Below are 57671 nucleotides of genomic sequence, written 5' to 3' on the forward strand. Positions count from 1 at the left end.
TAGTTGTTAAGGCATAATTGCCGACAACAAAATAATGTAAAGTAAAATAGAATACACATTGTGTAGCTACAGCTAAAAGAACAGATTGACACAGACTATTTTACATAATCTTTTACTTTCCATAACCGTTGCCCAATGCTCCTGCGGTTTCGTACAAAATACCCTCGCCACCGCCTACGATAGCATCAAAAAAATTAAAGGCTTCACGGTTTTGTACAATGTGGTAATCTTTACCGACTACACCCAATACGGCATTATTATCGGTGCGTATGTTGGCGAAATAGTTAGGAACTTCCAATTCGTTACTGCCTATCTCTATACCGTTTGCCGTTTCTATAATGCCCGAACCTTTGGTAATTAGGGGAGATTTTACGACTTCGTAATCTAAACCTGCGTGTTTGATAGCTTCCTCGCTTGTTGGGTATTGCTCCACGATTTGCCCCAAACCGTGCCATGCCTTTTGTTGTACGCTAAAAAATGAATAACGTCCTGTTCTCTCGTTGAAATTAATGTTATGTGACATAATAAAATGATTTAAAAAGTTTGAAAATTGTTTGAATAATCGTTGTTAAAATGGGAGGTCTTCCGCTGTTCCTTGTACTGTAACTTTGTTGTTTTCGACTTGTGCAGTAGCCTGTACGCTTTCTATTTTTCTGCTACCTCCGTGTAGTTTAATTTGCGAAGTATGGAAATTGAGTCCTGCTCTTGCTTCTCCATCATTGCCTGTCCACGCTCTTGTACTTACTCTGCCCGATAGTTCAACCAAAGTGCCTTTGGTAAGTAGCTTGGCTACGTTTGGGGTAATCCAATAGGAGCAGTCGAAAAAGGTCGCTTGCTCTATGCGTTCGCCCTGCTGGTTACGGTAGCTGTCGTTGGTTGCTACTGAAAAATTTACGACTTGTTTGTTCTGTGACGTTGTGCGTACTTCCGCATCTCTTGTCAGTCTTCCTGTGATGTTCATGATTTTTGATTTTTACATTATTAAATTCCTGTTTGATTTTTTTGATTTAATTTATTCGGAAATGAGAGGAGGTGCTGAAGTTTCGTTTCCCTTTTTTACCATTTTCAATGCTATATTTTTTCATTTCTGACATTTTTTTTATTCGTCTAAAGAGCCGGAGTATGCTTTGTTTCGTTTCACGAGCATAAAAGGTTCGTGTTTAGGAGGAACAAGTTTTTGTCAAAAAAATACAACCTGAATAGGTGGAGATTTTTTTGCAAACCCGAAGGGCTTGACCTTGTTCCTGCGTTAAGAACACGGAAATTCCTTTGCTCTTGAAATGAGAAGAACATCATACTGGCTTCCTGGTTAAAAACTTATGTGGAAGCCAATGGAAAAGGCATTTGGCAAATGGTCTATGTGATTAGAAAATAGGCATTTATCTATCAGAATTTTTAATCATTTTAAGTATTTGTGGCTATGAAAGCCACCAAAAGAGTATTGGAAAATATTGTGGGGGATTTGCTCGGAATTTTTCAATATGCTTTTCAGTATTTTACAACCAAAGCTCTTTTATGGAAAGGGTATAGTGCGGGAGGTAAATGTGCTTTGGGTATAAGAAGTGTGGACATAAAAAAAGCAGAACCTTTAAGTTCTGCTTCTAAAATCTCACCCAAAAGACTATAAAATTATTAAAGAGTAAGTTCTTTTTCAGTAGCTATAAATGCAAGTTCCATAGATTGAAATTTACTTGACACCAAATCCATATCCTTACTGATTTTCTGACTCGTAATTTTTGCATAAATCTGAGTTGTGGAAATGTCTTTATGCCCCATCATTTTGCTAAGACTTTCAAGAGGAACTCCTTCTGTTAGAAACATAGTACCGAAAGTATGTCTGGCTGTATGGAAGCCGATTTTGTGTTCAGGAAAAATCTCTGCCTGTTCAATAATCTTGCGGATGTGGGTATTGCAAGTAGGGTTAGAAGGTGTCGGAAAAACAAGTTCATTCCGCATAACACCCACGTATTTATCAATTATTCTTTTAGGTATTTCAAGCAAGCGTACATTTGATGCATTATCTGTTTTTTTACGTCTGCTGATAATCCATTGATGACCGTCAAAGAATGACTGTATATTGCTTCGCTTTAACTTCTTAATATCTGAATATGATAAACCGGTAAAGCAACTGAACACAAATAAATCCCGGACTAACTCAAACCTTTTATTTGCATTATGAACCAAAATCTTCTCAACATCTTCTTTAAGCAGATAGCCACGGTCTTTTTCATTCATCCTAATCTCGTAATCTTCGAAAGGATTTTTTCTGATTAGTCCTTTCTTAATAGCAAGCTGTACCATTCGGATGACTGGCATTGTATAAACACATACTGTATTATGAGTACATTCCTTATCTACACGCAGAAAGAAGTCGAACTCACGAATAAAATCTGGGTTAAGTTCACGAAATGCCATATCTTCTTGATAATACCTTTCTTTTATAAAATCACAAAGATGTTTGTACACAATAATGTATTTTCTGTAAGTGTTTTTAGCACGTTCACCTTTTGAAACCAACCTCTCAAATTCTTCATTATGCTTTTTGAAGACTTTTAGGAGAGAGTCTTCCATAACTCCAATACCAAGGAAAGTGTTTTTTAATTTAATGGCGGTTGCAAAACCTTCATCTTTCATTATTTCGTCATAATGATGGTCTATACGTAATCTTATTTTATCTAATTTAATGTTGATTGCCAATGCTTGGGCACTCTTGCCCAAAAGCCTACCGTGTTTTAAATCCCAAGTATTAGGATTTATCTCTAATTTGGTGCTAAAACAGGCTGGCTTACTGTCTATGGTGATACGCCCCATAATTGCAACTGTTCCATTCTTCTTCGGTTCATTTTTCTTTAGGTAGTAAAGTAATTTGAACGTGGACTTTTTTGTCTTCTCCATAACTCAAAAATTTAATGTTTAAAATTAACTTTCATTGAGTTACAAGTAAATATGAAAAATAACGCAAATAACTGAAATATAGCTATTTAAAACTACTACGCTAAGCCGTAATCAGTAACGATTTAGTAACCTAACTTTGTCGTTTCAATCCCAAAAACTAAAGTACACAACCTTCCAACTTTAGAACACCATTTTATAAACCACTTTATAGTAACGGTTTTCACCGTTTTACCTATTTTTGCTTTTTATTAATTCTTTTAAAGAAAAAACAAAAAGGATTTCCACTGCTATCCCTCATGCGATTCAGTGGAATTAAGAGATTTCAACTCATTTGTGTCTTTGCGAGGAACGAAGCAATCTCACTTGCTGAATCAAGTGAATTTCGCAGCAAACTTTTCATTGCCTACATCTCCTTCAATTGCTCCAGATAATCCCGCTGATTCGAAAGCCTCGGGATTTTATGCTGCCCGCCCAGTTTATCCCTTTCTTTAAGCCAGTCATAAAATAAATTTTCTCTGGCCACATTAATCACCAAAGGGTTTAAAGTCATGTTGTTGTGGCGTTTGGCTTCATAATCGGAGTTTAAAGTCTGTAGTGTTTCATCCAGGACTTTCTGGAAAAGACCAACATCAGCCGGTTTTTTCTTGAATTCAATCATCCATTCGTGAGCGCCTTTTTCTTTGTCCTGCATAAAAATAGGAGCAACGGTATAATCGATCACTTCGGTCTGTGTAAGCTCGCAGGCTTTGGCAATGGCCTGATCGGTATTTTCGACCATTAATTCTTCTCCAAAAACATTAATATGATGTTTGGTTCTTCCCGTTACGCGAATTCTGTAAGGGTTTAAAGAGGTAAAACGAACCGTATCGCCAATTAAATAGCGCCACAAACCGGAATTAGTAGTAATGACAATAGCATAGTTTTTATTCAGTTCAACATCAGCCAGACGAATTACTTTCTGGCTGGGCGTTCCAAAAGTATCCATTGGAATAAATTCGTAAAAAATTCCATAATCCAGCATCAATAATAAATCACTTGAGTTATTCATATCCTGAATGGCAAAAAAGCCTTCTGAGGCATTGTATATTTCGTAATATTTGAAATCTTTGCTGGGTAATATTTTCTTATATTGTTCTTTGTAGGGAGAAAAACTAACGCCTCCGTGAAAGTAAACTTCAAGATTGGGCCAGATTTCAAGTAAACTTTCTTTTCCGGTGTTTTCCAGTACTTTATTCATCAGTACCAACATCCAGGAAGGAACTCCGGCAAAGCTGGTTACATTTTCATTTTTTGTTTCATTGATAATAGCCGCAATTTTAGCTTCCCACTCACTCATCAACGAGGTTTTGCTGCTTGGTGTACTGCTGAATTCAGCCCAGATAGGCATATTTTCAATCAAAATGGCTGAAAGATCCCCGAAAAAGGTATTGTTGTTTTCGTAAATCTGAGAACTTCCGCCTAAACGAAGGCTTTTTCCCAAAAACAATTCAGAATCTTCATTGTTGTTCAGGTAGAGGCAAAGTAAATCTTTACTTCCCTTATAATGGCAATCTTCAAGCGCCTCGGTGCTTACCGGTATAAATTTACTTTTGGCATTGGTAGTCCCGCTTGATTTGGCAAACCATTTGATCGGAGTTTCCCAAAAAACGGCCTGTTCGCCCTGACGTGTTCGCTCAATCAGAGGCTGTAATTCTTCATAAGTGGCAATAGGCACCCGTTCCGTAAAAGTCTGATACGAGTTAATGGATGAAAATTCATATTGTTTCCCAATGACGGTATTTTCAGAAGCTGTAATTAAATTATGCAGCAATTCTTCCTGAACTTCATTCGGATATTTTAGAAAGAGCTCTATTTGATGAATTCTTTGTTTGAGAACCCAGGATGCAAACGAGTTTATTATGGATAAGGGCATGGGAATTTTAGATTTTAGATTTTAGAATTTCCGGTTTCGGATTAAAAAGCAGGAGATTTAAAATTTGAATATCGATATACAAATACTAACTTTGTCGTTATATCAAAAATAGTGTTTTTTTGCAAAAAACAATTTATTTAAGGGAAAGATTACGTTTCATAATTTAAAGCTTCGAAATAAAATCCAATCAGAAATAGTAATCTGAAATTTAAAACCAACAATCTGAAAATCTCATGACATACCAAGGAGTACTTACAAAAATGCAGACAGAAATGGGAAATCCAATTCAGTATTACCTCGTTTTTGAAGATAGTTTTCTCAATATGAATCAATTATTGAATAAAGAAATTGAGATCAATTTTATGGGGTACCAATGTTTGAATTGTTCCAAGAAGAAAAAAATATTCAGACAGGGTTTTTGTTATGATTGCTTCTATTCAAGCCCTGCAGTTGGGGACTGGATTATGAGACCCGAATTGAGTACCGCCCATTTAGGCATTGCAGACCGTGATTTAGAATTTGAACAAAAAGTACAATTGCAGCCTCATATTGTATATTTAGCGGCAGCAAGTGAAATAAAAGTTGGGGTAACCCGTAAAACGCAGGTTCCGACACGCTGGATTGATCAGGGCGCCAGTCAGGCCATCGCGATTGTTGAGGTTCCGAACCGCTATCTGGCAGGAATCGCTGAGGTAGCATTAAAAAGTCATTATACCGATAAAACCAACTGGCGAAAAATGCTTCAGAACGCAACAGAGACCTTTGATTTAATCAAAGAAAAGGAAAAAGTCGAAAGTTTAATTCCGGCCGAAGCAAGAGACTATTTTTACAGTGAGAAGAATGATTTGTATGAATTGCAGTATCCCGTTTTAAATTTTCCGCCAAAAGTAGCAAGTTTAAATTTAGACAAAACAGCTTCGTTTCAGGGGAAACTCATCGGAATAAAAGGGCAATATCTGATTTTTGAAAATGGTACTGTTTTTAATGTCCGCAGCTCTGAAGGATATGTGGTGACGATAGATGTTTAACGGAGTTGCAGTTTTTTAATGTCTTTATTTTCTTGATATTACACGTTTTAACCTTGTTGTAAACATGTAAAAGTTGATACATTTGATTACAATTTTATAATAATTACTTATTAGAACATTTTACTTTTAGGAAGTAAAAGAAGTTAGATTTGAAGAGATTCTGATGATAACTTTTTGACTTTAAAAAAAGACAAATTTTATAATTCGTAAATTATTACAAATGGGTGTATTAGCTACAGTAAATGTTTTTAGAAGGCGCATAATGCGCGGCCTGACTAAAAATATAGGGAAATCAAAAAGAAATTTGGACATTCTCTTAGTTGATAAAGCAGAAATCAAAAGAGTTTTAATCTGCAGGCCTAATGCAAGGCTGGGTAATCTTTTGTTGGTTAGTCCGCTTGTTCAGGAAGTTTCAGAAATGTTTCCAAATTGTAAAATTGATTTGTTTGTAAAAGGACCGCTGGCACCTATTATCTACGAAAATTATGATACTGTCTACAAAACAATTCATTTGCCTAAAAAACCCTTTAAGAATTTACTGGAATATATTAAGGTGTGGATTTCTATAAGAAGACAGCCTTATGACATGGCCATCAATGTTGATCAAAATTCTTCTTCAGGCCGGTTAGCCATTATCTTTTCCAGAGCGAAATACAAATTTTATGGTGATTTAAGTGATCAGCATCAGCAAACCAAAAGCGACTACGACCATATTGCCAAATATCCCGTTTACAATTTCAGAAATTATCTGACCAAATTAGGATTAGCCAAAAGCAACAAAATAATCGCTCCTTTAGATCTCAAATTAAGTTCCTCTGAATTCGAAGAGGGAAAAAGGATTCTGGATAAAGTAACTGGAAATGGCTTAAGAAGAACAATTTGTTTGTTTACCTATGCCACAGGAACCAAATGCTTAGCGGAAGTATGGTGGGAAGATTTCTATAAGGCACTAAAAAAGGAATATCCGGAATACAATATAATTGAAGTTTTACCTATCGAAAATGTATCGCAAATTGCGTTTCAGGCTCCCACGTTTTATAGTAAAGATATTAGGGAAATAGGATCACTGATAGCCAATACGGATGTTTTTATAGGAGCCGACAGCGGAATGATGCATTTGGCCAGCTCGGTTCAGACTCCGACGGTAGGTTTGTTTTCGGTCTCGGAACTTAAAAAATACGAACCCTATGATAATTGCAGTATTGGGGTTAATGTTCTCAAGTATTCCAAAAAAGATTATTTCAAAGTACTCAATAAAATACTGAATAACGGAAAACTGAAAATATATTCAAGAGCAGTTTAAAATAAAAAAAGGTCAATCTGTTAAGATTGACCTTTTTACTTTAGTGTAATTTATTATTTTTTCTTTTTAAACAAACCGTTCAGTAAATCGCTTGCTTTTTTGGTAGCTTCCTGAGTGTTTTTTTCTTTCTCAGTTGCTGCCGCTTTTGTGGTATCTTTTGCTTTAGTGTTTTTGTTAATTAAATCCGTAAGGGCAGAAGCACCTTTTTGAGTTAATTTCTGTTTTTGCTGATTCACTAACTGCGTTGTTAAACTGCTAACGGCACTTTTCATATCCGTTGAAATTTTCGGATTGGAAAAATTACCCGTAATCATTGCGTTGACCGGAATGTTGTCCAGTTTTGCAGCATCTGCAGGAGACATTTTGGCAATTAATGCATTGGCCTCAGTTCCTAAATATTTAGCCGGAACATCTAATTTTAAGTTGTAATTCATCGTTTGGTCAAAACCATGTGTTCCGCCCACTGTAATTTTAATGTCCTGGTATTTGATGTCAAATGGTTTTACATTTACTTTTCCGTTATCAAAAGTCAATGCCATTTTCAAATCATTTAAGTTCAGTTTGCTGGCATCAAGGAATTTAATATTGGAAGTCAACGAATTCAATACAGTCGAATTCTTACTGTTTAAAGTAGTCGAAAGCAACTGTCCGAGTAAATCTCCCGAAAGTGATTTTAAATCCGGAGTTAATTCTTTGGCATCTAAATTTCCGTTCAGTTTGATAGTCGAATTCAATTTACCGTTGATGATTCCCGCCAACGGTGCAATTTTTTTCATCATATCCAGCTGTGTAAAAGTCTGCGCGATATCTACCTGATTGAAGCCTAAATTCATGTTAAAGGTGGGCACTTTTTCTTTTGTGGAAACCGTTCCTGTTAACCCAATGGATCCTCCGAAAATAGAAGTTTTAAAGTTCTCTAAAGTTGCTTTTTCATCTTTAACAATTAATTTTCCGGAGACATCTTTTAGTTTTAAATTATCATACAAAACAGTGGTTGCCTTTGCATTGATGGTACAATTCAAAAATGCCGGAATCTTCATTGCTTCCGATGGTTTTGCCGCTGTTTTAGTCGTAGCAGGTTCGCCTGAAGTCATAAAATCATCAACCGCCAGTTGGTTCGAGCTCATGTTGAAGTTTCCTTTAAGTTCCTGTTTTTTGAACATGAAACCGTAGAAATTCTCCAGAACACCATTAATGCTGATATCACTTTTTCCAGTGGTAGCATCAAATCGTTTCAGGTTGATTGTGCTTGGGTCAAATTGCACCAAAGCCGTGCTGATGTTCATTGATTTGTTGTTTTCATCCGTGTATTTAAACCCTGACAAACTCATCGTTCCGGCATTCTTAATGTTTTCATACTGGCTTTTTTCCACAGAAGCCATGTCAAAATTTGTTGTCACATCGGCTTTCAGGATACCGGCCAAAGGCTTGTCAAGTTTGATCGGGTACGCTTTGGAAAGATTAGCCAGATTGATTGTTCCTTTTAAGGCGGCGTCTACAATTGGATTTACGGTGATGTTTTTCACATTCGCCTTTGCGCTGAAAACATCCTGATCAATTCTGAAAGAGAGTTTGTCTAAATTAACGTAGGTGTCATTCAGAATACCGGTTTCATTTATGATTTTAGTGTCAATTACAATATTCTGAACAGACTTAGGCAGGTTCGGATATTGAAAAGAAGCATTGTTGGAGGCAATGGCAATGTTGAATTTCGGTACAGTAGTATCGGTTAATTCTCCCTTTGCAAAACCTGTTACGGTAAAATCACCTGTAGTTTTTACACCGTCTAAACCTGAAGCATAAGCAGAAGGAATTAATCCCAGGAAATTGGTAAAGGACGAAGTTGGTGTTTTAAATTTCAAATCATAAATCTGTCCTTTTTCAACCATCTGAATAAATCCGTCAAATTCTAAGGGTAACTGGTTGATTAAGGCTTTGTTTTCTTTAAAAGTATATTTGTTTTTTTCCAGATCAATTCCCAGGACAGCATCTAAAGTCAGGGATATATTTTTCATGTAATTGATCTTGTCCATATCCAAAGAAACTTTAGCCGTAGATTTGGTCGTTAAATCAAGTTTTGAATTGGTAAAATCCCCGGTTCCTTCGTGATTTAAACTGTCAATAACCATTCTGATTTTAGAACCCTGATCGATATATCTGAAAGTGAAATTCTCAATTTTATAATTTTGAATTTTTAAAGCAAGCGGTTTGCTGGCTTCTTCTTTTTCTGTTTTTTCTTTGTCCTTCAGTGCAATGTCAAAGTTTCCTACGCCATCTTTATTAAAAATAATATTGATCAGACCATTTTCAGAGCTTATTCCCTGAATGTTCAGTGGTTCGTCTTTTCCTTTAAAAAGTTCTTTGATACTCATATTTAGGTTTAATTTACCTAACGAAACCAAAGTATCTCCTTCAAAAGGCGCTTTGTTGATAATGACTAATTTGTCAATACCCACCGTAGCATTTGGAAAGTCTTTAAACAAACTTAAATCGGCATCTGCAAAACTCACTTTAGCATCTACACTTTCGTTAATAGCTTCTGAAATTTTCGCTTTTATCTGATCCTTAAAAAAATAAGGAATGGCGAAGAGCGCGGCAATAAATACCACGAGAATAATGGCTGTGATTTTTAAAATTTTCTTTAACATAATTAATTATAGATTTGAGGATTAAGGTTCTTAATTGGAATGCTATTCCTGCAAAAATAGACTTTTATAGTGTAGTTTATTTTAAAATTAGTATAAAAAACAATAGCCTGCCTTAGATCGAATTTCGATTAGGGCAAGCTATCAAAAAAAAATAAATTAATTTTCTATGTTTTTAAAACTTTATGAAAGAGCGGCTTTTTTATTTTTTACGGGTTTTTAATTTTTGGCTAAAATAGGGGAGATTACAGGTTACGGATGTTAAGCGGGAATTAACTTTTGGTTAATTAAAATGAAAAATCCGCATGAGAAACGACTCAGACGGATTTAGTTATATGTTTTTTATTTTTTATTGAATGTTTAATCCGAAAGGCAGCATCGCCTGAACTCCTTTTTGTTTTTGAAATCTTTTCACCTGTTCGATAATCATGTAATTTTCTTCACCGATTTCTTCCTTGATAAAAGCCTCTTTGGATTTTGCAAAAGGTAAATTTGATAACAGATCATCAAATGACTTTTCGTATTCCGGGTAATTCTGTGTACTGTACGATTTTATTTTGGCGATTCTGGCAGCTTCTGCAATAGCATCATTCAGTCCGCCGATTTTATCTACCAGACCAATTTTTATAGCTTCAGAACCGGACCATACTCTTCCTTGTGCAATGGCATCAACCTGGGCAAAAGTCATTTTTCGGCCTTCGGCTACATGCGTTACAAAAGTTTTATAAATATTTTCTACGCCTTCTAAGGTAAAGGCTTTGAATTTTTCGTCAATTGGTACAAAAGGACTGTAGTTGGCTGAATTTTCGTGTGTTTTTACCTGTTCGGTATTGATGCCCAGTTTATTTGCCAGCGGACTGAAATTCGGCAAAATTCCGAAAACCCCGATCGAACCTGTGATGGTATTTCTTTCTGCGAAAATGGTATTGGCATTACACGCAATATAATACCCGCCCGAAGCAGCATAATTACCCATAGAAACAACAACAGGTTTCACTTTCTTGGTGATTTCAATTTCTCTCCAGATCAGATCAGAAGTCAGTGCGCTTCCGCCCGGGCTGTCGATTCTTAAAACAATAGCCTTTACATCTTCGTTTTTTCGTGCTTCCTGCAAAGAACGACGCATGGCACCTTCACCAATTACAGTAACGTCACCTTCACCACTCTGAATTTCACCCTGAGCGTAAATGATGGCAATCTGATCACTTGACGTGTTTGTCAGTGCTGTGGTTATATTATTTTGAGTATAATCTAAAATTGAAATTTTATGGTACTCCTCATCGTCTGCCACTTTTAGTTTCTTTTTGATGGCGTTATGATAAACATCCTCATAAGCAACGATATCTACCAGATGCTGTGCTTTTGCCATTTCAGGAGTTCTGGCTAACAATCCGTCTGCGATTTCGTTTAGTCTGGCTAAAGGAATATTTCGGCTTTTTGAAATATCACTTGTAATAGTGGACCAGATCGAATTTAAAAGAGCGGTGACCTGTTCTCTGTTGGCGTCACTCATTTTATTTTCCAAAAAGGGCTCAACGGCACTTTTGTATTTTCCATGACGAATCACCTCCATGTGAATGCCCGATTTGTCCTGAAAATCTTTAAAGAACATAACTTCAGACGAAAGACCTTTGAAATCAAGATCTCCGGCAGGGTTTAAATAAACAGTATTGGCAACAGAGTTCAAATAATATTCTTTTTGCGAATACGTATTGGCGTAAGCCCACACAAATTTCCCTGACTTTTTGAATTTTTCAAGCGCGTTTCTTAAATCTTTATATTGCGCCAGTCCTAACGATGACTGATCATTTAAGATGGAGATTCCTTTAATATTACTATCCGTTTCGGAAGCTTCAATCGCATGGATCACATCGGTTAAACCAACTCCTTTCGGGTCTGAAAAAACCGTTACCAAAGGATCCTTATATTTTCCGGCATAATCATTTTTAATTTTTTTCAGGTCTAATTCGATCACAGAATCCGCTTTAACGGAAACAGTGTCGTCTCCTCCAAAAATAGTACCGATAAGAATTACTCCGAAAAAGAATAACATAATGAATACAAAAATACCAATCACTGTGGCAACTACATTTCCTAGAAATTTCATAAATATATTTTTTTAATAAGTATTAAAAAAGGCGGGTTTGTTACAAATATAATTGAAATATCATATTTATTCTTCTGATAAACAAGTTTGTTTTTGGAATATACTGCTTTTTTAAAACCAATTTAAGCTGAAAAATACTATTTTTAGTCCATATAAAACTCCCTGATGAAAAAATATCTTAGTTTCTTACTGCTCCTGTTATCCCTTACCGGATTTTCTCAGAATTTAGAATTCCTGGTGCTGGATGAAATTACAAAACAGCCCATCGAAAATGTAAGCCTCTTTTATTCCAAATTAAACGAAGGGACTTTTACGAACACAGAAGGTAAAGCAGTCCTGAAAGAGAACAAGGTAGCGCTTTTGATTTCAAATCCCGGGTATCAGGATATCATTTTAAATCCGGATCAACTGAAAAAATCAAATACTGTTTTTATGAATCCTCAGGCAGTAGAACTCGATGAAGTAATTGTAAATTCCTTTGACCTGAAAAAAGCACTGCAGTATGTTTCGGATAATTACAATAAATTATATGTTTCGACTGCATTTGAAAAAGAATGTAATTTCAAGGAAACCCTTTCCGTAGAAAATAAATTAAAAAGACTAATTCTGACCAAAGTCAACTGGTGGGGGAAAAGTTACGAACTGAAAAAAAATTATGACGAGCTTAAATTAAGATTAGGTGCTGTTGAATATTCCAAAAACAGGGCACTCGATATTTTAGTAGACTCGCCGGAAGAAAATTTGCCTTCAGGTACAGGTTTTATAGAAACTAAGTCTTTAATATCGGTGCTGTATTTAAATGTATTTATTAAAAATTTCCTGGTCTCTTTAAATCAGTTCAATAGCAATGTTGAAAAGTCTTCTGCAAATGAAATCATAGTTTCTTTTGAAACAGAATGGGTAAAGAATAAAGATGTTGAAAGCCGTTCAGTCGGTAAAATTGTGTTTGATAAGCAGTCAAAAGCTATTGTTGAATTTGTGAATGAAATTGAATTCAAAAACAGGATTGTTAAAAAAACAACAAGCATTACCAAAAAAGAATACTCCTATGAAACACTGAAGAATAGCACAAAACATGATTTTTATAAAAACAATGACAATCTCTGGAGCTTGAAAAGTTTTTTTGTTACGGCAGATCTTTATATTGATTATGATAAAAAAAGATACTTTACCTCTTTTGAAAACTCGATCTATGTATTAAAGGAATCCCGCGTCAATAAAGTTAATAATGAAGGGCTCATAAATCTGGAAAAGCCAATCTATCAGAGTCTTCCTTCCAATACAATTGCCGGTAATAATTCTATCCTGTTAACAGAAAAGGAAAAAGAATTTATAGACAAGAATTAATTTATCTTAGTTGGGAAGAGATCCGGTGAAATAATGTAATTAATTCTAAAATAGTTTTAGTTAATTTGCATTTATTATGAAATCACAGCATCAGGTCGTATTAGCAATAGGCAGTAATCAGGGAAATCGGTTAGCAAACATCGAAAGTTGTATACAACTTATACATCAGGAAGTGGGAACTGTAATTAAGGTTTCAAAGCTTTACGAAACGCCTGCCTGGGGTTTTGAAAGTGATGCATTTTATAACTGTGCGCTTCTTATACACACCAGTTCTTCAGCGCAAAAAATCCTTACTCAGGTTTTAAAAATCGAAAAACAATTAGGACGAATCCGCCTCAATCAGGAAGGCTATCAATCCCGTCTCATTGATGTTGATCTGATTGTTTTTGATCATGAAGTCATTAAATCGGAGAAACTTGAAGTGCCGCATCCCTTAATGCAGAACAGAAAATTTGTATTATTGCCGATGCAGGATTTAAAATTAGACTGGAAACATCCTGTACTTCAAAAAACAATAGCCGAGCTACTGGCAATTACACCCGATGATAGTCTTTGTACGGTTGTGCAGGATTTGAAAAATCCGTTGCAGGACATTCCGCTCGAGAAGTTCAATTATATCGCCTTTGAAGGGAATATAGGCGCCGGGAAAACGACCCTGGCACATAAAATTGCAGAAGATTTTAATGCGAAAACCGTTTTGGAACGCTTTGCAGACAATCCGTTTTTACCTAAATTCTATAAAGATCAGAACCGGTATGCCTTTCCGCTGGAAATGTCTTTTCTGGCCGACAGATACCAGCAATTATCAGACGATTTAGCGCAGTTTGATTTGTTTAAAGATTTTATAGTCGCCGATTATCATATTTTCAAATCATTGATCTTTGCCAAAATCACCCTGGCCGAAGATGAATATCGTTTGTACAGAAACCTGTTTGATATTATTTATAAAGAAATGCAAAAGCCTGATTTGTATGTTTATTTATATCAAAATACAACAAGATTGTTAGAGAACATTAAACGACGCGGCCGTGCTTACGAACAGAATATTGAAGCAGAATATTTAGATAAAATCAATGTTGGGTATCTGGATTACATCAAATCACAAACCGATCTCAATGTTTTGATTATTGACGTTTCTGACCGTGATTTTGTCAAAAAACATGAAGATTATCTTTTCATACTGGATGAAATTAAAAAGAAAATGGCGTAATTGATTTTTATCTTTTCAATGTAAAATGACCTCTAATAACAGGTTTCGTATTGTCTATTTTTAAGGCATACCAATAATCGGAAGCAGGAAGCGGAATGCTGTTGAAATTTCCATCCCAGCTCATTTTCGAGGCGTTTAATTCGGTCAGGAGCTTTCCGTACCGGTCAAAAATGGTCACTTTCGCCTGAGGATAGTTTTCTATTCCGTTTACTTCCCAGACATCATTAAAAGTATCATTATTTGGAGTGAAAAAAGCGGGAAAAACCAGAATAATAAAATCTTGTGTAGTTCCCTCGCAGCCGTTTTTCTCTTTGATATAAGCCCTTTGTAGACCCGCAGGGATATCATAAAAAGTATTGGAATCCTGAAAATTAAACCCGTCAACAGAATATTCATAATACTCTTCTTCTCTGGTCAGATAAATAGTAGCAGTAGTTCCGTTTGTCTCTATACGGTCAATTTTTGGGATCAGGTGTTCCTGTACTGTTATTGTCTTTGTACTTGGGCAGCTTTGAGGGGCTGGACTCTTCACTTCAACCGTGTAAGTTCCGCCTGTAGTTGCTTTGATGGTCTGGGTTGTGGCGCCGGTAGACCATGCATAGTCCATTCCGGCAATTCCTGCATCCAGAACGACCTCGCGACCCTGGCACAACGGAATATCTTTCTCATCTGTAACCGCAGGAGGGGTGTAAATAACAATGTCAACAGGAATACGCGTACTATTTATACAGCCGTTGTTTGAAGCTTCAGCATAATACGTAGTGTTTGCTGTAATAGCGGGTGTGGAAAAGGTATTGCCTGTCCCTATACTGGAGTTTGCAGTAGCAGTTGTAAACCAGCTTATGGTACCAATATTAGAGCTGGCTTGTAAAGTGACACTCCCAGGCCCACATCTGGCTACAATTGGATCAGTAGTGGTTGGGATATCCGGAGTCGGGTTAACGGTAACCGTAACGGCTTTTCTTTTGGTTTCGCAACCCGGATCAGCATAATAAGTTTTCGTTGTATTTAGGATTGGAGTCGTAAAACTGCTTCCGGTACCTAGTGATGTTCCGCCTGTGGGTACATCGAACCAATTAATTATTATCCCTGTTGTGGGTGCTGTAGTAATCGTAAAAGTTCCGGAATCGCAGATGGGCTGAGGGATAACAGGCTGAACTTCCGGAATAGTAATTTTGGTACTGGCCGCAATTTGTAAAGGCAGTTCCCCCGGCATTCCGCCATATTCCACCACAAATCCTTTGGGTTGATAGGGGTCACCGGAATTTAATGAGCCTGTATTTGATAAATCATTCCAGGAGCCTCTTATGCCAATTCCGGGTTGCGTTATATGGGCATAGTCTTCGTCTCCCTGATTGTTGGGTTCGCCATTATTCCAAAAAGTATACGTCATTAGGTTACCTGCCTCAGGACCGGTAACCCATTTCCAGTTGCCTTCGGTTTCGGCATCGCTGCCGCCAATCCAGCCTGTTCCCGAGGCCTGCTCTCCAATTAATTGCGCCTCGTCAGCAGATAAAATAGTGGCTAAATATCCTTTAAGGCCATAATAAGTACTGGCTTCAGCGGCTGTTTTTGCAGCAGTCCAGGTAATACCAATACTGGGAATAAATAAATAATAATGTTGTGTCGAAGGGAGGTAATTGGCTTGCCCTATGGTAATCGAAAAAGTTCGGGTTCCGGAAGCTGTCGCTGATGAATTTGAAAAAACAACATCTCTTACAGCGGCTTCAAGCTCCGAATATAAAACGTCAGCTCCGGTCGGACTTGATAATTTTAATTTTCCTGCAGTAGCATCCCAGCTTGTTATAATGGACGGATGAGATGCCGGATTTGAAAGTTCAAGTTGGTCTAAACCACTGGAATATCCGGAAGAAATCTGAATATAAAGCGCTTGAGTTCCTGTTTCAGCAGCATCGTGACTTATCGTTATGCTGGTAACAATGTTTAACGTGGTTTGCGGACAGTAGATCTGATTTCCTGATGCAACAAGAACTGGCGGGTCAATGGCCGCCAACTTTTTTTTTGCAGATTTTACAGTGTCATTTGCGGCATGTGCGACATTTTTGTTAAAAACAGTGGCTTTTTCATGGGCTTGCACGGAATAAAAACTTAAAATAAAAAATATTATATATATTGTTGCAAAATTGATACTTTTCATTTTATAAAAGTATCAATTTTATAACGATAAAAAAATATATTTCTATTCAGGCCAGTTAAGCTTCTGAAACAAATCCCAAACTACAATTCCGGCACTTACGGAAATATTTAAGGAATGTTTGGTGCCCAGCTGCGGAATTTCGATACAGCCATCACAAAGGGCAACTGCTTCCTGAGCCACGCCGTACACTTCATTCCCAAAAACCAATGCGTATTTTTGATTTTTGGTTACTTTGAAGTCCTGCAGAAAAACAGCACTTTCTACTTGTTCAATCGCAAGTGTCAGGATGTTTTCTTTTTTAAGGTTTTCAATAACCTCCAAAACATTTTCGTGATGTTCCCAGGCTACAGTTTCGGTCGCGCCAAGGGCTGTTTTATGAATTTCTTTATTGGGAGGAGTAGCTGTAATCCCGCACAGGATTATTTTTTCAATCAGAAAAGCATCTGCAGTCCTGAATACGGATCCAATATTGTGTAAACTTCGAATGTCATCCAGCACTAAAATAAGAGGTGTTTTTTCGGATTCCTTAAAATCTTCAATCGATTTTCGGTCTAGTTCACTATTTTCAAGTTTTCTCATTTGGGTTGAATTCAGGTCATAAAAAAAGCTTCCAAAGATAAGGAAGCTTTTTCAATTATTTTAGATTGTTTTTCAGATTAGCTTTTTACAGGATCCGGTAAAACAGTACCTTTAATAGTAAGTACTTTTGTAGGTTGTCCTTCAGCGTTAGAAGTAACAGTTACCGTTTTTGTAAAAGCACCAACTCTGTCAGTAGCATATTTTACACCAATAATACCTTTAGCACCCGGAGCGATTGGCTCTTTTGGTGTAGTTGGTACAGTACAACCACAAGATCCCTGCGTATTAGTGATGATAAGTGGTTTAGTTCCGTTGTTTACAAAAACAAATTCACGTTTTCCGTCAGCATTGTGAGCGATAGTTCCGTAGTCAATTGTTTCAGTTTCAAAAGCCATTCCTGCTCCTTCAACTTTAGCTACTTTAGCCGCTTTAGAAGTTGCTTTTTTAGTACTTTGAGCATTAGAAGCTGTAATTCCAACTACAGCTAACATAGCGAATAAAATTATTTTTTTCATCTTTTATAGAGTCTTTTTTAATTATGAACAAATCTATATAAAATTCTTATATCTGTGCTTAAAAAAATCTTAAAATATTTTAATTTTTGTTGCCCTTCGATATTCCTTCAAAATATTATAAATTCGCTGTCATAATTTTTCATTTAAAATATAATAATTTGGCAGCGAAAGAGAAAGTGGTGAAGGAAACACCTTTAATGAAACAGTATAATGAAATCAAGAGAAAATATCCTGATGCATGTTTGCTTTTCAGAGTAGGTGATTTTTACGAAACCTTTGGAGAAGACGCCATCAGAGCTTCTAAAATTCTGGGAATCACATTGACAAAACGTGGTGCGGGTTCTGAAACCGAAACGGCTTTGGCCGGTTTTCCGCATCATTCAATTAATACGTATTTACCAAAATTAGTAAAGGCAGGACTTCGGGTGGCAATTTGTGATCAGCTTGAAGATCCGAAAATGACCAAAACAATCGTTAAGCGCGGGGTTACAGAATTGGTAACTCCGGGAGTTTCTTTAAATGATGAGGTTTTGCAGTCTAAGACAAATAACTTTCTGGCTTCTGTTTATTTTGCTAAAAATAATATAGGGATTTCCTTCCTCGATGTTTCCACGGGAGAGTTTTTAACCGCTCAGGGAAATGCGGAATATATTGATAAATTACTGCAGAACTTTAATCCGAGTGAAGTTCTGGTTCCGAAGAATAATAAAGGTGATTTCAAAGATGCTTTCGGTACTGATTTTCATAGTTTTTACCTGGAAGACTGGATTTACAAAGAAGATTATGCTTTAGAGATTTTGACCAAGCATTTTCAGACCGTTTCCCTAAAAGGATTTGGTGTAGAGGAACTGAAGGAAGGAGTTGTGGCTTCCGGGGCTATTTTGTATTATTTATCCGAGACACAGCACAATCGTGTCCAGCATATTACCGCCATTCAGCGTATTGCCGAAGATGCCTATGTCTGGATGGACCGTTTTACCATTCGAAATTTAGAATTGTATCACAGTTATAATCCAAATGCGGTTACACTTTTAGATGTAATTGACCGAACGCTTTCCCCGATGGGAGGACGTTTGTTAAAACGCTGGCTCGCTTTGCCGCTAAAAGAAAGTGCGAAAATAAAAAGCCGTCATGATGTAGTTTCCTATTTGAAATCAAATCCCGGGGTTTTACATACTATCCAATACCAGATCAAACAAATTTCAGATCTGGAACGATTGATTTCTAAAATTGCGACTGGAAAAATTTCACCCCGTGAGATTGTGTATCTGAAAGAATCTCTGGACGCTGTTATTCCAATAAAAACCCTGGCGCTCGAAAGTCCACAGGAAGCCGTAAAGGTAATTGGGGATAGTCTGCATGCCTGTGATTTGTTACGGGAGAAAATCAAAACAACGTTAAACCAGGACGCTCCGGTTGCGATTGCAAAAGGAAATGCCATTGCAAAAGGAATAAGCGAAGAATTAGATGATTTAAGGGCCATTTCGACCTCAGGAAAAGAATATTTGGAAGGAATTGAAAAAAGAGAGTCGGAGCGAACCGGAATATCTTCTTTGAAAATTTCATTTAATAACGTTTTTGGCTACTATATCGAAGTTCGGAATACCCATAAAGATAAGGTGCCAACAGAATGGATTCGTAAGCAGACGCTGGTAAACGCAGAACGTTATATTACGGAAGAATTAAAAGAATATGAAACCAAAATTTTAGGAGCTGAGGAGAAAATTTATAAAATTGAAACCGATCTTTTTGAACAACTAGTGGCCTGGATTGCTACTTACATCAAACCGGTTCAGATGAATGCTTATCTGGTAGCACAATTAGACTGCTTGTGTTCGTTTACGCAACTGGCTGTGGAAAATCAATATGTATGTCCGGAAATTGATGAAACTTTTGAACTGGAAATCAAAAACGGAAGGCATCCTGTAATTGAGAAACAGCTGCCTGTTGGCACACCTTATATTGCCAATGATGTTTTCCTGGACAGAGAAACGCAGCAGCTGATTATGATTACCGGACCCAATATGTCTGGGAAGTCGGCTATTTTGAGACAAACGGCCTTGATTGTCCTGTTAGCTCAGATGGGAAGTTTTGTTCCTGCTGACAGTGTTCGAATGGGAATCGTTGATAAAATCTTTACAAGGGTAGGCGCTTCAGATAATATTTCGATGGGAGAATCTACTTTTATGGTGGAAATGAACGAAACAGCTTCGATTCTGAACAATATCTCAGACCGAAGTCTGGTATTGCTGGATGAAATCGGAAGAGGGACCAGTACTTACGACGGAATATCGATTGCCTGGGCTATTGCCGAATTTTTACATGAGCATCCGTCAAAGCCAAAAACACTGTTTGCAACGCATTACCACGAGTTAAATGAAATGACCGAATCATTGCCGAGAATACAGAATTATAATGTAGCGGTAAAAGAATTAAAAGATAACGTTCTTTTTATCCGTAAGCTCGTAAAAGGAGGAAGTGCCCACAGTTTTGGAATTCATGTCGCAAAAATGGCCGGAATGCCACAAATTGTAATTTTAAAAGCACAGAAATTATTAAAGAAATTAGAGAAGAACCATTCAAGTGATGCCCTAAACGGAATAAAATCGGCTAATAATGAAATGCAAATGAGCTTCTTTAATCTGGATGATCCGCTGTTGGAAGAGATAAAAGAGGAGATCATGAGTCTTGATATAAATGCGATCACACCGGTTGAAGCGCTGATGAAGCTGAATGAGATCAAAAGAATGCTGGTAAAGAAATAATTTTCATATTTAAAGTTTAGGTTATCAGAAGGTTATAAAATAAGTGTAATTTTTTTTCAAAAAACGCTTGTATAACTCAATAAATGTCTTAAATTTGCAACCGCAATACAGAACAATTCAGGTGTTGCGGTTCTTACTAGAATTTGAAACGCGAAAATAGCTCAGTTGGTAGAGCGCGACCTTGCCAAGGTCGAGGTCGCGGGTTCGAGCCCCGTTTTTCGCTCAAAACCATATAATGCTCGGATGGTGAAATTGGTAGACACGCTGGACTTAAAATCCAGTGAACAGCAATGTTCGTGCGGGTTCAAGTCCCGCTCTGAGTACTAAAGCCTCTTCTTTTGAAGAGGCTTTTTTTATGACGTAAACTCACTGGTTAAATAAATTTACGAAGTAAATTTATTTAAGAAGAATCTAAGAATCTAAGAATCTAAGAATCTAAGAATCTAAGAATCTAAGAATCTAAGAATCTAAGAATCTAAGAATCTAAGAATCTAAGAATCTAAGAATCTAAGAATCTAAGAATCTAAGAATCTGCCCGATCGCTATCGGCTAAAATCAACAATATAAAATCAAAAATTCTAAATGGGCGCCTTTGTAATTAGTAAACGATTTAACGATGAATATAAATTTGTTTTTACTTCCAGGAAAGGAAAAGTGATCTTTACCAGTTTGAGTTATGAATTAAAGTTCGAATGCGAAGAAGATATTGAAAAGTTTAAATTGAGTATGGATCTGGCTAAGTTTTTAAAATTTAAGGGTTCTGGTGGAAAATACTTTTTTAAATTGATGCTGGGGGAGCTTCATTTCGCAACAAGCCGTAAATACACAACAGAGTTGCTTTTACAGAAAGGAATCAAAGAAATTGTTACGTATGCATCAAGTTCGGAGATTTTGGACTTCTCGTCCAGTGAGTCGATTTTTGAAGATGAAGAAGTGGTTGAAGATGAAATGGAATAAAAAAAGAAATTCCAATAAAAAAAATCCAAATTCCAATAGAGTGTAGTTGGTTGTTTTGTAAAAATAATAAGTTTAAAAATCCAAATTCCGGAAATACAATTTGTATTGTTGGAATTTGGATTTTTTTTATATTGGATTTTTTTAAACTATATTGGAATTTTTTAAATTTTGAGCAAAAAAAAACCATCTCTAGGATGGTTTTAAAATTTTTAGAACTTAGGTTCTAATTATTTTTTTACTTCTTCTACTTTAGCAGCAGCAGAGTCAACTTTAGCAGCAGCAGAATCAACAGTTGCAGCAGCAGAATCAACTACAGCAGCAGCAGAATCAACAGTAACTGCAGTAGAATCTACAGCTTCAGTAGCTGGAGCATCAGCTTTTTTACAAGATACAACAGTTAAAACAGCAACAACAGCTAAACTTAAAAATACTTTTTTCATCTTACTTAATTATAAAAGGTTAATTATTAATTCGTGGCAAAGATATAAATTTTTTAATATGTAAAATATTTTTTTATTTTTTTTTTAAAATATTTTCATTGCTCACGAATATCTTACTTATCAAACAATATGCCAAAATACTAAAATTATGTTATATTATTGTATTTTTTGTATAAATTATTTTTTGTTGAATATTCAATAAGAAAATTGGCCTTTTTGATTCTCTGACCAGTGGTTTGTTTTGCTTTTTATTAATTATTACGCAGGCTTTAAAAGCTTAAATAAGCTCATTTGAGCAACTTTTTTATTATTTACGACGCAAAACCTGTCTTTTGTTATTTCGAGTTGTTAAAAAACGGTTTTCATGATGGTGTTTGTTGCTCCTTTGTTGTTCTGAATAAATGACTCACAAATTTGAGATTTTTCCTTAAAAAATTTTTCATCTGAAATTAAGCGATCCAGATTTTGTCTGAGTTCTTCTTTGTTATTAATTACGATACAGCCTCCAAGTTTTACCAGTTGTACCGCTTCGGCAAAATTCGAGTAATTCGGGCCTATTATAATTGGAATCCCGAAAGTAGCAGGTTCTAAAATATTGTGGATACCCGGATTTCCAAATCCGCCTCCAACGTACGCTATCGTTCCGTAGCTATAGATTTTGGTCAGTAAGCCGACAGTATCAATGATAAATACATTATAATCAGATAAATCGGTATTTTCTTTTTCGGAAAATAAAATACTTGATTTCGTGATTTGGGATTTCAGACTTGCAATCTGATCTGTTTTTATATTATGCGGGGCAATAATAAATTTTATATGCTCCGGTGCCTGATTGATATATTCAGCCAGTAACACTTCGTCTTTGGGCCACGAACTGCCAATAACAATCGTGGTCTGGTTGTTTTTGAAGTTTTCAATAAAATCGAGCCTATTGTCTCTTTCCAAGATGGCATTGACACGATCGAAACGGGTATCGCCGGAAACAATTACATTTCGGAATCCAATCGCTTCAATTTTTTGTTTGGAACTTTCATTTTGTACAAAGAAATACGTGAAGGTTTTCAATGCTTTTCGGTAAAATCCGCCATACCACTTAAAAAACATCTGGTTATCCCTGAAAATTCCGGAAATTAAATATGTGGGTGTTTGGTTTTTTTTGAGCTCTTTTAAATAGTTAAGCCAAAACTCATATTTAATAAAAAACGCCAGTTCAGGATGCGCTAATTTTAGAAAACGTCTTGCGTTGCTTTTGGTGTCCAGAGGCAAGTATAAAGTGACATCGGCAACGGTATTGTTTTTACGTACTTCGTATCCTGAAGGGGAAAAAAAGGTAACAATGATCTTGTGTGAGGGATGTTTTTCTTTGATTTTTTCGATAACCGGTAAGCCTTGCTCATATTCTCCAAGAGAGGCGGCATGAAACCAGATGGTTTTGTCTGCAGGTTTTATTTTTTCTTCCAAAATGGTAAAAACATCTTTCCTTCCGTTGATAAAAAGCTTGATTTTCGGACTAAACAGTGCGACAATTTTAAGAAAAAAGGCAGCAAGGTAAACGGCTAAATTGTATAGAAAAAGCATGTGTGTAATTTTGGTGCTAAAATACGTTTCTTTCGATTATTTTCATTGTTTGAAGGTATTAAATAACTATTTTTGTGCTTCGTTTTGAAGATTGAATTCCAAAAACAAATCTTAAGTTTTAAAATAAAGAAAGATAAATGAAAAAAATTCAAATGGTTGACTTAAAGAGTCAATACGAAAAAATAAAAACAACGGTTGATGCTTCTATTCAGGAAGTTTTAGATACAAATACATATATAAACGGACCCTTGGTTCAGCAGTTTCAAAAAAATCTTGAAAACTATTTAGGAGCGAAACACGTGATCCCTTGTGCCAATGGTACAGATGCTTTGCAGATCGCAATGATGGGGCTTGATTTAAAGCCGGGTGATGAGGTTATTACCGCTGATTTTACTTTTGCAGCTACTGTAGAAGTAATTGCTTTGTTGCAGCTAACTCCGGTTCTGGTTGACGTTGATGTTACCAATATGAACATTGATATTGAAGCAATAAAAAAAGCAATCACGCCAAGGACAAAAGCAATTGTTCCCGTACATTTATTTGGCCGTGCAGCTAATATGGATGCGATTATGGAAATTGCCGCAGCACATAATTTATATGTTATCGAAGATAATGCACAGGCAATCGGCGCTGATTACGTTTCTAAATCAGGAACCAAAAGCAAAGTGGGTGTTATAGGCCATGTGGCTGCAACTTCCTTTTTTCCATCTAAAAACTTAGGCTGTTATGGAGATGGCGGAGCAATTTTCACCAATGATGATAAGCTCGCTCACATTATCCGCGGAATCGTAAATCACGGAATGTACGAACGCTACCATCACGATGTGGTGGGGGTGAACTCACGTTTGGACAGTATTCAGGCAGGAGTTCTGAATGCAAAATTACCTTTTCTGGATCAATACAATGAGGCGCGCCGTTTGGCAGCAACAAAATATAATGCCGCTTTTGCAGGTCATAAAAATATTATAACACCGGAATTTGATGCCAGTGAAAATGATCACGTTTTTCATCAGTATGTCCTGAGAATTGTGGATGCAGATCGTAATGCGCTAATGCAGCATTTGCTGGACAAAGCAATTCCATGTGCGATTTATTATCCAATTCCATTGCATTCACAAAAAGCTTATGCAGATGTTCGTTATAAGGAAGAACAATTTCCTGTAACCAACCAATTGGTAAAAGAAGTAATTGCTTTGCCAATGCATACTGAACTTGACGATGAGCAGATTAAATTTATCACAGATTCTGTTTTGGAGTTTTTGAAATAGGGAAGAATACAGGATAAAGAGAATAGAATAAAGAAGATAGAATAAAGAGGATAGAATAAAGAGAATAGAATAAAGAGAATAGAATAAAGAGAATAGAATAAAGAGGATAGAATAAAGAGGATAGAATAAAGAGGATAGAATTTTAAAAAAAAAGAAGAATAGGAAAAGATAATAGAAATTGAAACCTCTATGTTCTTTATTCTATTTTCTATAATCTAAAGTATATGAAAGTATTGGTAACAGGAGGATTAGGATTTATCGGTTCACATACCGTAGTTGAATTGCAAAATGAAGGCTTTGAAGTTGTGATAATTGATGATCTTTCTAATGCTACAGAAGATGTTTTAAAAGGAATTGAGAAAATTACCGGTAAACTTCCGCTGTTTGAAAAAATAGATTTACGGGAAAAAGCAGCAGTTCAGGATTTCTTTAAAAAACATTCTGATGTTACCGGAGTAATTCATTTTGCGGCTTCGAAAGCAGTGGGCGAAAGTGTCGAAAATCCCTTATTGTATTATGAAAACAACATTGGTACTCTAGTGTACTTGCTGCAGCAATTGCAACAAAAACCGGAGGCAAGTTTTATTTTTAGTTCATCCTGTACCGTTTACGGGCAGGCCGAAAAAATGCCAATTACAGAAGATGCCCCGATTCAGGCTGCAATGTCTCCTTATGGAAATACAAAGCAGATTGGGGAAGAAATTATTACCGATACCGCTAAAGTGACTAATATAAGCGCCATTTTACTGCGCTATTTTAATCCGGTTGGGGCGCATTCAAGTACGGAAATTGGAGAATTACCATTAGGGGTTCCTCAAAACCTGGTGCCTTTTATTACACAAACCGGAATGGGATTACGTAAGGAATTATCCGTTTTCGGAAATGACTATCCAACTCCTGATGGAACGGCAGTCCGTGATTACATTCATGTTGTAGACTTGGCAAAAGCACACGTTATAGCGTTGCAGCGTCTGTTGAATAAAAAGAATCTTGTTAAAGTCGAGACTTTTAATTTAGGAACCGGGAAAGGAAGTTCCGTTCTTGAAGTCATCAACAGTTTTGAAAAAGTAAGCAACACCAAATTACCTTATAAAATTATGCCGCGCCGGGAAGGCGATATCACAGAGGCTTACGCTAATACAGATAAAGCAAATAATGTTCTGGGCTGGAAGGCACAATTAACATTAGACGAAGCAATGGCAAGCGCCTGGAAATGGGAACAAAAAGTACGATCGTAGAGATTCACAGCAATGCATCTTTACTGCAAACAAAAAATCCCGAATTATAGTAGTATAGTTTGGGATTTTTTATTTAAAAAGGAATTTAAGTATCATGAAAAAAAGTTTAGATTATAAATTAATTTTTGCCTTAGCAGCCGTTGGCATTGTTTGGGGCACGACCTTTTTAGGAATTAGGGTTGCGGTAGAAACAATTCCGCCCTGGTTTGTAACTTCTATACGTCAGGGATTGGCAGGACTGATCGTAATGATTATTTTATTGTTTAAAAAAGAACTGAAATGGATTGGCTGGAAAAATTTAAAACACCAGCTTGTTCCTGCAGTCCTAATGATTGTTATTGCTAACGGTTTTACAACTGTTGCGGAGCAGAGTTTACCAAGCGGATTAGCATCTGTAATAAGTGCCATGTCTCCCATACTTATATTTATAGGAAGTATTTTGTTCGGATTGCAAAAAGCAAGTTCTAAGGGGTTTGCAGGTGTAGTTGTCGGATTTTCGGGTGTTGTCTTTATATTCAAAGACGGACTTCATTCCTTTTTAGATGCCGATTATAAAATTGGAGTTGTATTTATGATGCTGGCTATTTTGGCCTGGGCAGCCGGAACGATTTATACCAAAACGCATGCGTATAAAGGGAATAATATTGCGCTCAATTTGTTCTATCAATTTACAATGGCATCCTGTATTCAGCTTGTTTTGGCTTTTATTTTTTCTCCAAATCCGGATTTGAGTTCATGGAGTTCAAGAAGTATTTTTGCTTCTTTGTATTTATCTGTTTTCGGATCAGTAATTGCATTTTTCTGTTATAATTATGCTTTAAAACATGTTACGGCAGTACAGGTTTCTATTCTGTCCTATGTCAATACAATCATTGCCGTTTTTTTAGGCTGGCTGCTTTTAGATGAAAAAATTACAGTCGATTTTATCATTGCGACGGTACTTATTATTTTGGGCGTTTTCATCATTAACTATAAAAAGAAAGAGAAAAATGTTTCCTAGACATCTTTATCCCTCTAAAAAATCCCAATAATCAATTCTGGTCATTGGAATTTTTTTTGATTTAACGAAATTATCGTAAATTCGTTATCTAAAGATTTGGATTATGAATGAGAAGAATGAAAATCAGAAAAATAATAAGGTAGAAGAACCTGCAGTAGAATACGAAGTTCAGAAACCAAGAATTAATAGAATTGATCCTGATACTTTTGATTTTGATGCCGAGTTTGAAAAAGGTTTAACGCCTGAGGAATTTAAAGCTGAGATGGCTAAAAGAATAAAAGCGTATCCTTGGAAAAAATAATTTTTGAAAATGATGTTCTGGAATATTTTGATGATTTAGTATTTACGCTTTTTAAAAAAGAATATTTTGGTTTTGCTCAGTCAGCTCAAAATTATGCTGATAAAATAGTTGATTTTATAATTTCAGATATTTCAAATTTCCCTCATAAGAAAACCCCTGAAACACTACAATATTTAGGTTCAAATTATATTTTTTATAAACCCAACCCCAAAACAACCGGGTACATATTCTTTGAAAAAAGAGATCAAAACTACCTAATTACCGGAATTACAAATAATTATTGCAAAGAAGCTAAAGAACTATAAAAACAAAACCTCATAAATCAAATTTATGAGGTTTTTTTATGCGTATAGCTTTCAACTGAAAACTAAAAACTGCGACTGACCACTAAAAATTAAGCATTCGCAGTAACAGCTTCCTTGTCAATTTTATTAATCAGACCCGCTAAAACTTTTCCTGGTCCGACTTCAGTAAACAAAGTGGCACCGTCAGCAATCATTTGTTGTACAGATTGTGTCCATTTTACAGGCGCTGTCAATTGTATGATTAAGTTCTTTTTGATTTCGTTTGCATCAGAGACAGCGCTTGCCGTTACATTTTGATACACCGGACAAATAGGGGCAGAGAATGTAGTTGCTTCAATCGCCGCAGCCAGTTCTTCTCTTGCAGGTTCCATCATTGGGGAATGAAAAGCTCCTCCGACAGGTAAAATCAAAGCGCGTTTTGCTCCGGCAGCTTTCATCGCTTCGCAGGCTTTTTCAACAGCACCAGTTTCTCCTGAAATAACCAGTTGTCCCGGACAGTTGTAATTGGCAGCAACTACAACTCCGTCAATAGAAGCACAAACTTCTTCCACAACATTATCGGCTAAACCTAAAACAGCAGCCATTGTAGATGGAGTGATTTCACAGGCTTTCTGCATCGCTAAAGCACGTTGGGAAACTAATTTAAGTCCGTCTTCAAAAGACAAGGTTCCGTTGGCAACCAATGCTGAAAATTCTCCTAAAGAATGTCCTGCAACCATTTCCGGTTTAAAATTTTCGCCTAAAGTTTTGGCTAAAATAACCGAATGTAAAAAAACGGCCGGCTGTGTCACTTTTGTTTCTTTTAGTTCTTCGGTTGTACCGTCAAACATGATATCTGTAATTCTAAAACCTAAAATTTCATTGGCTTTTTCGAATAGTTCTTTGGCTAAAGCCGATGTTTCATATAAGTCTTTGCCCATTCCTGTAAACTGTGCGCCCTGACCCGGAAATACGTATGCTTTCATTTCTCTAATTTAAAGTTGAATTTTTCTGAATTGAAAATTAGTTTCAATTGAAAGGCAAAAATAGTATTTTTTTAGCTCGTATAATCCTTAAACATGTAAATCCATAATAATCTTGAAAATCGGAGATTGAAAAATGACAAACAGATAATTACAGCAGCGATAATCGGAATAATTCTCAAATCGAATGTTTTTTCGAAAAAGAACTGAGCAACGCAATAAGTCGCAATCCCCTGTGCAACTGTTAATCCGTAGTTTACATACATGGCGCCAAAAAAATAACCCGGTTCTTTTTGGAACTTATAATTACAGTGACTGCAGTATTCATTCATTTTTGGAAAGCCGACATTCAGGAATATATTTTTGTCTTTAAAAACTTTTCCCTTGTGACAATTCGGACATTCATTTTTCAAAATATGGACTAGTTTACTTGACATGACGTTGTTCTTTTTATTTATACAAAGGTATTTCAGAATCTATTAAAAGTCTTTTTTATATCTTCGCTGATTATAGGACAATAAAGACATTTGTTATGAGAAAATATCCAATTTACAGTGTCAGGAATTTTAGTTGTAACGATATTCATCGTGATTTTTATGTGAATACTTTTAACGAACATCTAAAAAGCCACAGTTTTATCGAAGAGCCGCATCGGCATGATTCCTATTTAATGGTTTTTTTTACAAATGGTTCGGGAATTCACGAAATTGATTTTGATCGCTTTGAAATAAAAAAAGGAAGCTTATTCGTTTTGCAGCCCGGACAAATGCATCATTGGAATTTGTCTGATGATATTGAAGGTTTTGTAATTATCTTTTCGCAGGAGCTTTATAATCTGTATTTTGGGCAAAAAAAAATCAATGATTATAACTTTTATAATTCTATTTTGAATAGACCTGAAGTGTTTTTTGAAACAGATGAATTTTCTAAAATTTTGCCTTACTTTGATTTACTGACTCAGGAAAACAGTCAGGAGAATAAATATCAGTTAGATAAAATGTTGAATTTGTTAGACTGCATTCACATCGAGATTGCCCGAAAATACAATGAAACGTATTCCCATCAGACCCATTCCTATAATATAAAAATCAGTGCATTTGAAATTCTTTTAGAGCAACATTTTAAAATTCAGAAACTGCCATCTTTTTATGCAGAACAACTGCATATTACCTTAAAGCATCTGAACAGGATTTGTAATGAAATTTTACAAAAAACAGCCACGGAAGTTATTATGGATCGTGTAATCCTCGAAATAAAACGAATGCTGACCGATAAACAGTTAGCTGTAAATGAAATCGCTTATGCTGTTGGTTACGAAGATTATTCCTATTTCTCCAGAGTCTTCAAAAAACAGACAGGAATGTCGCCAACGGAGTTTAGAAATATAAAATAAACCTTCGACTTCGCTCATATTAACACCAAAAACTGCGACTGAATACCCAAAATTTGTCAGGCTGAGCGGAGTCGAAACCCCTTTTTCGAATGATCAGTTTCTACTTAAATTTTCGGTAAAAATATCAATTCGTGCTAAATTGTGCAATTCGTGGCAAACTAAAAAACAAAAGCCTTCGACTTCGCTCAGGATGACAATCGTATTGATTAGAAATAATGCTTATGTCAGGCTGAGCGGAGTCGAAGCCCTTTTTCGAATGATCGGTTTCTACTTAAATTTTCAATAAAAATATCAATTCGTGCTAATTCGTGCAATTCGTGGCAAACCAAAAAAAAAAAGCCTGTACTTCCTAAAAAAATACAGGCTTTTAACCAACCAAATTAAAACCTAATATTCTGATTATGCTTGTTTAGCAAATTGCAATTCAATGTTCAGTTTTACTTCTTCCCCAACCAAAACACCACCGGTTTCAAGAGCAGAGTTCCAGTTTAATCCCCAGTCCTTACGGTTAATTTTTCCTTCAATGCTTAAACCAACTTTTGTATTTCCCCATGGATCAGTCATGATTCCGCTGAAGTCTACCGGAAATGTCACAGATTTAGAAACACCTTTAATAGTTAAGTCTCCGGTGATTTCATAATCTCCAGCATCAATTTTTTTGAATGAAGTAGATTTGAAAGTTAATTTAGGGTTGTTCTCAGCGTCAAAAAAATCAGCGCTTCTTAAATGTCCGTCTCTGTCTGCATTTGCAGTGTCGATAGAAGCGATATCACCTGAAAATTCGATTGCAGCATTTTCGAAGTCATTATCTTCTGTAGTAATTGTTGCATCGTAAGTTCCAAATTTTCCTGAAACATTTGTAAACATCATGTGTTTAACTTTAAAACCAATTTCTGAATGTGTTGGGTCAATTGCCCATTTTGTAGTTGCCATAATTTTATTTTTTAAATAATAATAATTTCATTTTGATAGGACAAAGTTACGCTGGTAGTAATCGAAAGGCACTTAACCTAGATTAAGAAATGCAAATAGAATCTTTACGCTTTATTTCTTCAGGATTGAGAATAGCCTTTGTTTCTCGCAGATTTTGCAGATCTATTTTATAGTGTAATTATAATAATCTTCACATATCAGATTTTTTTTAAAAAGTGTATTTGAACTCAGGCAATGAATAAAAATCTGCTCCATCTGCAAAATCTGCGAGAGACCTTTTTCATTCTGTCTCTTTTAATGTAATGACGTTTTTCAAAGTCTCAGGGTAATTTCGTGAAGCTGTGAAAAAGAGAAACGATAACAATCTGGCAAGCAGATGTATTATCGTTTCCTGAAAAAAAAGTATGTGTTGTTTGTGAATTAATAGTTCATCGGAACATCCATCAATAAAAATTCAGCATCCGTGTTTGCCTGTATGTTTAAAAGGTCTGTCCCTGAAATTCCAACCGCATCACGAGTGTTTAATTCCTGACCGTTGATGGTTACGTTTCCTTTTAGTACAAAAGCGTAAACTCCATTTCCTTCTTTTTTAATTTTGTATTCAGCCGTTACTCCGGAGTCAAAATTCCCCATATTGAACCAGGCATCCTGATGAATCCAAACTCCTTCGTCGTCTTCATTTGGAGATAAAATCTGAGAAAGTTTATTGTGTCTGTCAGCCACATTAAGCGTGATTTGCTGGTAACGCGGATCTACATTTCTTTTGTTTGGAAACAGCCAGATTTGCAATAATTTAGTCTGTTGGTCTGCATTTGGATTGAACTCGCTATGCTGAACTCCTGTTCCGGCACTCATTACCTGAATATCACCATTTTTGATGATCTCGGTATTTCCCATGCTGTCTTTGTGTGCTAAATCGCCTTCCAGCGGAATAGTAATAATTTCCATATTATCATGAGGATGCGTTCCAAAACCCATTCCTCCGGCAATAGTGTCATCGTTTAAAACACGAAGTGCCCCAAACTGAATTCTGTCCGGATTGTACCAGCTTGCAAAACTAAAACTGTGATAAGCGTTAAGCCATCCATGATTTGCATTTCCTCTGGTTTCCGCTTTATGTAATACTATATTTTCCATGATCTGTGTGTTTTGTTATTTTATAGTACAAATTTACGATCAACAGGGACGAAAAGCACTTAATGTAGATTAAGAAAGATTATGAGGTTTTAAGGGGCTAAGATTCTAAGGTTTTTTTTTTGAAGCAGAAATTTTGGTTTTCAAAAGACGTCCGGTCCCGCTATCCGTTTCAATCTTTTGCGCCTCCCGATAGCTATCGGGACGGCACAAAAGGATTTCCACTTCTATCGGGGCTAAATTATAAGTTTTATTTTTTATAAGAAGGTGCAAAGGTTTAAAGTTGCAGAGGTGCAAAGGTTTTGCCATTCAGTTTTTCATCTCGACGAAGGAGAGATCACATTAGAAACGTCGATCCAATAATCTCCAATCTTTATCGAGCTGCTTGTGTGATCTCTCCTTCGTCGAGATGACAAGATTGTGATGAATCATTATTTGAAAGTAAAAACCTGAATTATTTAATCCTAATCAATTTCCCTTTTCCAGTTACTTCATCAAGATAATTTGCAGCCGGACTTTTCTTATTATGCATATAAAACAAAATAGTATCTTTTTTGATCTGATCTTTTGAAATGCTTATAATTAAATCAGTATTTATGAAATTGTCTAATAGGATTGTGTTGTCATAAGAAATTTTTCCTTTTGGCAAATACTTGTTATCAAACACAAAAACACTATCCTTAAAAGTGATTTTATCTTTTGGGATGTATACATTGTTTTCTTCTATTAAATAACTATAGCGTCCGGTAAGTTTGTCTGTGGTCTGGTTTAAGCTGATAAAAAGCAGCGTTATTATTATAGATAAATATTTCATAATTTTCTAACTGTATTGATTAATAAACTGCTGCACCACAAAATCCGTGTTGTCATGGCGTTTTTTCTTTTCCAGTGCGATTGGTGGCGCGGCTCTTTCGAGGCAATCTTTCACGTCGCAGGTTTCGCAGGTCACACCCACGATTCGTTTTACGAGTGGTTTTCCTTCTATAAATCTGAATTTCTTTTTCATTGCCGGATTTATTAAGATTCCAACTGAAATACTGCGGATATTATGGTTGACAAAAGGATCTTTGGTAGCCGATGAAAAAACCAGGTACTCATTTCCGCTATGCACATAACTCGAAATCTGGGCATCAAAAAAATGAGGCTTATCCTGTCTGATAGCTTCATCTATCGTTTTTACCGAAACCCATCTTCTGCAATAATGCTCATTAGTTTCGTTTGCGTGAGGTTCCTGCTGGTTGGTGATATGCAATTCTTTTTTGATTTGATATACATCGGAGCCAATTCGGTGAGACATTCTTAAAAAGAATAAGTTTTTCAAATGAAAATCTTTAGGTAATAGATTGGTCAGTCTCTGGTAAAAGGATTCCGGGGAAACCTCGAAACTTTCGATCAATGCTACAAATTCTTCCGGATTTGGTTTTTCATTGTGTAAGAAGTCATTGATTTTCCCCACTACCAATTGTCTTGGTAGTAATAAAGCGCCGGCAAAATAAGAAGCGTAAAAATTATGCAGAACCTGGTCGAAGTTTTCAAATTTAATCCAGCTGAAAGTCAATAGGCGGTTAGATAGCTTTAAGTAATTGTAAGCGATCTCTTTTGCCAGGATAAAAGCTTTCTGCGGATGGTCGATTTCTGTTGAAAGTAATAGGGTCTTGCTTTTTGGAACATAAATAGAACGTAAATCTTCCAAAGCTTCCTGGTCGGTAAAAGCAATTTCTTTGATGGTATAGTCGTATTCTTCTTTTAGAATGGCTTCTAATTCTTCAATAGTGATTTTAGAATCCAAATTAATCTGGAAGGATTTTGAAAAATCAATAACCTGATTTTCCAAATCTTCAAAATAATTGCTGTGTGCTTCCTGATACGAGCGCAATGCAGCTAAAAAGAAGCTTTCGCGGCTTAGATTATAATGCTGTGCGATTTCAATAATAGTACTGATAAAAGCATTGACTTTGGCAGGAGCATTGGCAATAATGTCAATCAAGTCCGCTTCCTGAATGCCAAAAAGTTCTAATGGAATCTCTTTTAAAATTCCGGACTTCAAAATTTCCCCGATCGGAGCGAGGTTATTATCAAGTTTTAAAGATACCATCTGGTCGTAAGGAACATCCAGATGTTCGCACAAAAGCAAAATTTTATCTGTTTTCGGATATTTTTTTCCCTTTTCAATTTCGTTTAAGTACGATTTTGAAAGATTAGTCAATTTGGCCAGGCCAAAAAGAGAAAGGTTTTTCTGAGTGCGGACCTGCTTCAGTTTTAACCCGAAGATCAGCTTTATATAGTCTTTTTCGATATCCATAAATCAAATATAGCTCTTTATAAAATAATCGCCAAAAAATTATTTTAAACATTTAGCGAACGTTCGCTTGTTTTGTAAAAAACTTTTTTCTAATATTGTGGTATAGAAATTATTAGAATATAATATTGATTTTTAAATGAAAGTCTTAAAGGCATCAAGAGATGAAATCAAAACATATTTAATGAATAGAAAATTAAATTCACAGCTATGAAAAACCAATTAGAGATTACCGGGACGGCAATGGAATTTTTAGCCGGAGAGAACCTTTTTTATCCAAAAATCTGGACAGAAGAAGCGATTGTTTTTATAACCGATTTGCATCGAAAATTCGAATCGCAACGAAAATTATTGTTGTTGCAGCGCGATCAAAAACAACTTTTGTTTGATCAGGGCGTCATGCCTTCTTTTCCTTCAGAAACCAAAACCGTCAGAGAAAGTAATTGGGTAGCTGGAGAAATTCCGAAGGACCTGCTTGACAGAAGAGTAGAGATTACAGGACCGGTGGATCGCAAAATGATCATCAATGCATTGAATTCAGGCGCGAAAACTTTTATGGCCGATTTTGAGGACAGTACATCTCCGACCTGGCAAAATTTAATGGAAGGTCAAATGAATTTAATTGATGCCGTAAAAAAGACAATTTCTTATACAGATGCCGCCAAAAATAAAAGTTATCAGCTGAATGAAAGAATCGCGACATTAATCGTTCGCCCAAGAGGGTTGCATTTGAATGAAAAACATCTTTTAGTCGAAGGGAAAGAAGTTTCGGGTTCTTTGGTCGATTTTGGATTGTATGTTTTTCATAATCACAAACAATTATTGGAGAATAACTCCGGGCCGTATTTCTACATTCCGAAACTAGAACATTACCTGGAAGCGCGCTGGTGGAACACCGTAATTGATTTTACCGAAGATTATTTGCAATTAAAGAGGGGCACCATAAAAGTGACGGTTTTAATAGAAACCATAACGGCCAGTTTTCAGTTGGATGAGATTATTTATGAACTGAAAGAGCATATCGTTGGATTGAATTGCGGGCGTTGGGATTATATTTTTTCCTACATCAAAAAATTCCGCAGAAATCCGAAGTTCATCGTGCCGGATCGCGATCAGGTAAATATGACTTCGCCTTTTATGAATGCCTATTCCAATCTGGTGATTCAGAGATGCCATAAACGTGGAATTCATGCAATAGGCGGAATGGCAGCACAAATTCCGATTAAAAATAATGAAGAAGCCAATGCTGTTGCTTTCGCTAAAGTGAAAACCGATAAAGAACGTGAAGTCCGAAACGGTCACGACGGAACCTGGGTAGCGCATCCGGATTTGGTTGCCATCGCAAAAGAAATTTTTGATAGAGGAATGCCAACCCCAAATCAAATTCATATTAAAAGAGAACATCGAAAAATCACGGAAGCAGATTTGATTGAACCGCCAATCGGAATTATAACGGAAAACGGCGTTCGTAAAAACATCAATGTTGGTGTTTTATATCTGGCTTCGTGGCTGAACGGCCAAGGCGCTGCGGCCTTACATAATTTGATGGAAGATGCGGCCACCGCCGAAATTTCGAGATCACAATTGTGGCAATGGCTTCAGAATAAAGTGGTTCTCGATAATGACAAACAGTTGAATCTGGCATATTATCACGAATTGGCTTTGGATGAATTCGATAAAATAAAAACGGAATTAGGCGAAGAGCATTACGAAAAAAGACAATTTCCTCTGGCTGAAAAAGTACTGGAAAGATTAGTGGTAAACCCTGATTTTGTTGACTTTTTGACTATTCCTTGTTATAAATACTTGTGATCTTTTTTTAACGCATAGAATATAATTCTAAATAAAATCTGCTCAATCTGCGTCATCTGCGAGCTAAAAATTTTTCTCGCAGATTTTGCAGATCAGGCAGATAAAATGAGGATGAAAAGATCTGCGCAGATCTTTATAATATTATCTATTTAAGTCCAGTTAAAACTGAATACTTATAACTGTGACTGAAAACTATTTTACTTACTAACCAACTTAACTATATTATTTATGAAAACAACAGAAGACAGAATTCAGGAATTGATTAACGATTGGATTACGAACCCAAGATGGAAAGGTGTTGAGCGGCCTTATACCGCAACAGAAGTAATTACGCTTCAGGGTTCTTATAAAATTGAGCATTCTATTGCCAAAATGGGAGCGGAGAAATTATGGAGAAAGTTAAAAAGTCAGGATTATGTTGCTGGTCTGGGGGCTTTAACCGGAAATCAGGCGATTCAGGAAGTCGATGCCGGTTTAGAAGCAATTTATTTGAGTGGGTGGCAGGTTGCGGCCGATGCAAATCTGGCTGGAGAAATGTATCCGGATCAATCCCTTTATCCGGTAAACAGTGTGCCTATGGTGGTTAAAAAAATTAATAGTGCCTTATTGCGTGCTGATCAGATTCAGGTGGTAAATGAGGTTGAGGATAAAAAAGATTACCTGGTTCCGATAGTGGCTGATGCCGAAGCCGGATTTGGAGGGAACTTAAATGCTTTCGAATTAATGAAATCAATGATCGAAGCCGGCGCTTCGGGTGTTCACTTTGAAGATCAGTTAAGTTCTGCTAAAAAATGCGGGCACTTAGGTGGGAAGGTTTTGGTGCCGACTCAGGAAGCCATCAATAAACTAATTGCAGCACGTTTGGCCGCAGATGTAATGGGTGTTTCGACTTTAATTGTTGCAAGAACCGATGCTGATGCCGCTAATTTACTGACCAGTGATGCTGATCCAAGAGATGCTAAATTTATTACAGGAGAAAAAACCAACGAAGGTTTCTTTTATGTAAAAAGCGGCATCGATCAGGGAATTGCCAGAGGTTTGAGTTATGCACCCTACGCCGATTTGATCTGGATGGAAACGAGTAATCCTGATTTGGTGTATGCGAAAAAGTTTGCCGATGCCATGAAAAAAGAATTCCCGGACAAAATGCTGGCCTACAATTGTTCTCCGTCTTTTAACTGGGCTGCAAAATTATCAGTGGCTGAAATGGAAACGTTCAGGGAAGATCTGGCTGCCATGGGCTATAAATTCCAGTTCATCACTTTGGCTGGTTTCCATGCGTTGAACACCAGTATGTTCGAATTGTCAAAAGCGTATAAAGAGCGCGGTATGGCAGGGTATTCTGAATTGCAGGAAAGAGAATTTGCCTTGCAAAAAAATGGATTCCGAGCCGTTAAACATCAGGCTTTTGTGGGAACTTCATATTTTGATGCCGTTCAGAACACGGTAACCATAGGGAAATCAACTACGACAGCAATGAAACATTCTACAGAGGTGGAGCAATTTTAATTCAATAAAAAACACGGCTGTTTGGCCGTGTTTTTTTTTTTTTTTTGCCACAGATTTCACGGATTAAAGGATTAAAAAAATGTTGCCACGAATTACACGAATTTTCACGAAGCAAAGGAATTAAAAAAAATTTGTGAAAATTCGTGTAATTCGTGGCGAACAAAAAAATCTGTTTAATCCTTGAAATCTGTGGCAAAAAAAAATTATTTTTTCAAAAGACTGGCTTTCATTTTGCTGAAAAATTCAGGCGTAACGCCAATAAACGAAGCGATTTGTTTTTGAGGGACTTTATGAACCAGTGTTCCGTATTTCGCGCAAAATTTTTCAAAGCGTTCTTCGGCAGGCAAGCTTAAATTATCCATTAGTCGCTGTTGATTGGCCACCAGGGAATTTTCGATCAGAATCCTGAAAAAACGTTCTAATTTTGGAATCTCAAGGTACAATTGTTCCTGGTTTTCTTTAGAAAGGGAAACTACCTCTGCATCTTCTAAAACTTCTATAAAAAGCTGTCCCGGTTTTTGCGAAAAAAAACTGTACATATCGCTCATCCACCATCCGGCGCAGGAAAAGGCGAGAACATGTTCGACAATATTATCGTTGATGTTAAAGCTTCTTAAAATTCCGGAATTGACAAAATATGAATGTTTGCAGACCTGGCCAGAACTTAATAAAATAGTTTTAGCTTTATAAAAAGTCGTTTCTGTTTTCGATAAAAACAGGGCTTGTTCTTCCGGTGTCAGTGAAACATGTTTGGCGATGTTTTCAAGAATTAATTCCATTATTTTTGCTTTACCAAAGTGAATGATGTCGCTTTAAAACGATTGTTTTCTACTTTTCCGGTAACTTCAGCTTTGCGGATGGCATTACAGAAACCGTCTTTTGCATGCGCATCTCCATGTTCATCAATGGTAGTTCCGTCAACAAAATAGGCTTTTCCATCAATGCGGACGGCTAAATTACAGCCGTTGCCTTTCATTCCAAATTGGCATTCGCCACAAGCGGTTTCAACGATTTGAGGTTTTTCGGTTGTTTTTTTATCCTGGGCCTGAGTTGCAATTCCAATAAAAAGGAATAACATCAATAGTACTTTTTTCATTTTTAAGAGTTTACAGTTATTAATTTTGAAGTTGCTTTGGCACGTTCTGTTACTTCTTCAATTGGGGTTGAAAGTGCATCATGGCTTAATACAACACCCATTCGGCGATAGGGTCTTGACGTTGGTTTGCCAAAAATCCTGAAATCGGTTTTAGGTAAAGCAGCTACTTTTTCGATTCCGCTAAAAGTAGGATTTGAAGAATCTTCAGAAGCTAAAATTACGGCACTTGCTCCGGCTTTTTCTAATGTGATTTCGAAAATGGGCAAACTTAAAATCGCACGTAAATGCAGTTCGAATTCGTTGAAATTCTGAGTGCCGGCTAAAGTCACCATTCCCGTATCGTGCGGGCGAGGGGAAAGTTCAGAGAAATAAACGCCTTCGTTGGTCAGGAAAAATTCAACACCAAAAAGGCCTGCGCCTCCAAGTGCTTCGGTGATTTTTTCAGCCATATCCTGTGCTTCGTATAAATCCTTATCCGAAACTTTGGCGGGCTGCCAGCTTTCCTGATAATCACCACGTTCTTGTCGGTGTCCGATTGGCGCGCAAAAAAGTGTTGGATTGTTATTTTGGGCAATAGTCAAAAGTGTAATCTCCGAATTGAAATCTACAAACGCTTCAACAATCACTGCAATAACATCACCGCGGGAACCTGCGACGGCATATTGCCATGCTTTCTCGATGTCGCTTTCGGTTTTTATAGTCGACTGCCCTTTTCCGGAAGAAGACATTAAAGGTTTTACGACACATGGAATCCCAACTTCCTGAACGGCTTTTTGTAACTCTTCAGCCGAAGTCGCGTATTGATATTTAGCTGTTTTTAAGCCTAATTCTTTGGCAGCTAAATCCCGAATGGCTTTACGGTTCATGGTAAAGTTGGCTGCTTTGGCAGAAGGAACTACGGTAATGCCTTGTTTTTCGTAGTCATAAAAACGTTCGGTGCGAATGGCTTCTATTTCGGGAACGATAAAGTCGGGTTGGTGTTTGGCTACGATTCTGTCTAGTGCTTCACCATCGAGCATATTGATGACTTCAAATCCGTGGGCAACCTGCATTGCGGGAGCATTTTCGTAACTGTCAACAGCGATTATGGTTTGTCCGATTCGTTGTGCGGCAATGACAAATTCCTTGCCCAATTCGCCTGAACCTAGGAGTAATATTTTCATTTTGTTTGATTTAAAGCTTGAGTATTTTGGCTTGCTTTGACAATTATTAAACTGCTTATAAAAGTTAAGATCGTTAGTACAAATGATAAAAATAATATCATCAGTATTGAAAATAAAATTAGATATGGAATTTGTGATTTTAATACAACAGATAATCCATTAACAAATAATCCAATTGTATAAATAGCAAAAAGAGCTACAATGAGTTTTGAACTTACCCCAAATGAAAATTGAGAGCAAGCTTGAAAATAGCCGATTTGGTTTAATGAAGGGCTAATTTTTTGTGCTGATTTCCAAAAAAGAAAAACTATAAATAATGGAAAAAGGATTCCCCAAAAGACAGGATTCCAAAAGGTGCCAAAATCAGATATCTGAATGCAAAGATCAATAAAAGAGCTTTTTGAAAATATTAATAATGGAAAAATAGCGCATACAAAAAGTCCCGCAATAATTGCATGTTTTGTAATGCTGTTTTTTGTTTCCATTTAAAATTATTTTGAGAGTAAAGATAAAAAAATGGAATTTATTCTCACGCAGATTTTACAGATTCAGCAGTTTTAATTTAATTGGATATTTAATTTTTAGAAAAAGTAACCCTATAGTTTGTCATTTCGACGAAGGAGAAATCTCCACAAGTAAGTCCGTTTTAATAATACAATCTTTGTCGAGTTTCTTGGTGAGATTTCTCCTTCGTCGAAATGACAAGATTGGGGGAAATATAATGACAAAAAAAATGGTTCGCAAAGGCTTGTAATAAACCTTTGCGAACCTTGTGTATTCTTTTGCGCTCTTTGCGGTTAAAATCCTAATGAAAATGATCTTCCTCTATTTCGAATTCGGCATCTTTTTCCCAAATTTCCATTTCGCAGGGTTTGCAGTTGAATTTTAGTTTGTATTCAAGCTCGCCTTGTTTTAAAACCAATGGTTCTTTTACTTTGACGCCCATTATATCTTTTTGGTGAATCGGGCATTTTTTTAATTCGTATTTGATACAATATTTAGTTGTCATTACACGGGATTTTCCCGGATCCCATTGCAATTCGAATGCTTTTTCGATTTCGGTAACGCCGTGACGCTCGTAGAATTTACGTGCGGTTTTATTCGAAACGTTATACATGAAATCAAGTTTGGTTTCAGGATACGGATGCGAGGTTTTTACCAATTGATGTTCTTCGCGTTTGTAATTTGCTAAGCGAATTTGGGTCAGTTGATCGTAAACGGTTCTTCGCATTTCGTTGATTTTTGAAATAGGAAGGAACCAGTTTTGAGAAAACATAATAGTAATTTCATCGGCATTATAAGGAGTAAAACCTGTTTTTGCCAATTGCGTTTTGATGTTTTCTTCGATTGATTCACCGGTTTTAGTCTGTTCTTTTGAATGTTCTAAATTTACGATACTTACATTTCCGTCTTCATCGGTTGCAATTAATTCGAAACCAGTTTCTGTTTCTGTAAGTAATAAAGTAGTGCTTAGTTTACGAACGGCACTGTCTTCTCTCTCCACAATTTTGATGAAAGCGGCATCGTTGTTTCGGTAAATAAAAGTTCCGTCTTTTACTTCTTTTAAAACGTTTGGATAAATTTTGCCGTTTTCGGCCTTGTTTACGTAGATTCCGTCGGCTTCATTGTTTTCATTGATGAAACAAAGTCCGTCACCGTTGTTTAATAATTCCCCGTTTTCGATTTCGTAAGCGTTTCCAATAGTTCGGATTAGTTTTCCAATATATTGTCCTTTTGATTTTGGGCTTTCCCAGGAACCAATACTGTGATTTCTGTCGTTTACAAAATAGTCGGTGTAACCACGGTTGAAAGTTCTGCTTAAAGAAGAATCGAAAGTATAGGTACATTTTCCGGAAGAAGCTTTGGTATATTTATCGCTTCCTGCTCCTTCTAAATAGCTGTCTAGTTTTTGACGTAAAAAGGATACGTTATTTTTAACGTAAACTACATCTTTAAGTCTTCCTTCGATTTTGAAAGAAACAATTCCGGCTTCAACAAGATTCGGAATCTGATCTGAAATGTCTAAATCTTTGATGGAAAGTAAATGACTGTTTTTGATCAAAGTTTCTCCGTTTCCGTCAATTAGGTTGTAAGGTAGACGGCAGTTTTGAGCGCAGGAACCACGATTGGCACTTCGCTCTCCGTTGGCGACACTCATATAGCAGTTTCCGCTGAAGGATACGCATAAAGCTCCCGTTACAAAAAACTCTAACTCAACATCAGCATGATCGTATATTTCTTTGATTTGATGCAAATTTAATTCACGCGCTAACACCACACGTTTGATTCCGGCATCTTTTAGGAATTTGATTTTGTCGGCGTCACGATTATTGGCCTGTGTACTGGCGTGAAGTACGATAGGAGGCAGTTCCATTTCCATAATCGCCATATCCTGGATGATCAGGGCGTCAACACCAATATCATATAATTCATAGATCATTTTGCGACACGTTTCGAGTTCGTTGTCGTACAAAATAGTATTCATTACTACAAAAACCTGAGCATTAAATAGGTGTGCATATTGTACCAAAGCGGCAACATCTTCAATAGAATTGTTGGCATTTGATCGTGCTCCAAATTGAGGCGCACCAATGTAAACAGCATCTGCGCCACTATTTATAGCTGCCATTCCTCCAATTAAATCTTTAGCAGGAGCTAATATTTCTATCTTCTTCTTCATTTCTAAAACTTTAGGCTTTGTGGTATTCACGGAAAAAAGTTTGCAAAGTTCTTATAAATAATTCGAGTTTGCTAATGCTGAAGTGACTTTTTTTGAAATAGTTAACTAATATGGAATGATGATATTTAAGAATGATAATTTTAGCCGCAGTTTTCAGTTTTCAGTCACAGTTTTCAGTCTCTGAACACTGAGATTATAAACTATGACTGAACACTGTGACTGAACAGTGAGACTGATAACCATTCACTATGCAGAGAATGCAAACTGAAAATTACTTTTAAAATCCAGTTTCTCTTTGCGTAATTCGAAGTTTTAGTCTAAGGGAAAAGTATATCCTAAAGCAAATACCCCGGATGATTGTTTAGCGGCAGGGTGAAAGTATCCCGAAATAGCAATTTCAAAATTATTTCTTCGGCCAATGGCTAATCCAATACTAAAAGGAATATGTAATAAGAGGTCGCTTTTATTAAAATTAACGGCAGGTGTAATGGTTTCGAATTTACCTATTGACGTACCGATACCTCCTTCAATAAATGGTGCTACCCAGGGAATTGGCGCACACAAACGAATTTTCCCTCCAAGTAAAAAGGCATTAGTGGTTACTTTATATTGCGGTTGATTTTGTAAATTTTGATTTTTATCAACGGATGTAAACAGGGCTCCTGCGTAAGGGCGTATGCTAACCCATGATTTTACTCCAATGATATATTCTCCCTGAAAATACAGGCCGCCTCCTATAACATCTAATTCGTCCTGACTGCCGTAATTTTCAAGGTAATAAGAACTGCTTGATGCAAAACCTATTGAAGCTTTTATGGCATTACCCGTTGCCTGGGCTTTTGCTTGGTTAGGAAATAGAATTATAAGAAGCATGCAAATAAAAATACTGCGTAAGTTAATGCCATAAAATTTAGTTTTTTTTAGAAATTGGTTGCGACGAAAGTAAGATTTATTTTTCAGTTTCAGCCAAAAACAAAAAAACTACCCAGTTTAATAACCGGATAGTTTTCCTTCTCAAAAAAAAGTGCCATTTATTATGACAATCTCTTCGCTTTAATTTTTGTCAAAGTATTCTCGATATTGTTTAATTGTTTTGAAACAATAGCAACCTGACTTGCTCCAAGTTCATTTTTCTCCAAAGCTGATTTGTATTTTTCAATAGCGGCTTCTTCACCGGTTACACAAGCATTGATGATCGCTTCTGTATCACCACTTGTGAAGGATGACTTAATATCAATCCAGGCACGGTGTATAGCTCCTAACGGACCTCCGCCTGCTGTGTCAGTTGATTTTCCGAGTTTGTTGATTTCGTCCTGAATTTCTACAATAAACAGGGCACGTTCGCGGGCGTACTCTAAGAAATCAGTTTTGATTGCCGGGCTGTCTACATGTTCTGCAGCATTTGTATATCCTAGTTTTCCATCTTCAAGAATTGAAATTAATCCTTCTAATGTATGAACTGCTTCTTTTGTGGTTTCATCTGTATGTATCATAACTTTTAATTTTTTAATTAATGTATAATACAAAGTTGGGATTTTACCAGGTGATATGTCTTACAGAATTTTACCTGTTGTTTATAATATTGTAGAATGGGAATTTTGAAAGTGAGCATTTTTGAAATAAAATTTCATCTGTCAAATGATGTGGGTTAGGGCCTTTTATGAAGAGAAACGAAATAAAAGATATAGCGGATAGCCCGGCCGAAGGCAACCCCCATAAAAAAAGCCTTAGAAAATCCTAAGGCTTTTGATATATAAATAGAAGTTTGAATTACGCCAAAGCTTCTTTGATTCTTTTTAATGCTTCTTTTAAGATATCGTCACTTGTAGCGTAAGAGAAACGAATACAATCCGGATTTCCGAAAGCGTCTCCTGTTACTGTTGCTACGTTGGCTTCTGCCAAAAGGTACATTGAAACGTCGTTTGCATTTTTAATTTCAGTACCTCTTAATGTTTTTCCAAAGAAAGAAGAAACGTCAGGGAAAACGTAAAAAGCACCTTCGGGAACGTTGATTTTTACACCTGGAATTTCTTTTAAAAGTCCAACAACTAAATCCCTACGCGTGTGAAAAGCCTGAACCATGTGGTTTAATACACTTGGATCAGCATCTACAGCCGTAATGGTAGCGCGTTGTGCCACAGAGTTTGCACCAGAGGTTACTTGTCCCTGAATTTTGGTACACGCTTTTGCGATAAATTCCGGAGCTCCGATGTAACCAATTCTGTATCCTGTCATGGCGAATGCTTTTGCAACTCCGTTTACAGTGATGGTTCTTTCTAACATTCCGGGGATTGAACCGATGCTGCAGAAAGTTCCTGAGAAATTGATGTGCTCGTAGATTTCGTCAGCCACTACGTATATGTTTGGATGTTTTTCTAAAACTTTTGCCAGCGCTGTTAACTCTTCTCTGCTGTAAACAGATCCGGATGGGTTACAAGGCGAACTGAACCACATCATTTTTGTTTTTGGTGTGATGGCAGCTTCCAGTTGTTCCGGAGTAATTTTGAAATCAGTATCTACAGACGTTGGAACTTCAACAGGAACTCCGCCGGAAAGTTTTACAATTTCGAAGTAAGAAACCCAGTAAGGTGCCGGTAAAATAACCTCGTCACCATCATTAAGCATTACTTGTGCAATGTTGTATAAAGATTGTTTTGCTCCTGTAGAAACTACGATTTGGCTTGGTTTGTATTCTAAATTATTATCTCTTTTGAATTTTCTGCAAATGGCTTCTCTTAATTCTAAATAACCTTCTACCGGTGAATAGGTACTGTAATTTTCATCTACTGCTTTTTTAACAGCTTCTTTAATGAAGTCAGGAGTATTAAAATCTGGTTCGCCTAAACTTAAACTGATGATGTCTTTTCCCTGTGCTTTTAATTCGCGTGCTAAAGCAGCCATTGCTAAGGTTTGCGAAGTCGCTAAGTTGTTGATTCTGTCCGAAAGAATATGATTCATTATAAAATTTTTGAATGTCCTTAATTTTCTGCGCTAACTAAGGAAGGTTAATTATTAATAGATTTTTTTTAGTTTATACGGATAATTCGGGTTTCATTCCAAGATCTTTCAAATGCTTGTAATGGGCAAGAACAGCGCCTCTCATGGTTTTGAATTCATAATAAGGTAAGTTGCATTCTTTGGCAGTCTCCTTTACAATTTCAGCAATTTTACTGTAGTGGATATGACTGATATGTGGAAAAATATGGTGTTCGATCTGATGATTTAAACCTCCGGTAAACCAATTGACAATTCTGTTTTTAGGAGCAAAATTGGCAGTAGTATACAATTGGTGGATCGCCCAGGTGTTTTCCATTTCTCCTTCTTCATTCGGAATCGGATTTGAGGTTTCTTCGACTACGTGTGCCAGCTGAAATACAATACTTAAAATTAATCCTGCAGTATAATGCATAACGAAAAATCCAATAACCACTTTCCACCATGTTACACCTAAAATCATTGGCAACGCCATCCAGATTAGAACGTATATTATTTTAGTGATTACCAGAACAGTCCATAATTTAGCAGGACTCTGAGGTGTTCCATAAGAAAGTTTTCTTTTCAGATAGTTTTTCATTTGCTTGAAATCGGTTGTTAAGGCCCAATTAAAAGTCAATAATCCGTATAAGAAAAAAGAATAGTAATGTTGAAATTTGTGAAAACGGTGCCATTCTGCATTTTTTGTAAAGCGAATAATTCTTCCGGCGTCAAGATCTTCATCATGACCGTGAATATTAGTATAGGTATGGTGAAGCACATTATGCTGTACCTGCCAGTTGTGTACGTTTCCGGCTAAAATATAAATGCTTCCTCCCATAATTTTATTAATCCAGGATTTAGAAGAGTACGATCCGTGATTTCCGTCGTGCATCACATTCATTCCAATTCCGGCCATTCCAACTCCCATTACAATGTTTAATAACAATTGTGCCCAAAAAGGCATGTCAAGTGTTAGGATCAAAAAGTAAGGTGTAAGGAAAATGGCAAAAAGAATAATGGCTTTTAGATGCAGCTTCCAGTTTCCCGTTTTCTGAATGTTATTCTCCTTGAAGTAATTGTTTACTCGGGAGTTAAGTGTTCTGAAGAACTTCAGATTGTCTTGCTTAGCAAATGTTGGCGCAGTGTTATTCATAATTATTTTAAATAGTTCTCAAAGGTAATTATTATAAATTTTCAATTTGCAAAATTGAGTTAAATATTTCAATCGTAAAGTATTACTTTTGTTAAAAAAATAGAGCAATGGATGAGATTCTGAAATATTTTCCTGATTTGACCGACATTCAAATCGAACAATTTCAAAAACTAGACTTTTTATACCACGACTGGAATGAAAAAATCAATGTTATTTCACGTAAAGATATTGATGCCTTATATACAAAACATATCCTGCATTCCCTTGGAATTGCAAAAATCATGAAATTTGAACCGGGAGCAACTGTTCTGGATGTGGGAACCGGTGGAGGATTTCCCGGTATTCCGCTGGCGATTCTTTTTCCGGAAACCCGTTTTTACCTAATTGATGTCATTGCTAAAAAAATAAAAGTCGTTCAGGGTGTTGTTGATGCCCTGGAATTAAAAAATGTAAAGGCAGAACAAAAACGTGCCGAACTGGTAAAAGGTGATTTTGATTTTATTGTAAGCCGCGCCGTAACCAATATGCCGGATTTTGTTTCGTGGATTAAAGACAAAATCAGGAAACAACACAAACACACGTTGAAAAACGGAATTCTATATCTTAAAGGTGGAGATCTGACAGAAGAACTCAAAGATTTTCCAAAAGCAACACTTTATGATTTGTCTGCTATTTTTGAAGACGAGTTTTTCGAAACCAAAAAAGTAGTGCATTTGCCTTTGAAGTTTCAGGCTTAAAAAGTTCAGGTCTCAAAGTTCCACGCTGAAGTTTGGATAAAAAAACCGAATCTAAATTTAGATTCGGTTTTTTTATTGTAGATTTTTACTCTCAGAGAATATTCCGCATTAAATTTTTAGTGTATAATTTACCCATTTACAAATTTTTTCTTGTTGTTGCAAAATGAATTTATTTCGTAATCAATATGTAGGATAAAATCATTTAATGCCAATTTCGCTGCTTCATTAGAATATGTAAAAGTGGATTGGAAGAAAAATTCACGGCAAACCACAGGCTCAGCAGACGAGTCGTAAACGGCATCTTCAGAAAATTCGATTTGCACATTTTGATTGGGAAATTGATTGGCGAGTTTAGAAAGTGTACTTTCCAGCCATTTGTCAAATTTCTTTTTCTTAGGTGTTATATGTCGCACTAAGAGTACTAAGCCAACCAATTCGCTCTGAAGCATAGAGGATCCTTTTTTGTATAACACGTCAATCATTCTGACATTCATAAGTGCAACCCACATTGGACCGTTTATAAATCCGGAAATAGGAATATCGAGTTCGGGATCAAAAAGTAAGGGCTTGCTGTCTTCATGATTTTCAACAGAATACCATAGTGTTTCAATACGCTGGTATAAGTCATCAGACATGGTTGTGTATTCTTTAAAACGCCAGTAGATCCATTCCAGTAATGATGCCGTCAACCCTATTGCAGCTTTATGGCCAATCTTATTTAGTGTAGAGTCAAGTCCGTCATTTCCCTCTGACGGATCCAATAATCCGGACATGATTTTTTCATTCCATTTGTAATCAATAATGTGATTAATACACTTTGATTTTTGAATTACTTTGGGTGCTTTTTTTAAATTTCTCATAGTCATACTCATTTTTTATTAAAATTAATTTCGGTTTATAAACATGGTATAAAGTATATACAATTGTTTCGTTTACAATTAATAGCAAAATTATCTTTAGTAATCTTTTGAATATGTCCGTAAAAGTTTTTAAAATAATAAAATAAGGTTTTTTTTCAATTATAAGTGACTAATAATTATTAAAATAAGAAAAAGATTACATGAATATTGAGCGTGCACACAAAAAGTAGTTTAAATAAAAAACCCGTAAGCTAATTTCAGCTTACGGGTTTTTAGTTATTTATATTTTAGCTATTATCCTAAAAACGGATATCTGTAATCTTCCGGAGTTACAAAAGTTTCTTTTATAGTTCTTGGAGAAGCCCAACGCAATAAGTTCAATGCAGAACCTGCTTTGTCGTTAGTTCCGGAAGCTCTTGCTCCGCCAAAAGGCTGCATTCCTACCACAGCTCCTGTTGGCTTATCATTGATGTAGAAATTACCGGCAGCATTTTGCAATTTCGTAGTTGCCACTTCAATAGCATAACGATCCTGGCTAAACACGGCTCCTGTCAGGGCATACTCAGAAGTAGTATCAACCAGTTCTAAAGTTTCTTCCCATTTCGCATCTTCGTATACATAAATAGTAATTACGGGTCCGAATAATTCGGTTTCCATTGTAGTATATTTAGGATTTGTAGTTACAATAACGGTTGGCTCAATAAAGTAACCTACCGATTTATCGTAATTTCCTCCCACGATGATTTCAGCATCAGCATCTTTTTTAGCCTGATCAATATAACTGGCCAATTTATCAAAAGAACCTTCGTGAATCACTGCCGTAATGAAGTTTTCGAAATCTTCCGGAGAACCCATTTTAAAAGATTTTACATCGGCAATTAGTTGTTCTTTAACAGCTGGCCATAAACTTTGCGGAATATAAGCTCTTGAAGCTGCAGAACATTTTTGACCCTGATATTCGAATGCACCACGGGTAATTCCGGTAGAAACTTGTTTAGCATTAGCGCTTGGGTGTGCAATGATAAAATCTTTACCGCCAGTTTCCCCAACAATTCTTGGGTATGTTTTGTAGTGGTGAATGTTTGCGCCAATTTTAGCCCAGATATCTTTAAATACATGCGTAGAACCTGTAAAGTGAATTCCTGCAAAATCACGACTTGCCAGAACAGTGTCAGTAATCATTAAAGCATCACCAAAAACAACGTTGATAACGCCATCAGGAACGCCGGCTTCTTTAAAAACTTCGATGATGATTTTTGTAGAAAACACCTGACTGTCACTTGGTTTCCAGATTACCACGTTACCCATCATAGCCGCACTGGCCGGAAGGTTTGCAGCAATTGCCGTAAAGTTAAAAGGAGTAATGGCGTAAACAAAACCTTCAAGAGGTCTGTATTCTAAACGATTCCAAACAGATGAATCCGACTTTGGCTGATCGTTGTAAATTTGTGTCATGAATTCTACGTTGTAACGTAAAAAGTCGATCAATTCGCAAGAAGCATCAATTTCTGCCTGATGAATATTTTTAGACTGACCGATCATAGTTGCAGCATTAATGCGGGCTCTGTAAGGACCTGCAATAAGTTCTGCTGCTTTTAAGAAAATAGCCGCACGTTGTTCCCACGCCATGTCTGCCCAGGCTTTTTTAGATTCAAGTGCATTGGCAATAGCTTTTTCGATATGTTGTTTTTCAGCGAGGTGATACGTTCCTACGATATGTTTGTGATCGTGGGGCGCTGAGATTTTTTTAGTATTTCCAGTTTTGATTTCTTCACTTCCAATATATAAAGGAACATCAATTTTAGCGTTCCACATTGTAGTATAAGCGGCCTGAACAGCTGCTTTTTCTGGTGAATTGGGTGCGTATCCTTTTACTGGCTCGTTTACCGCTTTTGGTACATGAAAGAATCCTTTTAGCATGTTATTTAAAATTAGATAATTAGACAATTTAACGGTTAGAAGATTTGATTTGTTACGAATAATCTAACGCTGCACAAAAGTACAAAGGATAAATTAATAATTTGATAGTTTTGTGAATAAGATAACTATAAGAATATAGTTTTTAAATAAGATTTAATTTAACGCAAACGGAGCACACATTCTGAAAGTAGGAACAATTACTTTGAATGTTTTTGTAGACGTGAAATTAATCATATTAAAATGACCTTTCATGGCTCCATAAGGAGATGATAATAAACAGCCGGAACTGTACGTATGGTTTTCTCCTGGTTTTAAAACGGGTTTCTTGCCAATAACGCCTTCTCCGTCAACAACTTCAATGTCGTTTAATGAGTCAAAAATTTCCCAGTGACGAGAGGTCAGCTGAACAGAATCTTTACTGTGATTTTCGATTGTTATCACGTAACTAAAGGCAAAGTGGATCTTGTAGTTTTTGAAGTAAGTACCTTCAAAACTAGTTAAAACAGATATTTTTATGCCTCGTGTTATCTGAGAAACCATACTAACGTCGTATATATGTGTGTGTTATAGTTGCAAACTTACAAAAAAAAATCCTTTGACCGAAATCCTTTAACAATGTTTTTAGTTGGTGATATTGATGGAGTTAGCATTTCCTTTTCCGATAACTCTTTCATAACGATCTGAACTTTGCTTATAATAAACCAGTATGATATACTCGTTTTCGGTTTGGTAGAAGTTTCCATCAATCGCATTTTCGTAATCAATAACTCCTTTTTTATCTGCAATCTTATATTCAAAATTGGTAAAACCCTGTTTGATCATTAGCGCTTTTTCGTAAACTCCTTTATCGGCATTATAATCCATTTTGTATTCCGGAGTTAAGCTGTAATTGTTAAACATTCCTGTGATGTAAATGTCTTTGTTTAACCGGAAAGCAGGGGCAGAAAGCGTAAAATAAACCCACGCATAATCAGCTTCGATCTGGTTATTCGATGCGTTTATGTTTTTTACCACAAAGTTTCCGTTTACATCCTGATTCAAAGTATAGATCTGACTGGCCCTTGCCTGATTGGTATACAAATAAGAATTATAAATGTCACTGTTAGAACCCACCTTGCCCACATTATTGCTTGCAGAGCGGATGTCTTTATTCTCAAAATAAAGAAACTCATTTCCAGCCCAAAATTGTGTTTCCTTATCGTACTTGTACACCAATTGATTGCCAATTGTGTACTGCGGTACAATGTTTTTAATGCTTGTATTGAAATCACCATTTTGCAGCAAAAGCACTTTTATATTTTGTAAAGGTGTCTGAAAAACAATGTCATTGGAGAGTATCGAAAAATCAAGATTCTGCTTATAATCGATATTGCTGAGGTTTCTTGTTCTTTTTACCTGGACAGCTACGGTGGAACGTTCTTCGTATAAAATAAATTTTCTCGAAAAAACCACTTCTCTGTCCTCATTTAGAATCTTAAGCATGTAATTTCCTGAAATTCTCAATTGACTGGTAAACTGGTTGGGGAAAGCAAGTCGGTAATGCGAATAAATCTGAAGCGTATTGAAGGAATTGGAATAATCAGTAATTCGTTGGTTATCAAATCCACGAATATAATCCGTTTTCGGAATATCGGTTGGTTTCCAATTGTAATCGCAATGCGTGATGTCAAAGTAATAATTGGCTTCACTGCCAAACAAGTCATCAAATTGTAATTCAAAAGTAGCGCCTAATTCAAATATAGGAATAACATTTGCACCATTCTGAACAAAGGAAACCGTCTTGATATTGTATGGCGGCGCAACTTCGGTTTGTACTTCCTGGGCAGTCACCGAAGCAAAAATGAAAAACAAAAGCAGGTTCTGAAACAAAAATTTTGACATCTTATTTAGGTTGTAAGATTGTAAATATAAGAATTTATACCATGTAATGAGAAGTGATCTTATTTGGTTTTGAAAACAACTAATTAAGAACCCAAAATGTATTCCAGGTTAACTTCGATTTCGTCGTTGATATAACTTTCTTCCAAAAGGGAATCGGACAACAGCTTTTTGTTTTCCTGCAGTTTGATTATTTTTTCCTCGACTGTATTTTTCGAAATAAACCGAACCACATTAACTTTATTCAATTGCCCAATTCGATGTGCCCTTCCAACCCCTTGTTTTTCAGCAAAAGGATTCCACCAGGGATCTAAGAACAAAACATAAGAAGCTTTGGTAATATTCAGTCCGACACCACCTGCTTTGAGTGATATAAAAAATAACAAAGGATCGTCCTTTTCCTGAAACAGATTAACCTGGCGTTCTCTTTCACTGGCAGGAGTTGCGCCTGTAATTTCACAAAATCCAATCTTATTTTCTTTGCACCAATTCGTGTAAAAACTCAAATTGGTTACAAAGGAACTGAAAATGATCGTTTTCTGCCGTTCTTGTACCAAAGTTTCCAGATAATTGGTGACGGCAAGATATTTTCCAGAATCGATTTCAGAATCCTGATCGATCATTTTTGGATGATTGCTCAGTTGTCTTAATTTCATCAGCGTGTTGATAATGCTGATTTTGTCAGCGCTCGAGCCATCTGTTTTCAGTAAAAAATTCCGTGCCTTTGATTTTTCTTTTTCATATAATTTTTCCTGTTCAGGATCCATATCGCAATAATAAATCTGTTCTGACAGTTCGGGCAAGTCTTTTAAAACCTGTTCTTTCGTTCTTCTTAAAATATAAGGATGAATCAGGTTCTTTAATTCAGACAAACTATTTTCATCCTGCTTTTTCTCAATCGGAATTTTAAAATTTTCTGCAAAAAACGCATAACTGCCCAGAATATCCGGGTTTATAAATTGCATTTGCGACCATAAATCGTCCAGTGAGTTTTCAATAGGCGTACCGCTCAGCGCCATTTTATGAGCCGTATTTATTTTAGTAATGGCTTTGAAAATTTTGGAGTTTTTATTTTTAATGTACTGGCTTTCATCCAGAATTAAATAACGGAAATTATATTTTTCTAAAATTGAAATATCACGATGCACAATGTTGTAACTGGTAAAAATTAAATCGGATGTTTCTAATCGGCTCACTAATAATTTTCTGTCGTTCCCCACATATTGCATTTTTGAAAAGTGCGGCGTAAATTTTAATGCCTCGTTATACCAGTTAAAAACCAGTGAAGAAGGTAAAACAATCAGGGCTTTCAAAGGTTCTCTTTCAATAACCGTTTCGTTTTGAAACAAATCAAAATTCGTGGTTTTAGTGGTAAATCCTAGCTGTTCCTGCACCGCAACGAGTACGGCTAAGGTCTGTAATGTTTTTCCAAGTCCCATATCATCAGCCAGACAGGCGCCTAAATTCGAGTTAAAATGACCTAAAAGCCATTTTACGCCCTCAATCTGGTAAGGTCTCAAAGTTGCTTTTAGCAAATCAGAAGAGGTGTATTCTGCTTCATCAATTACCTCGTTTTTGATTTCCGGAATCCTATCCAGAGCAGTAAAATTACTTTTACGCAAAAGCAGGTTTCCGTTCTCCGTTTTGGCCAGTTTTGCGAGCGAACTATACTTGCTGAGCCATTCGGAAGGAATCAGAAAATAGTTTCCGTCAGGCAGTAAAAAGAGCCTTTCCCTGCTTTTTATGTTCGGAATGATTTCCCTGAAGTTAATCGTAAAAGTTCCAATCGTAATGATTATTTTAATGTCGAACCAGTCTTCTTTTGTCTCCTCTTTTGAAGCTGAAATGGTATGGGTTTCTGTACTGATTTCCCTGCTTTCCAGTTTTAAATTCCGGATGGTAAACCCTAAACGTTCCAGTTCTTCTTTGCGGTCAATAACGAATTGGATATTACTATAAGTATCAGGGATTTCGGTGTCTGAATGCAATCCAAATAAATCGTTTTTGACTTTTGTTAAGCCAATTGCAAGTAATTTGTCTATATATAAGATCTCATCAGGACTGCGTCTGAACTGAATTATTTTCGGTTCATTGGCAACGCTGAAATCAACAAAAGAATGTGTTTTCTTTGTTTTGCAGGCATCAAACAAATAGCCGTTATAATCAAAATAAAGGTTGAGGTAATAACAGTTTTTGAAAAAATCATAAACCGGCTGAATCGTGCAGGAAATGATCTGATCACGATGCTCAATTTCAAAACCGTTGGCTTCGATATCTATTTTTTTGGCGATTTGGGGAATGAAGTTCTTAAAATAATCATCTACTAATTTGGAAGGGATCCCGATGGACTCCTTCTTTAGAAAAGGCGAAAGTTTTTTAGCATTAAGCTCTTTCAGCTGGCCTAATTTTTTATCGATAATTAACCAGCCCGGCTCATCCAGCAGTATTTCGACACTGCTGTTCACAGGTGAAAATATGGTATCGTTTTCTTTTAAAGATAACGTATATGTAATTCCTTCCTCATGTTTGTTAAAACGAATCTGAGGTTCAAAACAAAGCGAATTTACAGCAACTCTGGAGCGGTAAAAATCCTTTTCGGCTCCCATGTTAAGCGATAGCGGAAACTGTTCCTGTACAATCAAATTGTAAAACGAATCTAAATTTATTTTTAAATGCTGGCGGATGGCAAAATCAATTTTGGAATCTTTTTGCAGGTCAGCAATTGTTTTTGCAGATTTGATTTTTGTACTGAATTTTTTGAAAATAAATTCAGGCTTTAAAGCTTCACAAACCGTTAGTATTTTTTTTGAATTGGAATTTAAATTCTCAAAAACGATTCCAAAGCTCTCGAGCACAGTCGTGCTTGCTTTTTTGTCTAAATACTTAATTTCACTGGTATTTTCAACAATGTAAGCTGTTGGAATATGAGTATTCAGATTTTTGTCAAAACTTATGTCAAAACAAAACTGAAATGATTTTGTAAGATCCAGGGTCACGGTTTACTTCTGTTGGAATTTGGGAAAATATTTTTTTACCATATAAGTCATGTAAGGAATTATAAATTTTTGCTTCAGGCTTAAATGAAACTTACATGACCTATATGGTTTTAAAAAAAGTCAGATGGTTTAGTTCTCCGGTTTAAAACAAAGCGGAATAATTTCGCCTTTTGCCAGACAATATTTTTCTACCAGTCCGGCTGCGATTTTATTGGTGTAATCTTCTTCAATTACGATAAAACCAATACTTCTCAATTTATCAAAATAATCGCGCCCGTATACACGAACGTGATCGTACTGCCCGAAAATAGCCGCACGTTCTTTTTGATCTGTAATAGAATCATCAGTAAACGTAGTCGCTCTGGATAAATCCTGCGGAATCTGAAGGATGGCCATTCCGCCCGGTTTCAGGACGCGGTACAATTCCTGCATGGCTTTGGTATCATCCGGAATATGTTCCAATACGTGATTGCATAAAATCACATCGTATTCGTTATCCTTAAAAGGTAAATTGCAAATATCTGCTTTTACATCTGCCAACGGCGAAAGTAAATCGGTTGTGGTGTAATCCAGGTTTTTCTGCTTGCGGAATCTTTTATAAAAAGCCTGTTCCGGAGCAAAATGCAGCACTTTTTTAGGAGCTGTAAAAAAATCAGTCTGGTCGTTTAAGTACAGCCAGAGTAAACGGTGTCTTTCTAACGAAAGTGTGCTGGGCGAAAGTACATTCGGACGCTGTTTGCCATATCCGTAAGGCAAAAACATCCTGAAACTTTTTCCGTCAATCGGATCAGTGTATTTATTTCCTTTTAACGATAGAGCCAAAATCGGACGGGCCACATAACTCAAACGAATTAATAGTGGGCGTGGTATTGTATTAAGTACTAGTTTAAAAAGTTTCTTCACGGTTAAATAAATTTGAACACGAATTTCACAAATTAGCACGGATTAATTGCATGTGTGAAATTTCACGAACCTTGATTGGGTTTAAAGTATTATTCTTTTATATTTTAGGCTATCTTCTCCAAAATTGATCAATAAACCTAATTTATTTTTTGATGCAGCTAAATAATTCAATGTCTGTTTAATCTCACTTGTTGATAGTGCTGCAATTGCTTTTAATTCTAAAATAATTTCATCATAAATAACAAAGTCTGCAAAATAGTAGCTTGGTAATATAATGTCTTTATAGGCGATGTTGTATTTTAATTCCCTTTTATAAGGAATTTCATTTCTTTGGAACTCATATTCCAGAGCATCACTATAAACTTTTTCACTATGTCCTTTCCCTAAAATTTTATGGACTTCCATGCAAATTCCAATAATTTTATAAGACTCTTCCTTTAAATATAATTCACTCATCATTCATTTAGTGAAATTTCAACAATATATTATTTCGTGCTAATTTGTGGAATTTGTGTTATAATACCAACGGAACTTGTCTAAATTCATCTTCTTCGGTACTTTCGATTCCTAAAGCTTTATAGATGTAATAGAAAGTCGATAAGATTTCCGGTTTTCCATCGATCAGGGCAACGTCGTGTTCGAAATGGGCGCTTGGTTTTCCGTCGGCAGTGAGGATTGTCCAGCCGTCTTTTAGCTGTTTGATGTTTCTGGTTCCCATGTTGATCATCGGTTCGATAGCAACGACCATTCCTTCTACGAAAAGTTTACCGCGTCCACGTTTTCCGTAGTTTGGCATCTCCGGCTCTTCGTGCATTTTCTGTCCTAAACCATGACCTACTAATTCGCGAACAACTCCGTAACCATGAGATTCAGTATATTTTTGAATGGCATTTCCAACATCTTCAACGCGATTTCCGGCTTTAAATTCCCTGATACCAACGTAAAGAGATTCTTTTGTAATTTGTAAAAGCTTTTTAGTTTCCGGAGCAACCTCTCCAATTTCAAAACTATAGGCGTGATCTCCGTGATAGCCATTTTTATAAGCACCACAATCTACAGAGATAACATCACCGCTTTTTAAAGGTGTGTTGTTAGGAATTCCGTGTACGACCTGTGCGTTCGGACTCATACAAAGTGAATTAGGGAAATCATATAATCCTAAAAAACTAGGTGTTGCACCGTGATCACGAATGAATTCTTCGGCTAATTTGTCAAGATATAATGTGGTAACGCCTTCTTTGATTTCAGAGGCAATCATTCCTAATGTTTTAGATACGATTAAGGCACTTTCGCGCATTAATTCAATTTCTTCACGTGATTTTACAATAATCATAATTTTGGATTTTCAGTTCGCAAAAGTACAATTTTAATATAAATTTTTAGCCACGAATTTTATGAATTAGCATGAATTGAATATTAATAGAATAATTGAATTTCAGGAATCGCATTGCATTCAAAATTTACACCTACAATAATTAGTGATAATTAGTGAAATTCGTGACGGACCTTTTTAATTTTCATTACTGTCCTTAAAAAAGCAACGCACTTTCGGCTTACTATTTGACAGAAAAAACGTAAATTAGTAGTAAAAACGTTTACAATCATGAAAACTACTACGGATCAGGATATATCAAAAGTCATCGCTTTAAGGAAAATGAAACGAAATGCTTTGGCACTTTTAGGTTTTGCAGTGCTGCTATTTATAATTGCCATTTA

General features: G+C 36.2%; 50 protein-coding genes, 2 tRNA genes and 1 pseudogene (1 of these 53 running past the window's edge). 19 read left to right on the forward strand and 34 right to left on the reverse strand.

The window, feature by feature from the left end; translation table 11 throughout:
* Nucleotides 1-124: 124 nt before the first annotated feature.
* Both D0817_RS15555 and D0817_RS15560 read right to left on the reverse strand, forming a co-directional pair.
* Nucleotides 125-523, reverse strand: a pseudogene (locus D0817_RS15555) (DUF932 domain-containing protein); the annotation flags it as partial.
* 45 nt (nt 524-568) lie between these two features.
* Nucleotides 569-961 (reverse strand): single-stranded DNA-binding protein, encoded by a 393-nt coding sequence (locus tag D0817_RS15560; RefSeq protein WP_127339306.1) that lies wholly within the window; start codon nt 959-961, stop codon nt 569-571.
* Between the two features lie 459 nt (nt 962-1420).
* Here D0817_RS15560 and D0817_RS15565 point away from each other — a divergent pair, with 459 nt between their 5' ends.
* Entirely contained in the window at nt 1421-1627 is a 207-nt protein-coding gene (locus D0817_RS15565) for a hypothetical protein (protein ID WP_127339307.1), read from the forward strand.
* A gap of 5 nt (nt 1628-1632) precedes the next feature.
* Here the strand turns inward: D0817_RS15565 and D0817_RS15570 are convergent, their stop codons facing one another.
* Both D0817_RS15570 and D0817_RS15575 read right to left on the reverse strand, forming a co-directional pair.
* Nucleotides 1633-2895, reverse strand: a complete 1263-nt coding sequence (locus D0817_RS15570) for a site-specific integrase (RefSeq protein WP_127339308.1) — start codon at nt 2893-2895, stop codon at nt 1633-1635.
* A 403-nt stretch (nt 2896-3298) separates the two neighbouring features.
* Nucleotides 3299-4807 carry a GH3 auxin-responsive promoter family protein gene (locus D0817_RS15575; RefSeq protein WP_127339309.1) on the reverse strand — a complete coding sequence of 503 codons (1509 nt, stop codon included), beginning with the start codon at nt 4805-4807 and terminating at the stop codon, nt 3299-3301.
* A 233-nt stretch (nt 4808-5040) separates the two neighbouring features.
* On the opposite strand from D0817_RS15575, the gene D0817_RS15580 reads away from it, so the two are divergent.
* Together D0817_RS15580 and D0817_RS15585 are read left to right on the forward strand one after the other, a co-directional pair.
* Nucleotides 5041-5835 (forward strand): DUF2797 domain-containing protein, encoded by a 795-nt coding sequence (locus D0817_RS15580; RefSeq protein ID WP_127339310.1) that lies wholly within the window; start codon nt 5041-5043, stop codon nt 5833-5835.
* A gap of 220 nt (nt 5836-6055) precedes the next feature.
* A complete protein-coding gene (locus D0817_RS15585; protein WP_127339311.1) occupies nt 6056-7138 on the forward strand; it encodes a glycosyltransferase family 9 protein in 1083 nt (360 codons plus the stop codon).
* Between the two features lie 53 nt (nt 7139-7191).
* Here D0817_RS15585 and D0817_RS15590 read toward each other — a convergent pair whose 3' ends face one another.
* Complete coding sequence (locus tag D0817_RS15590; protein WP_127339312.1) at nt 7192-9786, reverse strand: AsmA-like C-terminal region-containing protein; 2595 nt, start codon at nt 9784-9786, stop codon at nt 7192-7194.
* Between the two features lie 346 nt (nt 9787-10132).
* Nucleotides 10133-11890: a signal peptide peptidase SppA gene (gene sppA, locus D0817_RS15595; RefSeq protein WP_127339313.1), complete on the reverse strand. Its 1758-nt coding sequence runs from the start codon at nt 11888-11890 to the stop codon at nt 10133-10135.
* Nucleotides 11891-12055: 165 nt separating this feature from the next.
* Between sppA and D0817_RS15600 the strand changes: the two genes are divergently transcribed.
* Both D0817_RS15600 and folK read left to right on the forward strand, forming a co-directional pair.
* Complete coding sequence (locus tag D0817_RS15600; protein WP_127339314.1) at nt 12056-13237, forward strand: peptidase associated/transthyretin-like domain-containing protein; 1182 nt, start codon at nt 12056-12058, stop codon at nt 13235-13237.
* 76 nt (nt 13238-13313) lie between these two features.
* Nucleotides 13314-14447, forward strand: coding sequence for a 2-amino-4-hydroxy-6-hydroxymethyldihydropteridine diphosphokinase (gene folK / locus D0817_RS15605; protein ID WP_127339315.1), 1134 nt, complete (start codon nt 13314-13316; stop codon nt 14445-14447).
* 7 nt (nt 14448-14454) lie between these two features.
* Here the strand turns inward: folK and D0817_RS15610 are convergent, their stop codons facing one another.
* The 3 genes from D0817_RS15610 to D0817_RS15620 form a co-directional block, all read right to left on the reverse strand.
* Nucleotides 14455-16605, reverse strand: a complete 2151-nt coding sequence (locus D0817_RS15610; protein WP_127339316.1) for an Ig-like domain-containing protein — start codon at nt 16603-16605, stop codon at nt 14455-14457.
* A 42-nt stretch (nt 16606-16647) separates the two neighbouring features.
* Nucleotides 16648-17184: an RNA methyltransferase gene (locus D0817_RS15615; protein WP_127339317.1), complete on the reverse strand. Its 537-nt coding sequence runs from the start codon at nt 17182-17184 to the stop codon at nt 16648-16650.
* Nucleotides 17185-17261: 77 nt separating this feature from the next.
* Nucleotides 17262-17699: a DUF1573 domain-containing protein gene (locus D0817_RS15620; RefSeq protein WP_127339318.1), complete on the reverse strand. Its 438-nt coding sequence runs from the start codon at nt 17697-17699 to the stop codon at nt 17262-17264.
* A gap of 158 nt (nt 17700-17857) precedes the next feature.
* Here D0817_RS15620 and mutS point away from each other — a divergent pair, with 158 nt between their 5' ends.
* The 4 genes from mutS (at nt 17858) to D0817_RS15640 (ending at nt 21421) form a co-directional block, all read left to right on the forward strand.
* Nucleotides 17858-20464 (forward strand): DNA mismatch repair protein MutS, encoded by a 2607-nt coding sequence (gene mutS / locus D0817_RS15625; RefSeq protein ID WP_167470949.1) that lies wholly within the window; start codon nt 17858-17860, stop codon nt 20462-20464.
* A 150-nt stretch (nt 20465-20614) separates the two neighbouring features.
* Nucleotides 20615-20687 (forward strand) — tRNA-Gly (locus D0817_RS15630).
* Between the two features lie 14 nt (nt 20688-20701).
* Nucleotides 20702-20787, forward strand: a tRNA-Leu gene (locus D0817_RS15635).
* Nucleotides 20788-21046: 259 nt separating this feature from the next.
* The gene (locus D0817_RS15640) at nt 21047-21421 is read left to right on the forward strand and encodes a DUF1508 domain-containing protein (RefSeq protein ID WP_127339319.1); all 375 of its coding nucleotides are present in this window, start codon (nt 21047-21049) and stop codon (nt 21419-21421) included.
* A gap of 227 nt (nt 21422-21648) precedes the next feature.
* Here D0817_RS15640 and D0817_RS15645 read toward each other — a convergent pair whose 3' ends face one another.
* Both D0817_RS15645 and D0817_RS15650 read right to left on the reverse strand, forming a co-directional pair.
* Nucleotides 21649-21861 carry a PG1828 family lipoprotein gene (locus tag D0817_RS15645; protein ID WP_127339320.1) on the reverse strand — a complete coding sequence of 71 codons (213 nt, stop codon included), beginning with the start codon at nt 21859-21861 and terminating at the stop codon, nt 21649-21651.
* Between the two features lie 348 nt (nt 21862-22209).
* The gene (locus D0817_RS15650) at nt 22210-23439 is read right to left on the reverse strand and encodes a 3-deoxy-D-manno-octulosonic acid transferase (RefSeq protein ID WP_127339321.1); all 1230 of its coding nucleotides are present in this window, start codon (nt 23437-23439) and stop codon (nt 22210-22212) included.
* A gap of 137 nt (nt 23440-23576) precedes the next feature.
* On the opposite strand from D0817_RS15650, the gene D0817_RS15655 reads away from it, so the two are divergent.
* The 5 genes from D0817_RS15655 (at nt 23577) to D0817_RS15675 (ending at nt 27551) form a co-directional block, all read left to right on the forward strand.
* Complete coding sequence (locus tag D0817_RS15655) at nt 23577-24707, forward strand: DegT/DnrJ/EryC1/StrS family aminotransferase (protein WP_127339322.1); 1131 nt, start codon at nt 23577-23579, stop codon at nt 24705-24707.
* 224 nt (nt 24708-24931) lie between these two features.
* Nucleotides 24932-25945, forward strand: a complete 1014-nt coding sequence (galE, locus tag D0817_RS15660) for a UDP-glucose 4-epimerase GalE (RefSeq protein ID WP_127339323.1) — start codon at nt 24932-24934, stop codon at nt 25943-25945.
* A 94-nt stretch (nt 25946-26039) separates the two neighbouring features.
* Entirely contained in the window at nt 26040-26945 is a 906-nt protein-coding gene (locus D0817_RS15665) for a DMT family transporter (RefSeq protein WP_127339324.1), read from the forward strand.
* Nucleotides 26946-27048: 103 nt separating this feature from the next.
* Nucleotides 27049-27246, forward strand: a complete 198-nt coding sequence (locus D0817_RS15670; RefSeq protein WP_127339325.1) for a hypothetical protein — start codon at nt 27049-27051, stop codon at nt 27244-27246.
* A complete protein-coding gene (locus D0817_RS15675; protein ID WP_127339326.1) occupies nt 27234-27551 on the forward strand; it encodes a hypothetical protein in 318 nt (105 codons plus the stop codon). The genes D0817_RS15670 and D0817_RS15675 overlap by 13 nt, the downstream gene beginning before the upstream one ends.
* A gap of 89 nt (nt 27552-27640) precedes the next feature.
* Here D0817_RS15675 and fabD read toward each other — a convergent pair whose 3' ends face one another.
* Nucleotides 27641-28516: an ACP S-malonyltransferase gene (fabD, locus tag D0817_RS15680; RefSeq protein WP_127339327.1), complete on the reverse strand. Its 876-nt coding sequence runs from the start codon at nt 28514-28516 to the stop codon at nt 27641-27643.
* A gap of 71 nt (nt 28517-28587) precedes the next feature.
* On the reverse strand, nt 28588-28950 hold the full coding sequence (locus tag D0817_RS15685; protein ID WP_127339328.1) for a DUF983 domain-containing protein: 363 nt from the start codon (nt 28948-28950) through the stop codon (nt 28588-28590).
* Between the two features lie 95 nt (nt 28951-29045).
* Between D0817_RS15685 and D0817_RS15690 the strand changes: the two genes are divergently transcribed.
* Complete coding sequence (locus D0817_RS15690; RefSeq protein WP_127339329.1) at nt 29046-29906, forward strand: helix-turn-helix domain-containing protein; 861 nt, start codon at nt 29046-29048, stop codon at nt 29904-29906.
* Between the two features lie 399 nt (nt 29907-30305).
* On the opposite strand, the gene D0817_RS15695 is transcribed toward D0817_RS15690, so the two are convergent.
* The 4 genes from D0817_RS15695 to D0817_RS15710 form a co-directional block, all read right to left on the reverse strand.
* Nucleotides 30306-30839, reverse strand: coding sequence for a YceI family protein (locus D0817_RS15695; RefSeq protein WP_127339330.1), 534 nt, complete (start codon nt 30837-30839; stop codon nt 30306-30308).
* A gap of 420 nt (nt 30840-31259) precedes the next feature.
* Entirely contained in the window at nt 31260-31976 is a 717-nt protein-coding gene (locus D0817_RS15700) for a pirin family protein (protein WP_127339331.1), read from the reverse strand.
* A gap of 451 nt (nt 31977-32427) precedes the next feature.
* Nucleotides 32428-32787, reverse strand: a complete 360-nt coding sequence (locus tag D0817_RS15705; RefSeq protein ID WP_127339332.1) for a hypothetical protein — start codon at nt 32785-32787, stop codon at nt 32428-32430.
* A 6-nt stretch (nt 32788-32793) separates the two neighbouring features.
* Nucleotides 32794-34275 (reverse strand): helix-turn-helix domain-containing protein, encoded by a 1482-nt coding sequence (locus D0817_RS15710; protein ID WP_127339333.1) that lies wholly within the window; start codon nt 34273-34275, stop codon nt 32794-32796.
* Between the two features lie 207 nt (nt 34276-34482).
* On the opposite strand from D0817_RS15710, the gene aceB reads away from it, so the two are divergent.
* Together aceB and aceA are read left to right on the forward strand one after the other, a co-directional pair.
* Nucleotides 34483-36084, forward strand: a complete 1602-nt coding sequence (gene aceB, locus D0817_RS15715) for a malate synthase A (protein ID WP_127339334.1) — start codon at nt 34483-34485, stop codon at nt 36082-36084.
* A 228-nt stretch (nt 36085-36312) separates the two neighbouring features.
* Nucleotides 36313-37593: an isocitrate lyase gene (gene aceA, locus D0817_RS15720; protein WP_127339335.1), complete on the forward strand. Its 1281-nt coding sequence runs from the start codon at nt 36313-36315 to the stop codon at nt 37591-37593.
* Nucleotides 37594-37796: 203 nt separating this feature from the next.
* Here aceA and D0817_RS15725 read toward each other — a convergent pair whose 3' ends face one another.
* The 9 genes from D0817_RS15725 to D0817_RS15765 form a co-directional block, all read right to left on the reverse strand.
* Entirely contained in the window at nt 37797-38372 is a 576-nt protein-coding gene (locus D0817_RS15725) for a Crp/Fnr family transcriptional regulator (protein WP_127339336.1), read from the reverse strand.
* On the reverse strand, nt 38372-38689 hold the full coding sequence (locus D0817_RS15730; protein ID WP_127339337.1) for a DUF6370 family protein: 318 nt from the start codon (nt 38687-38689) through the stop codon (nt 38372-38374). Before D0817_RS15730 ends, D0817_RS15725 begins: the two co-directional genes overlap by 1 nt.
* Before the next feature lie 2 nt (nt 38690-38691).
* The gene (gene purT / locus D0817_RS15735; RefSeq protein ID WP_127339338.1) at nt 38692-39852 is read right to left on the reverse strand and encodes a formate-dependent phosphoribosylglycinamide formyltransferase; all 1161 of its coding nucleotides are present in this window, start codon (nt 39850-39852) and stop codon (nt 38692-38694) included.
* Entirely contained in the window at nt 39849-40337 is a 489-nt protein-coding gene (locus D0817_RS15740) for a hypothetical protein (protein ID WP_127339339.1), read from the reverse strand. The genes purT and D0817_RS15740 overlap by 4 nt, the downstream gene beginning before the upstream one ends.
* Nucleotides 40338-40657: 320 nt before the next feature.
* Entirely contained in the window at nt 40658-42532 is a 1875-nt protein-coding gene (locus D0817_RS15745; RefSeq protein ID WP_127339340.1) for a peptidase U32 family protein, read from the reverse strand.
* 312 nt (nt 42533-42844) lie between these two features.
* Entirely contained in the window at nt 42845-43405 is a 561-nt protein-coding gene (locus D0817_RS15750; protein WP_127339341.1) for a hypothetical protein, read from the reverse strand.
* A gap of 161 nt (nt 43406-43566) precedes the next feature.
* Complete coding sequence (locus tag D0817_RS15755; RefSeq protein ID WP_127339342.1) at nt 43567-44025, reverse strand: ferritin-like domain-containing protein; 459 nt, start codon at nt 44023-44025, stop codon at nt 43567-43569.
* A 277-nt stretch (nt 44026-44302) separates the two neighbouring features.
* Nucleotides 44303-45490, reverse strand: coding sequence for a pyridoxal phosphate-dependent aminotransferase (locus D0817_RS15760; protein WP_127339343.1), 1188 nt, complete (start codon nt 45488-45490; stop codon nt 44303-44305).
* 73 nt (nt 45491-45563) lie between these two features.
* The gene (locus D0817_RS15765) at nt 45564-46661 is read right to left on the reverse strand and encodes a fatty acid desaturase family protein (protein WP_127339344.1); all 1098 of its coding nucleotides are present in this window, start codon (nt 46659-46661) and stop codon (nt 45564-45566) included.
* Between the two features lie 107 nt (nt 46662-46768).
* On the opposite strand from D0817_RS15765, the gene rsmG reads away from it, so the two are divergent.
* The gene (gene rsmG / locus D0817_RS15770; protein WP_127339345.1) at nt 46769-47398 is read left to right on the forward strand and encodes a 16S rRNA (guanine(527)-N(7))-methyltransferase RsmG; all 630 of its coding nucleotides are present in this window, start codon (nt 46769-46771) and stop codon (nt 47396-47398) included.
* Between the two features lie 128 nt (nt 47399-47526).
* Here the strand turns inward: rsmG and D0817_RS15775 are convergent, their stop codons facing one another.
* The 8 genes from D0817_RS15775 to map form a co-directional block, all read right to left on the reverse strand.
* Nucleotides 47527-48258: a hypothetical protein gene (locus D0817_RS15775; protein WP_127339346.1), complete on the reverse strand. Its 732-nt coding sequence runs from the start codon at nt 48256-48258 to the stop codon at nt 47527-47529.
* Nucleotides 48259-48552: 294 nt separating this feature from the next.
* Entirely contained in the window at nt 48553-50178 is a 1626-nt protein-coding gene (gene pruA / locus D0817_RS15780; protein ID WP_127339347.1) for an L-glutamate gamma-semialdehyde dehydrogenase, read from the reverse strand.
* 153 nt (nt 50179-50331) lie between these two features.
* Complete coding sequence (gene apaG, locus D0817_RS15785) at nt 50332-50718, reverse strand: Co2+/Mg2+ efflux facilitator ApaG/CorD (protein ID WP_127339348.1); 387 nt, start codon at nt 50716-50718, stop codon at nt 50332-50334.
* Nucleotides 50719-50799: 81 nt separating this feature from the next.
* Nucleotides 50800-52059, reverse strand: a complete 1260-nt coding sequence (locus D0817_RS15790) for a type IX secretion system plug protein (RefSeq protein ID WP_127339349.1) — start codon at nt 52057-52059, stop codon at nt 50800-50802.
* Nucleotides 52060-52142: 83 nt separating this feature from the next.
* A complete protein-coding gene (locus D0817_RS15795) occupies nt 52143-55052 on the reverse strand; it encodes a DEAD/DEAH box helicase (RefSeq protein ID WP_238160891.1) in 2910 nt (969 codons plus the stop codon).
* A 129-nt stretch (nt 55053-55181) separates the two neighbouring features.
* On the reverse strand, nt 55182-55955 hold the full coding sequence (locus D0817_RS15800) for a class I SAM-dependent methyltransferase (RefSeq protein ID WP_127339350.1): 774 nt from the start codon (nt 55953-55955) through the stop codon (nt 55182-55184).
* An 81-nt stretch (nt 55956-56036) separates the two neighbouring features.
* Complete coding sequence (locus D0817_RS15805) at nt 56037-56411, reverse strand: GxxExxY protein (protein ID WP_127339466.1); 375 nt, start codon at nt 56409-56411, stop codon at nt 56037-56039.
* 58 nt (nt 56412-56469) lie between these two features.
* Nucleotides 56470-57288, reverse strand: coding sequence for a type I methionyl aminopeptidase (map, locus tag D0817_RS15810; RefSeq protein WP_127339351.1), 819 nt, complete (start codon nt 57286-57288; stop codon nt 56470-56472).
* Between the two features lie 270 nt (nt 57289-57558).
* On the opposite strand from map, the gene D0817_RS15815 reads away from it, so the two are divergent.
* Nucleotides 57559-57671, forward strand: partial view of a DUF445 domain-containing protein gene (locus D0817_RS15815; RefSeq protein ID WP_127339352.1) — the beginning only. It continues 1141 nt past the right edge of the window; only the first 113 of its 1254 coding nucleotides appear in the window; its start codon is at nt 57559-57561; its stop codon lies beyond the right edge, outside the window.

Source organism: Flavobacterium cupreum, assembly GCF_003996965.1.
Taxonomy (GTDB): Bacteria; Bacteroidota; Bacteroidia; order Flavobacteriales; family Flavobacteriaceae; genus Flavobacterium; species Flavobacterium cupreum.

What these genes read in the sequence shown, in the direction of transcription:
- D0817_RS15560 (WP_127339306.1), bottom strand. Translation starts at nt 961, where the DNA reads ATGAACATCACAGGAAGACTGACAAGAGATGCGGAAGTACGCACAACG.
- D0817_RS15565 (WP_127339307.1), top strand. Translation starts at nt 1,421, where the DNA reads ATGAAAGCCACCAAAAGAGTATTGGAAAATATTGTGGGGGATTTGCTC.
- D0817_RS15570 (WP_127339308.1), bottom strand. Translation starts at nt 2,895, where the DNA reads ATGGAGAAGACAAAAAAGTCCACGTTCAAATTACTTTACTACCTAAAG.
- D0817_RS15575 (WP_127339309.1), bottom strand. Translation starts at nt 4,807, where the DNA reads ATGCCCTTATCCATAATAAACTCGTTTGCATCCTGGGTTCTCAAACAA.
- D0817_RS15580 (WP_127339310.1), top strand. Translation starts at nt 5,041, where the DNA reads ATGACATACCAAGGAGTACTTACAAAAATGCAGACAGAAATGGGAAAT.
- D0817_RS15585 (WP_127339311.1), top strand. Translation starts at nt 6,056, where the DNA reads ATGGGTGTATTAGCTACAGTAAATGTTTTTAGAAGGCGCATAATGCGC.
- D0817_RS15590 (WP_127339312.1), bottom strand. Translation starts at nt 9,786, where the DNA reads ATGTTAAAGAAAATTTTAAAAATCACAGCCATTATTCTCGTGGTATTT.
- sppA (WP_127339313.1), bottom strand. Translation starts at nt 11,890, where the DNA reads ATGAAATTTCTAGGAAATGTAGTTGCCACAGTGATTGGTATTTTTGTA.
- D0817_RS15600 (WP_127339314.1), top strand. Translation starts at nt 12,056, where the DNA reads ATGAAAAAATATCTTAGTTTCTTACTGCTCCTGTTATCCCTTACCGGA.
- folK (WP_127339315.1), top strand. Translation starts at nt 13,314, where the DNA reads ATGAAATCACAGCATCAGGTCGTATTAGCAATAGGCAGTAATCAGGGA.
- D0817_RS15610 (WP_127339316.1), bottom strand. Translation starts at nt 16,605, where the DNA reads ATGAAAAGTATCAATTTTGCAACAATATATATAATATTTTTTATTTTA.
- D0817_RS15615 (WP_127339317.1), bottom strand. Translation starts at nt 17,184, where the DNA reads ATGAGAAAACTTGAAAATAGTGAACTAGACCGAAAATCGATTGAAGAT.
- D0817_RS15620 (WP_127339318.1), bottom strand. Translation starts at nt 17,699, where the DNA reads ATGAAAAAAATAATTTTATTCGCTATGTTAGCTGTAGTTGGAATTACA.
- D0817_RS15640 (WP_127339319.1), top strand. Translation starts at nt 21,047, where the DNA reads ATGGGCGCCTTTGTAATTAGTAAACGATTTAACGATGAATATAAATTT.
- D0817_RS15645 (WP_127339320.1), bottom strand. Translation starts at nt 21,861, where the DNA reads ATGAAAAAAGTATTTTTAAGTTTAGCTGTTGTTGCTGTTTTAACTGTT.
- D0817_RS15650 (WP_127339321.1), bottom strand. Translation starts at nt 23,439, where the DNA reads ATGCTTTTTCTATACAATTTAGCCGTTTACCTTGCTGCCTTTTTTCTT.
- D0817_RS15655 (WP_127339322.1), top strand. Translation starts at nt 23,577, where the DNA reads ATGAAAAAAATTCAAATGGTTGACTTAAAGAGTCAATACGAAAAAATA.
- galE (WP_127339323.1), top strand. Translation starts at nt 24,932, where the DNA reads ATGAAAGTATTGGTAACAGGAGGATTAGGATTTATCGGTTCACATACC.
- D0817_RS15665 (WP_127339324.1), top strand. Translation starts at nt 26,040, where the DNA reads ATGAAAAAAAGTTTAGATTATAAATTAATTTTTGCCTTAGCAGCCGTT.
- D0817_RS15670 (WP_127339325.1), top strand. Translation starts at nt 27,049, where the DNA reads ATGAATGAGAAGAATGAAAATCAGAAAAATAATAAGGTAGAAGAACCT.
- fabD (WP_127339327.1), bottom strand. Translation starts at nt 28,516, where the DNA reads ATGAAAGCATACGTATTTCCGGGTCAGGGCGCACAGTTTACAGGAATG.
- D0817_RS15685 (WP_127339328.1), bottom strand. Translation starts at nt 28,950, where the DNA reads ATGTCAAGTAAACTAGTCCATATTTTGAAAAATGAATGTCCGAATTGT.
- D0817_RS15690 (WP_127339329.1), top strand. Translation starts at nt 29,046, where the DNA reads ATGAGAAAATATCCAATTTACAGTGTCAGGAATTTTAGTTGTAACGAT.
- D0817_RS15695 (WP_127339330.1), bottom strand. Translation starts at nt 30,839, where the DNA reads ATGGCAACTACAAAATGGGCAATTGACCCAACACATTCAGAAATTGGT.
- D0817_RS15700 (WP_127339331.1), bottom strand. Translation starts at nt 31,976, where the DNA reads ATGGAAAATATAGTATTACATAAAGCGGAAACCAGAGGAAATGCAAAT.
- D0817_RS15705 (WP_127339332.1), bottom strand. Translation starts at nt 32,787, where the DNA reads ATGAAATATTTATCTATAATAATAACGCTGCTTTTTATCAGCTTAAAC.
- D0817_RS15710 (WP_127339333.1), bottom strand. Translation starts at nt 34,275, where the DNA reads ATGGATATCGAAAAAGACTATATAAAGCTGATCTTCGGGTTAAAACTG.
- aceB (WP_127339334.1), top strand. Translation starts at nt 34,483, where the DNA reads ATGAAAAACCAATTAGAGATTACCGGGACGGCAATGGAATTTTTAGCC.
- aceA (WP_127339335.1), top strand. Translation starts at nt 36,313, where the DNA reads ATGAAAACAACAGAAGACAGAATTCAGGAATTGATTAACGATTGGATT.
- D0817_RS15725 (WP_127339336.1), bottom strand. Translation starts at nt 38,372, where the DNA reads ATGGAATTAATTCTTGAAAACATCGCCAAACATGTTTCACTGACACCG.
- D0817_RS15730 (WP_127339337.1), bottom strand. Translation starts at nt 38,689, where the DNA reads ATGAAAAAAGTACTATTGATGTTATTCCTTTTTATTGGAATTGCAACT.
- purT (WP_127339338.1), bottom strand. Translation starts at nt 39,852, where the DNA reads ATGAAAATATTACTCCTAGGTTCAGGCGAATTGGGCAAGGAATTTGTC.
- D0817_RS15740 (WP_127339339.1), bottom strand. Translation starts at nt 40,337, where the DNA reads ATGGAAACAAAAAACAGCATTACAAAACATGCAATTATTGCGGGACTT.
- D0817_RS15745 (WP_127339340.1), bottom strand. Translation starts at nt 42,532, where the DNA reads ATGAAGAAGAAGATAGAAATATTAGCTCCTGCTAAAGATTTAATTGGA.
- D0817_RS15750 (WP_127339341.1), bottom strand. Translation starts at nt 43,405, where the DNA reads ATGCTTCTTATAATTCTATTTCCTAACCAAGCAAAAGCCCAGGCAACG.
- D0817_RS15755 (WP_127339342.1), bottom strand. Translation starts at nt 44,025, where the DNA reads ATGATACATACAGATGAAACCACAAAAGAAGCAGTTCATACATTAGAA.
- D0817_RS15760 (WP_127339343.1), bottom strand. Translation starts at nt 45,490, where the DNA reads ATGAATCATATTCTTTCGGACAGAATCAACAACTTAGCGACTTCGCAA.
- D0817_RS15765 (WP_127339344.1), bottom strand. Translation starts at nt 46,661, where the DNA reads ATGAATAACACTGCGCCAACATTTGCTAAGCAAGACAATCTGAAGTTC.
- rsmG (WP_127339345.1), top strand. Translation starts at nt 46,769, where the DNA reads ATGGATGAGATTCTGAAATATTTTCCTGATTTGACCGACATTCAAATC.
- D0817_RS15775 (WP_127339346.1), bottom strand. Translation starts at nt 48,258, where the DNA reads ATGAGAAATTTAAAAAAAGCACCCAAAGTAATTCAAAAATCAAAGTGT.
- pruA (WP_127339347.1), bottom strand. Translation starts at nt 50,178, where the DNA reads ATGCTAAAAGGATTCTTTCATGTACCAAAAGCGGTAAACGAGCCAGTA.
- apaG (WP_127339348.1), bottom strand. Translation starts at nt 50,718, where the DNA reads ATGGTTTCTCAGATAACACGAGGCATAAAAATATCTGTTTTAACTAGT.
- D0817_RS15790 (WP_127339349.1), bottom strand. Translation starts at nt 52,059, where the DNA reads ATGTCAAAATTTTTGTTTCAGAACCTGCTTTTGTTTTTCATTTTTGCT.
- D0817_RS15805 (WP_127339466.1), bottom strand. Translation starts at nt 56,411, where the DNA reads ATGAGTGAATTATATTTAAAGGAAGAGTCTTATAAAATTATTGGAATT.
- map (WP_127339351.1), bottom strand. Translation starts at nt 57,288, where the DNA reads ATGATTATTGTAAAATCACGTGAAGAAATTGAATTAATGCGCGAAAGT.